This is a genomic window from Oceanisphaera submarina (assembly GCF_046521305.1).
Classification (GTDB): Bacteria; Pseudomonadota; Gammaproteobacteria; order Enterobacterales; family Aeromonadaceae; genus Oceanimonas; species Oceanimonas submarina.
The window spans coordinates 1-56,716 of the sequence record NZ_JBKGFN010000005.1; the positions used below are offsets into that span (position 1 = coordinate 1).

The 56,716-nt window shown below is 56.7% G+C and carries 57 protein-coding genes and 1 riboswitch (1 of these 58 cut by a window edge); of the genes, 23 read left to right on the forward strand and 34 right to left on the reverse strand.

All coding sequences use genetic code 11. The features are described from left to right. The first annotated feature begins 326 nt into the window (after positions 1-326). Positions 327-797 (forward strand): RNA recognition motif domain-containing protein, encoded by a 471-nt coding sequence (locus ACLEIV_RS06505; RefSeq protein ID WP_410456031.1) that lies wholly within the window; start codon positions 327-329, stop codon positions 795-797. A gap of 25 nt (positions 798-822) precedes the next feature. Here ACLEIV_RS06505 and murI read toward each other — a convergent pair whose 3' ends face one another. Further along, positions 823-1,641, reverse strand: coding sequence for a glutamate racemase (gene murI, locus ACLEIV_RS06510; protein ID WP_410455839.1), 819 nt, complete (start codon positions 1,639-1,641; stop codon positions 823-825). A 280-nt stretch (positions 1,642-1,921) separates the two neighbouring features. After that, positions 1,922-3,727 (reverse strand): TonB-dependent receptor domain-containing protein, encoded by a 1,806-nt coding sequence (locus ACLEIV_RS06515; RefSeq protein WP_410455840.1) that lies wholly within the window; start codon positions 3,725-3,727, stop codon positions 1,922-1,924. Between the two features lie 37 nt (positions 3,728-3,764). After that, positions 3,765-3,962: riboswitch (cobalamin riboswitch) on the reverse strand. 179 nt (positions 3,963-4,141) lie between these two features. On the opposite strand from ACLEIV_RS06515, the gene ACLEIV_RS06520 reads away from it, so the two are divergent. Next, positions 4,142-5,479 carry a sulfite oxidase gene (locus tag ACLEIV_RS06520; RefSeq protein WP_410455841.1) on the forward strand — a complete coding sequence of 446 codons (1,338 nt, stop codon included), beginning with the start codon at positions 4,142-4,144 and terminating at the stop codon, positions 5,477-5,479. Between the two features lie 9 nt (positions 5,480-5,488). Then, positions 5,489-5,857, forward strand: a complete 369-nt coding sequence (locus tag ACLEIV_RS06525; RefSeq protein WP_410455842.1) for a hypothetical protein — start codon at positions 5,489-5,491, stop codon at positions 5,855-5,857. On the opposite strand, the gene ACLEIV_RS06530 is transcribed toward ACLEIV_RS06525, so the two are convergent. Next, on the reverse strand, positions 5,851-6,378 hold the full coding sequence (locus tag ACLEIV_RS06530) for an ATP--cob(I)alamin adenosyltransferase (protein WP_410455843.1): 528 nt from the start codon (positions 6,376-6,378) through the stop codon (positions 5,851-5,853). The two genes, ACLEIV_RS06525 and ACLEIV_RS06530, sit on opposite strands and share 7 nt — an antisense overlap. Positions 6,379-6,519: 141 nt before the next feature. Between ACLEIV_RS06530 and trmA the strand changes: the two genes are divergently transcribed. Continuing rightward, on the forward strand, positions 6,520-7,617 hold the full coding sequence (gene trmA, locus ACLEIV_RS06535) for a tRNA (uridine(54)-C5)-methyltransferase TrmA (protein ID WP_410455844.1): 1,098 nt from the start codon (positions 6,520-6,522) through the stop codon (positions 7,615-7,617). Positions 7,618-8,095: 478 nt separating this feature from the next. Here the strand turns inward: trmA and ACLEIV_RS06540 are convergent, their stop codons facing one another. The 3 genes from ACLEIV_RS06540 to rpmE form a co-directional block, all read right to left on the reverse strand. Continuing rightward, positions 8,096-9,340 carry a malic enzyme-like NAD(P)-binding protein gene (locus ACLEIV_RS06540; RefSeq protein WP_410455845.1) on the reverse strand — a complete coding sequence of 415 codons (1,245 nt, stop codon included), beginning with the start codon at positions 9,338-9,340 and terminating at the stop codon, positions 8,096-8,098. A gap of 325 nt (positions 9,341-9,665) precedes the next feature. After that, positions 9,666-9,821 carry a hypothetical protein gene (locus ACLEIV_RS06545; RefSeq protein WP_410455846.1) on the reverse strand — a complete coding sequence of 52 codons (156 nt, stop codon included), beginning with the start codon at positions 9,819-9,821 and terminating at the stop codon, positions 9,666-9,668. Between the two features lie 376 nt (positions 9,822-10,197). Then, positions 10,198-10,413 (reverse strand): 50S ribosomal protein L31, encoded by a 216-nt coding sequence (gene rpmE / locus ACLEIV_RS06550; RefSeq protein WP_410455847.1) that lies wholly within the window; start codon positions 10,411-10,413, stop codon positions 10,198-10,200. A gap of 142 nt (positions 10,414-10,555) precedes the next feature. Here rpmE and priA point away from each other — a divergent pair, with 142 nt between their 5' ends. After that, positions 10,556-12,754 (forward strand): primosomal protein N', encoded by a 2,199-nt coding sequence (priA, locus tag ACLEIV_RS06555; RefSeq protein ID WP_410455848.1) that lies wholly within the window; start codon positions 10,556-10,558, stop codon positions 12,752-12,754. Between the two features lie 268 nt (positions 12,755-13,022). Here priA and ACLEIV_RS06560 read toward each other — a convergent pair whose 3' ends face one another. Beyond that, entirely contained in the window at positions 13,023-13,613 is a 591-nt protein-coding gene (locus ACLEIV_RS06560; RefSeq protein ID WP_410455849.1) for an LON peptidase substrate-binding domain-containing protein, read from the reverse strand. A 167-nt stretch (positions 13,614-13,780) separates the two neighbouring features. On the opposite strand from ACLEIV_RS06560, the gene argS reads away from it, so the two are divergent. From argS to rraA, 5 genes are all read left to right on the forward strand, one after another. Then, a complete protein-coding gene (argS, locus tag ACLEIV_RS06565; protein ID WP_410455850.1) occupies positions 13,781-15,535 on the forward strand; it encodes an arginine--tRNA ligase in 1,755 nt (584 codons plus the stop codon). Between the two features lie 3 nt (positions 15,536-15,538). Next, entirely contained in the window at positions 15,539-16,123 is a 585-nt protein-coding gene (locus ACLEIV_RS06570; RefSeq protein ID WP_410455851.1) for an SPOR domain-containing protein, read from the forward strand. A gap of 81 nt (positions 16,124-16,204) precedes the next feature. Then, entirely contained in the window at positions 16,205-16,735 is a 531-nt protein-coding gene (hslV, locus tag ACLEIV_RS06575; protein ID WP_410455852.1) for an ATP-dependent protease subunit HslV, read from the forward strand. Between the two features lie 49 nt (positions 16,736-16,784). Continuing rightward, complete coding sequence (hslU, locus tag ACLEIV_RS06580) at positions 16,785-18,113, forward strand: HslU--HslV peptidase ATPase subunit (protein ID WP_410455853.1); 1,329 nt, start codon at positions 16,785-16,787, stop codon at positions 18,111-18,113. 98 nt (positions 18,114-18,211) lie between these two features. Next, on the forward strand, positions 18,212-18,697 hold the full coding sequence (rraA, locus tag ACLEIV_RS06585; RefSeq protein WP_410455854.1) for a ribonuclease E activity regulator RraA: 486 nt from the start codon (positions 18,212-18,214) through the stop codon (positions 18,695-18,697). 118 nt (positions 18,698-18,815) lie between these two features. Here rraA and ACLEIV_RS06590 read toward each other — a convergent pair whose 3' ends face one another. From ACLEIV_RS06590 to ACLEIV_RS06635, 10 genes are all read right to left on the reverse strand, one after another. Then, positions 18,816-19,025, reverse strand: a complete 210-nt coding sequence (locus ACLEIV_RS06590) for a cell division protein ZapB (RefSeq protein WP_104486955.1) — start codon at positions 19,023-19,025, stop codon at positions 18,816-18,818. Between the two features lie 142 nt (positions 19,026-19,167). Beyond that, entirely contained in the window at positions 19,168-19,950 is a 783-nt protein-coding gene (cysE, locus tag ACLEIV_RS06595; protein WP_410455855.1) for a serine O-acetyltransferase, read from the reverse strand. A gap of 3 nt (positions 19,951-19,953) precedes the next feature. After that, entirely contained in the window at positions 19,954-20,889 is a 936-nt protein-coding gene (gene fieF / locus ACLEIV_RS06600) for a cation efflux pump FieF (RefSeq protein WP_410455856.1), read from the reverse strand. Positions 20,890-20,968: 79 nt separating this feature from the next. After that, entirely contained in the window at positions 20,969-21,433 is a 465-nt protein-coding gene (locus ACLEIV_RS06605; RefSeq protein ID WP_410455857.1) for a tRNA (cytidine(34)-2'-O)-methyltransferase, read from the reverse strand. Then, positions 21,426-22,799: an MATE family efflux transporter DinF gene (dinF, locus tag ACLEIV_RS06610; RefSeq protein WP_410455858.1), complete on the reverse strand. Its 1,374-nt coding sequence runs from the start codon at positions 22,797-22,799 to the stop codon at positions 21,426-21,428. The genes ACLEIV_RS06605 and dinF overlap by 8 nt, the downstream gene beginning before the upstream one ends. A gap of 402 nt (positions 22,800-23,201) precedes the next feature. Next, a complete protein-coding gene (locus ACLEIV_RS06615; protein WP_410455859.1) occupies positions 23,202-23,849 on the reverse strand; it encodes an SCO family protein in 648 nt (215 codons plus the stop codon). Then, positions 23,842-24,738 (reverse strand): heme o synthase, encoded by an 897-nt coding sequence (gene cyoE, locus ACLEIV_RS06620; RefSeq protein ID WP_410455860.1) that lies wholly within the window; start codon positions 24,736-24,738, stop codon positions 23,842-23,844. Before cyoE ends, ACLEIV_RS06615 begins: the two co-directional genes overlap by 8 nt. 24 nt (positions 24,739-24,762) lie before the next feature. After that, a complete protein-coding gene (locus tag ACLEIV_RS06625; RefSeq protein ID WP_410455861.1) occupies positions 24,763-25,770 on the reverse strand; it encodes a COX15/CtaA family protein in 1,008 nt (335 codons plus the stop codon). Positions 25,771-25,779: 9 nt separating this feature from the next. Further along, positions 25,780-26,229, reverse strand: a complete 450-nt coding sequence (locus ACLEIV_RS06630; RefSeq protein ID WP_410455862.1) for a hypothetical protein — start codon at positions 26,227-26,229, stop codon at positions 25,780-25,782. Then, entirely contained in the window at positions 26,219-26,899 is a 681-nt protein-coding gene (locus ACLEIV_RS06635) for an SURF1 family protein (protein WP_410455863.1), read from the reverse strand. The genes ACLEIV_RS06630 and ACLEIV_RS06635 overlap by 11 nt, the downstream gene beginning before the upstream one ends. Before the next feature lie 23 nt (positions 26,900-26,922). On the opposite strand from ACLEIV_RS06635, the gene ACLEIV_RS06640 reads away from it, so the two are divergent. After that, positions 26,923-27,129 carry a DUF2909 family protein gene (locus tag ACLEIV_RS06640; RefSeq protein WP_410455864.1) on the forward strand — a complete coding sequence of 69 codons (207 nt, stop codon included), beginning with the start codon at positions 26,923-26,925 and terminating at the stop codon, positions 27,127-27,129. Between the two features lie 16 nt (positions 27,130-27,145). Here the strand turns inward: ACLEIV_RS06640 and ACLEIV_RS06645 are convergent, their stop codons facing one another. The 5 genes from ACLEIV_RS06645 to lexA form a co-directional block, all read right to left on the reverse strand. Beyond that, positions 27,146-28,015: a cytochrome c oxidase subunit 3 gene (locus ACLEIV_RS06645; RefSeq protein WP_410455865.1), complete on the reverse strand. Its 870-nt coding sequence runs from the start codon at positions 28,013-28,015 to the stop codon at positions 27,146-27,148. A 16-nt stretch (positions 28,016-28,031) separates the two neighbouring features. Then, positions 28,032-28,562 carry a cytochrome c oxidase assembly protein gene (locus ACLEIV_RS06650; RefSeq protein ID WP_410455866.1) on the reverse strand — a complete coding sequence of 177 codons (531 nt, stop codon included), beginning with the start codon at positions 28,560-28,562 and terminating at the stop codon, positions 28,032-28,034. Next, complete coding sequence (gene ctaD, locus ACLEIV_RS06655; RefSeq protein WP_410455867.1) at positions 28,549-30,168, reverse strand: cytochrome c oxidase subunit I; 1,620 nt, start codon at positions 30,166-30,168, stop codon at positions 28,549-28,551. Before ctaD ends, ACLEIV_RS06650 begins: the two co-directional genes overlap by 14 nt. Before the next feature lie 9 nt (positions 30,169-30,177). Next, entirely contained in the window at positions 30,178-31,299 is a 1,122-nt protein-coding gene (coxB, locus tag ACLEIV_RS06660) for a cytochrome c oxidase subunit II (protein ID WP_410455868.1), read from the reverse strand. Positions 31,300-31,951: 652 nt separating this feature from the next. Continuing rightward, a complete protein-coding gene (gene lexA, locus ACLEIV_RS06665; RefSeq protein WP_410455869.1) occupies positions 31,952-32,563 on the reverse strand; it encodes a transcriptional repressor LexA in 612 nt (203 codons plus the stop codon). A gap of 148 nt (positions 32,564-32,711) precedes the next feature. Here lexA and plsB point away from each other — a divergent pair, with 148 nt between their 5' ends. After that, entirely contained in the window at positions 32,712-35,072 is a 2,361-nt protein-coding gene (gene plsB / locus ACLEIV_RS06670; protein WP_410455870.1) for a glycerol-3-phosphate 1-O-acyltransferase PlsB, read from the forward strand. A 36-nt stretch (positions 35,073-35,108) separates the two neighbouring features. On the opposite strand, the gene ubiA is transcribed toward plsB, so the two are convergent. Then, on the reverse strand, positions 35,109-35,975 hold the full coding sequence (gene ubiA / locus ACLEIV_RS06675; protein WP_410455871.1) for a 4-hydroxybenzoate octaprenyltransferase: 867 nt from the start codon (positions 35,973-35,975) through the stop codon (positions 35,109-35,111). A gap of 8 nt (positions 35,976-35,983) precedes the next feature. Next, positions 35,984-36,541, reverse strand: a complete 558-nt coding sequence (locus ACLEIV_RS06680; protein WP_410455872.1) for a chorismate--pyruvate lyase family protein — start codon at positions 36,539-36,541, stop codon at positions 35,984-35,986. 126 nt (positions 36,542-36,667) lie between these two features. Between ACLEIV_RS06680 and ACLEIV_RS06685 the strand changes: the two genes are divergently transcribed. Next, on the forward strand, positions 36,668-37,060 hold the full coding sequence (locus tag ACLEIV_RS06685) for a flagellar basal body-associated FliL family protein (protein WP_410455873.1): 393 nt from the start codon (positions 36,668-36,670) through the stop codon (positions 37,058-37,060). A gap of 7 nt (positions 37,061-37,067) precedes the next feature. Here the strand turns inward: ACLEIV_RS06685 and glpG are convergent, their stop codons facing one another. The 10 genes from glpG to ACLEIV_RS06735 form a co-directional block, all read right to left on the reverse strand. Then, a complete protein-coding gene (gene glpG, locus ACLEIV_RS06690) occupies positions 37,068-37,901 on the reverse strand; it encodes a rhomboid family intramembrane serine protease GlpG (RefSeq protein WP_410455874.1) in 834 nt (277 codons plus the stop codon). Then, positions 37,901-38,218: a thiosulfate sulfurtransferase GlpE gene (glpE, locus tag ACLEIV_RS06695; protein ID WP_410455875.1), complete on the reverse strand. Its 318-nt coding sequence runs from the start codon at positions 38,216-38,218 to the stop codon at positions 37,901-37,903. The genes glpG and glpE overlap by 1 nt, the downstream gene beginning before the upstream one ends. 67 nt (positions 38,219-38,285) lie before the next feature. Then, positions 38,286-38,990, reverse strand: a complete 705-nt coding sequence (locus ACLEIV_RS06700; RefSeq protein WP_410455876.1) for an ABC transporter ATP-binding protein — start codon at positions 38,988-38,990, stop codon at positions 38,286-38,288. 2 nt (positions 38,991-38,992) lie between these two features. Then, on the reverse strand, positions 38,993-39,757 hold the full coding sequence (gene livG, locus ACLEIV_RS06705; protein WP_410455877.1) for a high-affinity branched-chain amino acid ABC transporter ATP-binding protein LivG: 765 nt from the start codon (positions 39,755-39,757) through the stop codon (positions 38,993-38,995). Further along, positions 39,754-40,995, reverse strand: a complete 1,242-nt coding sequence (locus ACLEIV_RS06710; protein WP_410455878.1) for a high-affinity branched-chain amino acid ABC transporter permease LivM — start codon at positions 40,993-40,995, stop codon at positions 39,754-39,756. Before ACLEIV_RS06710 ends, livG begins: the two co-directional genes overlap by 4 nt. Further along, entirely contained in the window at positions 40,992-41,915 is a 924-nt protein-coding gene (gene livH / locus ACLEIV_RS06715; RefSeq protein ID WP_410455879.1) for a high-affinity branched-chain amino acid ABC transporter permease LivH, read from the reverse strand. The genes ACLEIV_RS06710 and livH overlap by 4 nt, the downstream gene beginning before the upstream one ends. Before the next feature lie 162 nt (positions 41,916-42,077). Next, positions 42,078-43,193 (reverse strand): branched-chain amino acid ABC transporter substrate-binding protein, encoded by a 1,116-nt coding sequence (locus tag ACLEIV_RS06720; protein WP_410455880.1) that lies wholly within the window; start codon positions 43,191-43,193, stop codon positions 42,078-42,080. 503 nt (positions 43,194-43,696) lie between these two features. Beyond that, positions 43,697-44,722, reverse strand: coding sequence for an L-threonine 3-dehydrogenase (gene tdh, locus ACLEIV_RS06725; protein ID WP_410455881.1), 1,026 nt, complete (start codon positions 44,720-44,722; stop codon positions 43,697-43,699). A 13-nt stretch (positions 44,723-44,735) separates the two neighbouring features. Next, positions 44,736-45,926: a glycine C-acetyltransferase gene (locus ACLEIV_RS06730; RefSeq protein WP_410455882.1), complete on the reverse strand. Its 1,191-nt coding sequence runs from the start codon at positions 45,924-45,926 to the stop codon at positions 44,736-44,738. A 95-nt stretch (positions 45,927-46,021) separates the two neighbouring features. Then, positions 46,022-46,684: a TetR/AcrR family transcriptional regulator gene (locus ACLEIV_RS06735; RefSeq protein ID WP_410455883.1), complete on the reverse strand. Its 663-nt coding sequence runs from the start codon at positions 46,682-46,684 to the stop codon at positions 46,022-46,024. A gap of 143 nt (positions 46,685-46,827) precedes the next feature. On the opposite strand from ACLEIV_RS06735, the gene rfaD reads away from it, so the two are divergent. The 10 genes from rfaD to waaA form a co-directional block, all read left to right on the forward strand. Beyond that, positions 46,828-47,781 carry an ADP-glyceromanno-heptose 6-epimerase gene (gene rfaD / locus ACLEIV_RS06740; RefSeq protein WP_410455884.1) on the forward strand — a complete coding sequence of 318 codons (954 nt, stop codon included), beginning with the start codon at positions 46,828-46,830 and terminating at the stop codon, positions 47,779-47,781. 25 nt (positions 47,782-47,806) lie between these two features. Next, positions 47,807-49,573 (forward strand): bifunctional glycosyltransferase family 4 protein/polysaccharide deacetylase, encoded by a 1,767-nt coding sequence (locus ACLEIV_RS06745; RefSeq protein ID WP_410455885.1) that lies wholly within the window; start codon positions 47,807-47,809, stop codon positions 49,571-49,573. Positions 49,574-49,601: 28 nt separating this feature from the next. Next, the gene (locus tag ACLEIV_RS06750; RefSeq protein WP_410455886.1) at positions 49,602-50,213 is read left to right on the forward strand and encodes an acyltransferase; all 612 of its coding nucleotides are present in this window, start codon (positions 49,602-49,604) and stop codon (positions 50,211-50,213) included. A gap of 89 nt (positions 50,214-50,302) precedes the next feature. Beyond that, positions 50,303-51,097, forward strand: a complete 795-nt coding sequence (locus tag ACLEIV_RS06755) for a glycosyltransferase family 32 protein (RefSeq protein ID WP_410455887.1) — start codon at positions 50,303-50,305, stop codon at positions 51,095-51,097. Positions 51,098-51,131: 34 nt separating this feature from the next. Continuing rightward, positions 51,132-51,512: an HAD-IIIC family phosphatase gene (locus ACLEIV_RS06760; RefSeq protein WP_410455888.1), complete on the forward strand. Its 381-nt coding sequence runs from the start codon at positions 51,132-51,134 to the stop codon at positions 51,510-51,512. Continuing rightward, positions 51,503-53,092, forward strand: coding sequence for a hypothetical protein (locus tag ACLEIV_RS06765; RefSeq protein ID WP_410455889.1), 1,590 nt, complete (start codon positions 51,503-51,505; stop codon positions 53,090-53,092). The genes ACLEIV_RS06760 and ACLEIV_RS06765 overlap by 10 nt, the downstream gene beginning before the upstream one ends. Beyond that, entirely contained in the window at positions 53,089-53,829 is a 741-nt protein-coding gene (locus tag ACLEIV_RS06770) for a glycosyltransferase family 2 protein (RefSeq protein WP_410455890.1), read from the forward strand. Before ACLEIV_RS06765 ends, ACLEIV_RS06770 begins: the two co-directional genes overlap by 4 nt. A gap of 1 nt (position 53,830) precedes the next feature. After that, positions 53,831-54,751: a WavE lipopolysaccharide synthesis family protein gene (locus ACLEIV_RS06775; protein ID WP_410455891.1), complete on the forward strand. Its 921-nt coding sequence runs from the start codon at positions 53,831-53,833 to the stop codon at positions 54,749-54,751. An 82-nt stretch (positions 54,752-54,833) separates the two neighbouring features. Then, on the forward strand, positions 54,834-55,889 hold the full coding sequence (waaF, locus tag ACLEIV_RS06780; RefSeq protein ID WP_410455892.1) for a lipopolysaccharide heptosyltransferase II: 1,056 nt from the start codon (positions 54,834-54,836) through the stop codon (positions 55,887-55,889). Positions 55,890-55,893: 4 nt separating this feature from the next. After that, positions 55,894-56,716, forward strand: partial view of a lipid IV(A) 3-deoxy-D-manno-octulosonic acid transferase gene (gene waaA, locus ACLEIV_RS06785; RefSeq protein WP_410455893.1) — the 5' portion only. 443 nt of this gene lie beyond the right edge of the window; only the first 823 of its 1,266 coding nucleotides appear in the window; it begins with the start codon at positions 55,894-55,896; its stop codon lies beyond the right edge, outside the window.

The following is a 56,716-nucleotide window of genomic DNA, read 5'->3' on the forward strand; positions in this document are numbered from 1 at the left end:
TGGATGCGCATTATAGGGAGCGGCCGATTTTGCGCAAGGGCTTTTTTGATAAAAATAGGCCCTTGGCGATCAATTGCTTATACTCCAAGCAAAAGCACAACTTAACCACAGAGTTACCCACATGTGACGCAAGGCCACGCATTAAGCCGATGTAATTTTGACCACCTTTGATGATTTGATTATTCCAGATCACATTTATGGTGCTTACCGATGTCAGCCATTACTCCATAGCTCAATTGAGGCTATGCTGTTATCGATGGTATGAGCTCCATTATTTCAATGCAGACATACCTTACACATTCATCCACTTTGAGATTGGACTGCCGATGAAGTTATCCCAGTACCCTGTTTATATTCAGTCTGCCCTGTTTGCTCTTGTTCTGGCCCTGGTCGGTTATGTAGTTATCGGCTGGGCTGCGCCTTCACTGTCCCCTGCTGTCCTCTTTGCACTTGGCTTGTTCTTGGGAGGCCTGCTGGTCCCCCTGTTTACCCGTACTCCGGTGCCGGCTGCTATTCCAACTACAACTCTGTATGTAGGTAATCTGCCCTATAGGGCCAATGAAGCTTCGGTAAGGGCACTGTTCGAAGACTTTGGTCAGGTGTTATCGGTCAGGTTGATGAAAGACAAACATACCGGCAAACGCCGTGGCTTCGGTTTTGTGGAGATGCCGAGCGATGCAGCACAGTCGGCCCAACAGGCATTGAACGATTCGGAGTTTCAGCAGCGAACACTGAAGGTCAGAGAAGCCAATGAACGTAAAGATGAAGAAGAAGGCAATGATCAGGGCCAGCTCTGATTTCGTCAATTAAGGTGTCGGTCACCTAAGGTGTAAAACACCCGAGTGCACCAAACCCTTCTCTACCAAAAGTCCCGGCCTGTAACCGGGCTTTTTTTGTCAGTTGAGTGCAAAACAGCTGGCCAGCTCCGATATTAGTCTGGTGCGCACTCTGCGATAGCGTCGAGTGCAACAGTAGGCTGGCGACCCGTCGGGCAATAGCTTCACCCGAGTCGATGAGCTTGGCTTGAGGCAGACAGAAACTCAGTTCGTCGGACAACAGAGGGAAATGGGTGCAGCCCAGTACTATGGTGTCCGGCCCTTGCTTACCTCGCCAGGGCGCCAATATCTGGGCCAGTCGATGTATGTCGACCGGCCGATCCGAGAGTTTGTCTTCCGCCATTTTTACCAACTCGGTGGTACCCAGCAAAGACACCTGCAGATCGGCGGCAAAGCTCTGAATCAGCTTGGCGGTATAATGGCGAGACACTGTGCCCGGCGTGGCCAGCAGACCTATATGGCCCGGCTCGCCGGATTGATGAAACAGACGGCTGTATTCGGCGGCCGGTTTGATGGCCGGCACCACTCCCACCACAGGTATGGACAACCGTTCACGCAGTGCGGGTAGTACATGGGTGCTGGCGGTGTTGCAGGCGATAATGGCAATATCGACGGAGTGCCGTACCACGAAGGCCTCGAACAGCTCGACGACCCGCTGAACGAGACGCGTCTCGTCCAGCTCGCCATAGGGGAAGCAGGCGTTATCGAACAGGTACAGGTATTGGTGACCCGGCAGGGTCTTGCTGACCTCTCTATAGACGGAGAGGCCGCCCATGCCGGAGTCGAAGATAAGAATATTTGCCACTGTCTGCCCTTTCTATGCCAGGCCTGCCCTTAAGGTGCAAAGCCTGTCTTCGCTATGCAAGAGCGCCATGATAGCGCCAAAAGCGGCCATGAAAAAGCCGGCGCAGTGGCCGGCTTACATCAGTCAGGTGTCTGTACGGGATGATGAAAGGGCCGGCTCCGCCGACTCGCAACGAGTACACCCATGTATGCTCAACCGCGCCATCCCTGGCGCAGATGGTCGGCGGAGCTAATCCCTTTCACCACCTGCAGACATTTGTGCTGCTAGTATCAAACCACTATCAGAAACGGTAGTCGGCACCGACATAGAACTCCATATCGGGCGCATCGTAGGTATCAACGACCTGATAATCCTTGTCGAACAGGTTGTTGATCTTGCCGTTCAGGGTCAGATTGGGCGTCAAAGGGTAACGGGCGCCGATGTTCCAGATGGTGTAGGAAGGCATTACAACGTCACTATAGGCACTATCATTGCGCTCACCCACATACAAGATCTGAGCAAACAGATCGACGCCTGCTATATCGATGTCACCAGTCCAGCTGGCCTTGCGTCTGGCACGACGAGCCAATTGCCGCCCTTCATTGTTCCCATCCTCTGCATCGGTGTAATCGTAACTAAGAGTATGATTCACAGGGCCGGTTGCGGCTTTTACCACCACTTCTACCCCTTTGATCAAGGCATCGGTGTTTTTCGTTGAGTTAATGTTACCGCCTTGATAGATGATCAGGTTATCGATCTCGTTACGATAAAAGTTTACTTGCCAATCCAGCAGACTGTAATTACCAGTCAGTCCCAACTCCCAGTTTTCAGATTCTTCGGGATTCAGCTCAAGGTTACCGCCAAAGCCATACAAATTACTAAAGGTCGGGGCTTTAAAGGCAGTTCCATAGCTAACTGTTGCTTTATGCTGCCCCGGTAATTCAACCCCAATGGCGCTCTGCCAGGTATCATGGGTGCCAAACTGTTCGTTATCATCCACACGACCAGTCAGCTCGAAGGTAAGCGCTGACCAAGTATGATACAAAGAAGCAAAGACTCCGCTATTATCACGATTTGGTGCAGTAGCGCTGGTAGACTTGGACAATAAGCGATCCTGTTGCCAATCCATACCTGCCAGAGCATAGCCTTGCTCGGAGTACTGGTACTGAATCAGCCCATCAATCCGTGTTGTCGCGGTATTAGTAATATCCGCCGTATGGCGACCGTTTTGCTTGTTCCAGTCTTTTGCCTCGTACTCACCATAACTGGCATTCAATTGACCATTAAACAGTCCATCCTGATAACGAATACCGGTATCAATCTGATAGGCTGTAGTCTGATTTGAATCAGAGCCAGGGCTTCCCCATACCGGTTCGTAGAAATCATACTCGAGATTATTCTCCCAACCATTAAAGTTGGCATCCCAGATCCAGGACTGATCCAACTGATGCTCGATGCCCAGAGTCAGGTTTTTGCTGTCAAAACCATCTCTGTCAGACTGGCTATTGCCGGGAATAACATCATACCCGCGGGTTTCCCGGTAGCCGGTGGCCAGCTGTAGGCGAGTGGCGTCAGTCACCCACTGGTTGATCGACACATCAGCGGCATAGTAGTCGTTACTGCCGGTGGTCACGCCAATTTGAGTGCTGTTGACCTGAGAAGTGGTGATAATATTGACCACGCCGCCGATGGCACGAGAGCCGTAGATGGCGGCACGAGGGCCGCGAATATATTCGATGCGCTCGACGTTACTGACCGGTAACTGGCTGAAATCGACATTGCTGGATACCATCTGCGCCATGGGGCGACCGTTCAGTAATACCAGCACATGATCGGAATTGGTGCCGCGCACAAACAGACTGGAGCCTTGGCCGACGCCACCATACTGACTACCGAATTGCATACCGGGCAGGGCTTCCAGCAGATCCACCAGCGAACGGGGCTGGCGGCGTTCAATCTCGGCCTTGGTGATCACTTCCACCGGCGCCAGGGCGCTGGTGAGCGGCTGCTCAACCCGGTTGTAGATGGTGATATTGGTGGAGTCTGATGAATTCTGGGCATAGGCGGCCCATGGCAGCAAAGCAGCTACCAACAACTTTTTGGACATGTTTTTCCCTAGTACGCGTAGTGACTGCCAGCAGGCCCTTCCTGTTGGCTCTTTGGCAGGTATTCGGGCTTGGAGGCTCGGGCCTTGGCCCACCTAGACGACGGCTTCCCACCCTGTATCAGGCAGTGCCCGGGTTATCCCTGTCGTGTCGTTCCTCTTTACCGCTGCGCGCCAGCTCCGGATTTACACCGGATTCCCGTTTATGCCTGTCGGCACCAAAGCGGGGGCATTATAGGGAATGGAGACCTGACTGTATATGCAGACACGGTGGCCAAATACGCAAATTCGTCATAAAAATTAATATGATGAGGATCTCAACTAAACAATATTTACATACCGGAAACATCTGGTCATTTGCTAATCTGCATTAACCTAGGATCAGGCTCGGCGCCGCAGGCGCACAAGGAGAGAAAAATGGCAAACGACCCAAACAACAACAAAAAGTCCAGTCGGGGCTTGCACGAACTGTACGCAGAAGATCCTGTCAAAGCCGATGAACTGGTGTGGAACCGGGAAACCGACGCCGACAGCCGCCGGGGCTTTCTCAAGCGTGGTGGCCTGCTGGCCATGGCCACGGCCATCGGTGCCAGCATTCCCTTCGCCAACAATATGCCGGCCGGGCTGATCCCCGCCGCCTTTGCCCAGTCCGACGAGCCCTTTACCCTTCCGGGTAAGGAAGGCCTGACCATTCTCAACGACAGGCCAATCAACGCCGAAACCCCGCCTCACCTGCTGGATGACGAAATCACCCCGGCCAAACACATGTTTGTGCGCAACAACGGTCTGCTGCCCGATATCAAGTCGCTGGACCCTGCCGGCTGGACGCTGGAAATTGCCGGCGAGTCCTGCGAAAACCCCACCACCTTTACCCTGGCCGAGCTGAAATCCCGATTCAAGCACCACAGTTATCAGCTGACGGTGGAATGTGGCGGCAACGGCCGCAGCGAGTATACACCTGCCGCCAGCGGCAACCAGTGGACTACAGGCGCCGTGGGTAGCCCCACATTTACCGGGGTAAGACTGAGGGATGTGCTGGAGGCCTGCGGCATCAAGAAGGACGCGGTTTACATCGGTTATTACGGCGGTGACCTGCACCCCAGCGGCGACCCGAGCAAGGAGTCCATCTCGCGTGGCGTGCCCATGTCCAAGGCACTGGAAGACCAGACCCTGATCGCCTGGGCCATGAACGACGAAGATATTCCGGTGCTAAACGGTCACCCTCTTCGTCTGGTGTGCGGCGGCTGGCCGGCCTCCACCTCGGGCAAGTGGCTGAAAAAAATCGTTGTTCGCAACAAGGTTCATGACGGCAACAAGATGGCGGCCCCCTCTTACAGCGTACCCAAATATCCGGTAGCGCCCGGCACCCAGGTGCCGAATGAAGATATGGAAATCATCGAATCCATGCCGGTGAAATCGCTGATCACCTTCCCCAAAACCGGTATCAGCCACAAGCTGGGAGAGCCGTTGCTGGTACGCGGTCACGCCTGGGCCGGCGATTTGGAGGTGACCGAGCTGCATGTTTCCATCGACTTCGGCATCACCTGGCAAAAAGCCGAACTGCGCGCGCCGGCCAACCGCCTGGCCTGGCAGCACTGGAACAGCGAACTGAGCTTTCCGGAAAAAGGCTATTACGAAGTCTGGGCCAAGGCCGTGGACAGCGAAGGCAAGGCTCAACCAATGGTGGTGCCGGGCTGGAACCCCAAGGGCTATCTGAACAACGCCTGCCACCGTATCGCGGTACAAATTGTCTAGGAGGACGTGATGGCACATCCTGTTGCCCTGAGTTTGCTACTGCTGGGCCTGTCGTCCACACCGGCGCTGGCCGCCGAGCTGGATCCGCAAACCGGCTTTATTATCGCCCCCGGCTGGGAAACGGTGCGCAACAACTGCACCGCCTGTCACTCCGCCAAACTGGTCACCCAGAACAGCGGCAGCCGCGAGCACTGGCTGTCGCTGATCCGCTGGATGCAGGACAAACAGGGGTTGTGGCCCTTCGATGCCAACACCGAAGAAACCATACTGACTTATCTGAGCAGCGCCTATGGTCCCAAGGACGACGCCCGTCGTCCACCGTTACGGGCCGAGCAGCTGCCGGAGAACCCCTATCGCCAACCGGCCAAGACTCAGTAATTAATGCTGATATAGGGCACCTCTTCGGTGCCCAGCCGATCCTTGATAGCCACGGTCAGTACGAAGAAGAAGTTGGCCAGCACATTGGCAAAGCGGGGCAGGAGTTCATCGAACTTCCTGCCCTCTTCTTCCAGCCGTACCAGCATGCGCACTATCTTCTTGCCGGTGCAGCGGCACAGATGAAGTTGCGGCACCGGGGCCGGCCCCCTGGGCAGCACAAAGCCGGTCACCCTCCCCTCCGACGCCTGCTGATAATAAGTGTATCTCTGCTTCAGCCAGTCGATATCCTGCTCGAAAATACCGTTCTTGCCCCGAACCGAACCATTGAGGTTGTAGATCAGTGGTTGTAGCCGCTCCAGATCGGCCCGGATGTCGTCGAATCCCTCACCAAGTTGTGACAACACCACGCCGATATGACAGCACAGCTCGTCGGTGAGGATTTCATAATCGCAGGTCAGCCTGGTCTCGAAGATAAAGGGATAACACCACTCCCGCAAATCCTCCGGTTTTTTACGCCGCATCGCTATTTCCTTTTCTTTCAGTCCGTCAGCAAAGATGCAGTCTGGCAAAAGCCAGTTGCGACCACCAGCCCCTCGTCCGATAACTGGACAAATTCACCGCAGCCCGTAGAATTTGCGCTTCGTTTTACAGAGAGGCAACTCATGAGCACAGTGGTCACCCCGCAAACCTACCAGGCACAGTTGGATGAAAAAGCCGACCGGCTTCGGGAAACTTTCGCGCCCTTTACCCCGCCGGCGCTGGACGTGTTTGCCTCCGAGCCCGAACATTACCGGATGCGCGCCGAATTTCGGGTCTGGCATCAAGATGAAGACCTCTACTACATCATGTTTGATCAGGCTACTCGGGAGAAATACCGGGTCGACCAGTTTCCTGCTGCATCCCGCCTGATCAACCAGGCGATGCCGCTGCTGCTGGACGCGCTCAAACCGGATCCGGTACTGCGCCGCAAGCTGTTTCAGGTCGACTTTCTGTCGTCGTTAAGCGGCGAGCTGGTAATCAGCCTGCTCTATCACCGCCAGCTGGACGATGCCTGGCACGTCGCCGTGCAGAATGTACGGGCACGACTGCAACAACAGGGCATTGCCGCCAGCATCATAGGCCGGGCCAAGAAACAAAAATGGGTGGTGGGCCAGGACTATGTGGTGGAGCGGCTGCAGGTACAGGGTAAAGAGCTTGTCTATCAACAGGTGGAAAACAGCTTCACCCAGCCCAACGGCCGCATGAACGAACAGATGCTGAGCTGGGCGTTGGATGCCACCAGAGGTGCCAGCGGCGATCTGCTGGAGCTGTATTGCGGCAACGGCAACTTTTCGCTGGCGCTGGCCGCCAATTTTCGCCGGGTGCTGGCTACCGAAATCGCCAGCTCTTCGGTCAAGTCGGCCCAGTACAACATTGCCGCCAACGGCATCGATAACGTGACCATACTGCGGATGTCGGCGGAAGAGTTTACCCTAGCCATGCGCGGCGTGCGCGAATTCCGCCGCCTGCAGGGCATAGATCTGGCCAGCTACGAGTGCAACACCATACTGGTGGATCCGCCCCGGGCCGGTCTGGACGAGGAAACCGTCAAGCTGGTGCAGGAGTACGACAATATCATCTATATTTCCTGCAACCCGGACACCCTGCGCCAGAACCTGGCAACCCTGTCACAGACCCACGGCATCAGCCGCTTCGCCCTGTTCGATCAGTTCCCCTATACCCATCACATGGAAGCCGGGGTGTATCTGACCCGACGGTGAGGGGTGAGGGGTGAGGGGTGAGGGGTGAGGGGTGAGGGGTGAGGGGTGAGGGGTGAGGGGTGAGGAGAATAATACCCATTACATTAAGAATCTGATCATATTTAGGATCCCGGCTCCAGAGGCAACATAGCCACCTCCCTCGACACGCCATAAACCCATCCCTGGGGGCTCGGAAATGCCATCGCTGGCATTTCACGGTCGTGGGAGGCCATCTCTGTTGCCTCTTGCTGAATACCGAGTTGCCCGCAGACTGTACCAGCAAGAAACTTAGATGCATCAGGGGGGACAAAGGGATCTGTTCCAGCGACCAGCACATGGATGTGTTTGAAGCGGGTCGGTGGAGCGGGCCATTTGTTCGCCCCTTGCAGATCAACCAAATAGAGCAGTTATTTAATCTGTCTAGTATTACAGCTGCCCGAAGGGCTTGTACGATCAAAAAGGGGAGCCGAAGCTCCCCTTTTTCATGTCATGCGTGAAATTAATCCAGCATGTAGTTTTCCGGCAGTTCGATACCGGCTACGCCGGACTCCACCGCAGCCACGGCCACGGCACGAGCTACGCGAGGCAGCAGGCGCGGATCCATCGGCTTGGGGATCACGTAGTCCTTGCCGAACTCCAGTGATTCCACACCGGCGGCAACCAGCACTTCCTGCGGTACCGGCTCTTTGGCCAGACCACGGATGGCGTCGACGGCGGCCACTTTCATCTCGTCGTTGATGCTGGACGCACGAACATCCAGGGCACCACGGAAGATGAAGGGGAAGCACAGCACGTTGTTCACCTGGTTAGGGTAGTCGGAACGACCGGTACCCATAATCAGATCCTGGCGTACGGAATGAGCCAGCTCGGGCTTGATTTCCGGATCCGGGTTGGAGCAGGCGAAGATAACCGGCTTGTCAGCCATCAGTGCAACGGCTTCGGCTGGCAATACGTCTGGTCCGGACACACCCACAAATACGTCGGCGCCAGTGATAACGTCTTCCAGGGTGCGCTTGTCGGTGTTATTGGCAAACAGCGTCTTGTACTCGTTCAGATCATCACGACGAGTATGGATCACACCGTTACGATCCAGCATGTAGATGTTTTCTCGCTGAGCACCACACTTGATCAGCAGTTCCATACAGGCCACCGCGGCGGCACCGGCACCCATGCACACAATTTGAGCATGGGTAATATCTTTGCCCTGAACTTCCAGCGAGTTGATAAGGCCTGCGGCGGTCACAATAGCGGTACCGTGCTGGTCATCGTGGAAGACAGGAACATTACAGCGCTCGATCAGAGCCTTTTCGATTTCAAAGCACTCGGGCGCCTTGATATCTTCCAGATTGATGCCGCCGAAGGTATCAGCAATGGCCGCGACAACCTGAATAAATTCTTCGGTAGTACGGTGCTTTACTTCAATATCAACCGAGTCGATGTTGGCGAAACGCTTGAACAGTAAGGCTTTACCTTCCATTACCGGCTTGGAAGCCAGCGGACCCAGGTTACCCAGACCCAGAATGGCGGTACCGTTGGTGATAACGGCAACCAGGTTGCCCTTACCGGTATATTTGTAGGCATTGTTTGGATCGGCGGCGATTTCGCGCACCGGCTCGGCCACACCCGGGCTGTAGGCTAAGGCGAGATCCTTGGCGGTTTCAGCCGGCTTACTGATTTCAACGGAGATCTTACCCGGCTTAGGTAAGGCATGATAATCGAGCGCTTTTTGACGGAAGTCGGTCATTCTACGAGTACCCTGATGCGATTGTTGACATTTATACGAATTAAGTGTGAACAAGTTTACCACAATATTTATACAATGTGGTAGTAGTCAACTTATTCAACCTTGCCTAGCAAAAACTCATTGCTCTGATTAGTAAAGCTGCCGGGGATGATTTATCCACAATATGTTTCGACCACTGCGGCTGGCACGAACCCGGCCACGAATAAACAGCCGATCTCCCCGCTGAAGCCTCTTCAGGCTGCGACGAGCCGGAGGAAAAATTGGCCAGCGGCGCCTGCCATACTCCGAGGCGCCGTTGACGAGCCCTCTGTTCGGCCGCCAGCCATCATCGCCAGTAATTATCATTGGGCGGGGTAAGCAACAGAGGTCCCAGCCCCTGCTCGAACATCCGGATGACCAGCAAATGGCCGTCAGTCGTGAGTGGATGCACCAGCCAGAGTCCATAATCATCACGCCTTTCAATATCAAAAACCAGTTTCAATCGACTCCTGAGCGGGATTTTATTCAGCAGCCATCGCCGGGTCGCTGCGGCACCGGATTCCGCCGGTAATTAACTGTGTTTATTGAACTCTGGAGTACCGATGCCAATAAAGCGGATTGCTCTGCAGTTTTTGAAAATTACAGTGCTACCATCTGCAATATTCCAAACCTTTGCTGTTTCGTCTGTCGATGGTTTAGGGCGCTCTGCCGCCACCATCAGCGGTCACAATTCCATGTTCAACAGCCATTGCCATCGCTGCATGTTCACTATCCTGACGTAAAAACTGCCATAGCCATGGGGAAAAATCGGCGTCATGCACAAGTTGCGGGCAATAAAAAAGGCGCCCTGAGGCGCCTGTTCTTGCGATGAATATCGCTTATTTGCTGCTGGACAGCGCGCCGAAGCGCTTGTTGAAACGGTCAACGCGGCCGCCGCTATCAACCATTTTCTGCTTACCAGTGTAGAAAGGGTGGCAAGCTGAGCAAACGTCCAGGTTCAGGCTTTTACCCATGGTAGAGCCGACTGTGATCTCGTTACCACAAGAACATTTGGCAGTAATTTCGTTGTATTGTGGGTGAATACCGTTTTTCATGGGGACAACCTCTGAATTTGTAGGCCGTGTCGCTATCTGATCCAATGCCAGACACCACACGAGTAATTCACATTTTGTGAAGGGTGCGAATAATATAGGATCGTTTTTTTACAGGCAAGGGCAAACGGAGGATAAAACACCAATGTCGATACCAGCAACGCAGGGTTTGCTGCGGGTTGCGCTGCCCGCTCCACTGCGGCGAGAATTCGATTATCTCTGCCCCCAGCCCCTGCCCGCTCCCGGCTGCCGGGTATCGGTGCCCTTCGGGAACAGAACCATGACGGCGCTGGTACTGTCGCATCCCGCCGATTCCGACTTCGATGTTACCAAGCTCAAGTCGATCGGTGCCATATTGGATCCGGAGCCGATTCTGGCCGAAGCCGAACTCAGGCTGCTGGCCTGGGCCACGCAATATTACCTGCACGCCCCCGGCGAGGTGTATTTTCAGGCATTGCCCACCCTGTTACGCAAGGGCGAAGCCGCCGCCTACCGCAGCACCGCCTACTGGCATCTGCTCGACGCCGAAGCCTCCGTCTCCGCCCAGGCCATCAAGCAACAGCAGGCGTTGACCTTGTTACGCCAGGGACCCTTGACCGCCGGTGAGCTGGAGATCAGAGGCATCAGCGGCGCCATCCTGCAGGCGCTGGCCAAAAAGCAGCTGATTGAAAAAAGAGAACGACTGCCGGAGCCCGCTGACTGGTACACCGCAGCCACCGAGGTGACCGCTGATGACAAGCCCCGCCTGACCACAGAGCAGGCGCTGGCGGTCAGCCTGATCCAGAGTGCCCAGGGCTTCAGCCCCTTTCTGCTGGAGGGCATCACCGGCTCCGGCAAGACCGAAGTTTATCTGCAGATCATGGAGCCGGTGCTGCGGGCGGGTAAACAGGTGCTGGTGCTGGTGCCGGAAATCGGCCTGACGCCCCAGACCATATCGCGCTTTCAGCAGCGTTTTAAGGTACCGATCAGCACCTTGCATTCGGGCATGAACGAACGGGAGCGGCTGGATGCCTGGCTGTCATGCCGGGACGGTAGCACCGCCATCGTCATCGGCACCCGCTCCGCCCTGCTCACGCCCTTCGCCCGGCTGGGGATGGTGATCATCGATGAAGAGCACGATACCTCGTTCAAGCAACAGGACGGCTTTCGTTACCACGCCCGGGATCTGGCGTTACTACGTGCCCGTCAACTCGACATTCCCATCGTACTGGGCTCAGCCACTCCCAGCTTCGAAAGCCTGCACAATGCGGCCGGAGGAAAATATCAGTTGCTGACCCTGAGCCAGCGACCCGGCACCGCCACCGTGGCCGAGCATCTGCTGCTGGACAGCAAGCATGTACAGATGCACGCAGGACTCTCGCCCCAGCTGCTCCAGTTGCTCGAACAGGAGCTGTCGAAGGGGAATCAGGTGATGCTGTTCCTGAACCGCCGCGGCTATGCTCCGGCGCTCCTGTGTCACGACTGCGGCTGGCTGGCCGATTGCGAGCGCTGTGACGCTCATTATACCTGGCACCGGCACTCCTCCCGTCTGCATTGCCATCATTGCGATCATCAGCGACCACTGCCGCCGGTATGCCCCGGCTGTGGCAGCCAGCAGCTGGTGGGCACCGGCCTGGGCACCGAACAGGTCGAACAGGCCCTGAGCGGACTCTTTCCCCAATACGGTATTATTCGCATCGATCGAGATAACACCCGGCGCAAGGGCAGCTTTCAGCAACATCTGGATGGCATTCGCAACGGCAAGTATCAGATTCTGATCGGCACCCAGATGCTGGCCAAGGGCCATCATTTTCCCGATGTCACCCTGGTGGCGATGCTGGATGCGGACGGCGCCCTCTTCGCCAGCGATTTCCGGGCCACGGAGCGCTTTGCCCAGCTTTATATACAGGTAGCGGGGCGGGCCGGACGAGCCAGCAAGCCGGGCCGGGTGGTGCTGCAGACCCACCAGCCGGAACACGCCCTGCTGCAGGATCTGGCCAACCAGGGGTATCACCATTTTGCCCACAGTGCCCTGCAGGAACGACAGGCCGCCGCCCTGCCCCCGTTCAGCTTCCAGGCGCTGTTTCGGGCTCAGGCCGCCCGGGCCGATCAGGTACAGACATTCTTGCAGCAACTGGTGCAGCAATTGCTGCCCGGACTGCCATCCTCGGTGCTCTGTCTGGGGCCACTCAGTGCCCAGATGGAACGCAAGGCCGGTCAGTACCGCTACCAGCTGTTGCTGCAGGCCGGCAACAGACGCGAGCTGGCGGCGGCCTGTCGCCTGGCACTGGCGATAATCGACACCCAGGCCTCCGCCCGCAAGGTACGCTGGTCACTGGATATCGATCCGGTGGAACTCTGGTAGCCTTAGGGTCTGTTGACCTTTCGAGATGATTTTTGCAGCAGTTTGTGGGGTCTTGATACAAGGCAGAGCTTATGCCGTGTAGTCACTCTACATAAATAAGCGATAACGCAGTAGCCAGACCCCACAAACGCTGCCCTGCGGGTTCGGCCAAACGCGTTTTTCTCTTTGTTGAGAGGGCTGTGTTTAGAATGACTAGGCTACATCCCTCTCACCGCGATAAAAACGCGTTTAACTCGAACAAAATTTCACCGCGAAAGGTCAACAGACCCTAGTGCTGCTGGTCCGGCTGCGACGGCGAGGTCAGCATCGACATCAGGAAACCGAGGGCGCGATGACAGCTGTCTGCCCCCATCAGCTTCAGGGCCTGCCGACTTTTCAGCGGCAGCACTTCCAGCCAGCGCTGGGTTACCCAGGCCGCGTCTCGCCATTGGGGTGCGGGATACAGGCTGGCCAGCTCCGGATATTCGGCAAAGACTTCCTGCAATTTATCGGATAGCACCCGCTCGGTCGGCGACAGGGTACAGGACTGCCAGTTGTCGAGCAGCTCCACCTCGGTCCGCAGCAGGCCATCCGCCTCCCGTTCCAGCTGGAGGATGCGAAAACGGTCCTCGGCTTCCACCGTGATCCCCAGCAGGCCGCCTTCCAGGGTATAGAAGTCGATGATGTTCACCCGGGTACCCAGCGTGAAGAGATCGCTGTGGCTGGCTTCGTCCAGTTCGTCCAGCATACCGATACCAAAGCCGGTTCCGCCGCGGCTCGCCTCGCTCACCATTCTGATATAGCGTTGCTCGAAGATACGCAGCGGAACCTTGCCGCCGGGCATAAGATGAAGGGTCAGGGGTAACAGCGCCAGTTTCATGGCCGGGCTCCTTTCTTCAAGAAGTAGCCATAAAGACCCTTTTTTACCCTATCCACTTTCAATCGGTGCCCCAGCCTTGCCTTGACGGTAGTTTTCTGCACTCGTTATGAGTAGAATTTCTTCCCCCGGGTTATCTCCAACCTTGTCTTAAATTTGGTGAACTGATAATGAAAGAACATATTCAAGCGCTGCTTGAGCAGACGGTCTCTATCCTGAAACAGCAAGGCAAGCTGCCTGCCGAACTGGCGCCCCGCATCCAGGTAGACCGAACCAAAGACAAGGCCCACGGAGATCTGGCCACCAACCTGGCCTTGCTGCTGGCCAAACCCGCCGGACAAAACCCCCGCGCCCTGGCCCAGTTGCTGGTCGATAACCTGCCCGCTTCCGAGCTGGTGGCCAAAACCGAGCTGGCCGGACCCGGCTTTATCAACTTCTTTCTCGACAGCGACTGGCTGGCCGGCCAGATAGACGCCATGGTCGCCGACGAGCGTGCCAATGTGCCGGTAGCCGAGCAGCCCCAGACAGTGGTGGTGGACTATTCCGCACCCAACGTGGCCAAGGAAATGCACGTAGGTCACCTGCGCTCTACCATCATCGGTGATGCCGTGGTGCGCACCCTGGAGTTTCTCGGCCACAAGGTAATCCGGGCCAACCACATCGGCGACTGGGGCACCCAGTTCGGCATGCTGATCGCCCACCTGGAGCAACTGGAGAAAGAAAATCCGGACGTGCTTTCTTCCGGCCTGTCGGATCTGGAGCAGTTCTATCGCGAGTCCAAACAGCACTACGACGCGGATCCGGACTTTGCCGAGCGTGCCCGGGGTTACGTGGTGAAGTTGCAGGGCGGCGACGCCTATTGTCTGGCCATGTGGCAGAAGCTGGTCGATATTACCCTGCAGCATAACCAGCAGGTTTATGACCGGCTCAACGTTTCCCTGACCCCGGCCAACGTCATGGGCGAGAGCATGTACAACTCCATGCTGGCCACCATAGTCGCCGATCTGCAGCAGAAAGGGCTGGCGGTGGAAGACGAAGGCGCCATAGTGGTCTACCTGGACGAGTACAAGAACAAGGACGGTGACCCCATGGGGGTGATCATCCGCAAAAAGGACGGCGGTTACCTCTATACCACCACCGATATCGCCTGTGCCAAATATCGTTACGAGCAGTTGGGCGCCGATCGGGTACTGTACTTCATCGACTCTCGCCAGCATCAGCATCTGATGCAGGCCTGGAGCATAGTACGCAAGGCCGGGTATATTCCCGAGTCGGTCAGCCTGGAGCATCACGCCTTCGGCATGATGCTGGGTAAGGACGGCCGCCCGTTCAAGACCCGCTCCGGTGGCACCATCAAGCTGGTGGACTTGCTCGAAGAGGCGGAAGAACGCGCCGCCGCCCTGCTGGCGAAGAAAGACACCGGCCTCAGCGAAGAAGAAAAGCGTCAGGTAGTCAGCCGGGTCGCCATGGGGGCGGTGAAATACGCAGATCTGTCCAAGAGCCGCACCACCGATTACATCTTCGACTGGGACAACATGCTGTCGTTCGAGGGTAATACGGCGCCTTACCTGCAGTATGCCTATACCCGGGTGCAGTCCATTTTCCGCAAGGCCGGCGTCACCGCCGAGTCCCTGCAAGGCCAGATCAGCATCCAGGCCCCCGCCGAAGAAGCCCTGGCCCAAAAACTGGTGCAGTTCAACGACACAGTAAAATCGGTGGCCGACAAGGGGCTGCCGCACCTGCTGTGTCTGTATCTGTACGAGCTGTCCGGCGCCTTCATGAGCTTCTATGAGGCCTGTCCCATCAACAAGGATGGCGTCAGCGCCGAAGAGCGGGCCAGCCGTCTGCGGTTGTGTGCGGCCACCGCCAAGGTACTGGAACAGGGCCTGTCGCTGCTCGGCATCGACACCATGGAGCGCATGTAAACCATGGCCAGGGATTACGTCCGGCGCAGCAAGCCAAAAAGCACAAGCAAAGGCAAGAGCAGCAGCCGCCCCGCCCGGGGCGGCAGTCGCGGCCGCGCACCACAGCGACGAGTTCCCTGGCTGGCCATCATACTGGTGCTGATGCTGGCAAGTGCCCTCGGCTACCTGCTGTCCATCATCAAGGGCGCCGCCGACCACCGCCGACCGGAGCCGCCTCCGGCCGTCACCCACACCCAGGCCCCCACACCGGTCAATCCCATCGATCAGAAGCCGGTGGAAAAGTGGCGCTATATCGAGCAACTGGAAAACAAGGAAGTGGTCGTTAATGTGCCCGAGGCCGAAAAATCGACCCAGCCTTACCTGATGCAATGCGGATCCTTTCGCACCGCCGCCCAGGCCGAGCAGCTCAAGGCCCGCATCGCCTTTCAGGGGCTGGAAGCCCAGGTTCGTCGCAGCACCGGCAGCAACGGTGTCTGGTATCGGGTTATTTTGGGTCCCTACGACAGCAAGCGGCTGGCCGAGACCCACAAGCACAAGCTGCTGCGGGCCAACGTCAACCATTGTGCAATCTGGTTCTGGGAGGGTTGATCTCTTCCCCTGCCGTCCCCATTTCTGTGTTCATGACATTTCTGCCAGCCAGGCTGGCTACACAGTCAAGTGAGGTTCACAGTGACAACGATCGTTTCAGTTCGCCGTAACGGCAAAGTGGTTATCGGCGGCGATGGCCAGGTTTCCCTGGGCAACACCGTCATGAAAGGCAATGCCCGCAAGGTACACCGCCTGTTTAATGGCAAGGTACTGGCCGGTTTTGCCGGTGGCACCGCCGACGCCTTTACCCTGCTGGAACGGTTTGAAGCCAAGCTGCAGGCGCACCAGGGCAACCTGGAACGCGCCGCCGTGGCGCTGGCCAAAGACTGGCGGACCGACCGCAGCCTGCGTCGGCTAGAGGCCCTGCTGGCGGTGGCTGACGACAAGAACTCCTTCATCATTACCGGTAACGGCGACGTGGTACAGCCCGAGCAGGATCTGATCGCCATCGGCTCGGGCGGCGCCTTTGCCCAGTCCGCCGCCCGAGCCCTGCTGGAAAACACCGAACTGGAAGCGGCCGATATCGTCAAGAAAGCGCTGGCCATTGCCGGTGACATCTGCGTCTTTACCAATGGTAACCAGACCATCGAAGAGCTGGATTACAGCCACTGAATTTGCTTTCGGGCAGGTGGCGAGCCTGTCCGCACCACAGGATTTGATTATGTCTGACATGACCCCAAGAGAAATCGTCCACGAACTGGACCGCCATATCGTCGGCCAGTCTGCCGCCAAACGCGCCGTGGCCATCGCCCTGCGCAACCGCTGGCGCCGGATGCAGCTGACCCCCGAGCTGCGCCAGGAAGTCACGCCCAAGAATATTCTGATGATAGGCCCGACCGGGGTCGGCAAGACCGAAATCGCCCGCCGGCTGGCCAAGCTGGCCAACGCCCCCTTCATCAAGGTAGAAGCGACCAAGTTCACCGAAGTCGGCTACGTCGGCAAGGAAGTGGACACCATCATCCGCGATCTGACCGATATCGCCATGAAGATGACCCGCGAACAGCAGATGGACAAATTCCGTCACCGCGCCGAAGAAGCGGCAGAAGAGCGGGTATTGGACGCCCTGTTGCCCAACCCGCGCAACACCTGGGGTGAAGAAGAGAAGGCCAACAACAGCAACAGCCGGCAGATTTTCCGCAAGAAGCTGCGCGAAGGCCAGCTCGACGACAAGGAAATCGAAATCAATGTCTCTGCCCCGCAGATGGGCGTAGAGATCATGGCGCCACCTGGCATGGAAGAGATGACCAACCAGCTGCAGGGCATGTTCCAGAACCTGTCCGGCAACACCAGCAAGCAGCGCAAGATGAAAATCAAGGACGCCATCAAGCTGCTGGTCGAGGAAGAGGCCGCCAAGCTGCTGAACCCGGAAGAGCTGAAGGAACAGGCCATTCACGCGGTGGAAAACCAGGGCATCGTCTTCATCGACGAGTTCGATAAAATCTGCAAGCGCGGTGAAAGCTCGGGCCCCGACGTGTCCCGTGAAGGGGTACAGCGGGATCTGCTGCCGCTGATCGAAGGCAGTACCGTCAACACCAAGCACGGCATGGTACGCACCGACCATATGCTGTTCATCGCCTCCGGTGCCTTTCAGGTGGCCCGGCCCTCGGATCTGATCCCCGAACTGCAGGGGCGCCTGCCGATCCGGGTCGAGCTGGACTCGCTGAATACCGATGACTTCGAACGCATCCTCACCGAGCCCAATGCCTCGCTTACCGAGCAGTACAAGGCGTTGCTGGCCACAGAAAACGTGACCGTCGACTTCACCAAGGCCGGCATCCGCCGTCTGGCCGAAGCCGCCTGGCGCGTGAACGAGACCACCGAAAATATCGGTGCTCGCCGGCTGCATACGATAATGGAGCGACTGCTCGATGAGCTGTCCTTCGAGGCGTCCGACAAGTCCGGTGACTCCATTCTGGTGGACGAAGACTATGTGGATCGTTACCTCAAGAACCTGGTCGAAGACGAAGATCTGAGCCGCTATATCCTCTAACCCGCCATGCTAACGGGAGCGGTCACACAATTGTGATTGAAAACCGCTCCCGCCCCTTTATACTTGATGTCACCTTGTTTCCAGATGTGGCTGATTCCATGGAATACAATACTTCAGAACTGTGCGATACCTATATTGACATGGTGGACGTGGTCGAACCCATGTTCTCCAGCTTTGGCGGCCGTAACTCCTTCGGCGGCACCATTTCCACCATCAAGTGTTTCGAGTCCAACGGCCTCATCATGGCGGCAGTAAAAGAAAACGGCGTGGGTCGGGTGTTACTGATCGACGGCGGCGGCTCACTGCGCCGGGCACTGCTCGATGCCGACATCGCCGAAACCGCGGCGGAAAACGGCTGGGAAGGCATCGTCTGCTATGGTTCCATACGTGAAGTAGATGCACTTGAAGATCTGGATATCGGCATTCAGGCACTGGCCTCCATTCCGGTCGGCGCCGATGACAGCGAGGTTGGCGATCAGGAAATTCCGGTCAATTTCGGTGGTGTAACCTTCTTGCCGGCGGACCATCTTTACGCTGATACCACGGGTATTATTCTCTCCCCCGAGCCACTGGATATCGAATAGAAGACAGCTGCAAACTTCAAGACACAAAGAGGCCGGCCCCCTGGGGCCGGCCTCTTTATCGTTATCAGCCCTCGATGGCGGCCGATACAGATAACGCCGGCACTGCCGGCGTTAGGGTTCAGGCGCTTTCTTCTACCTGATCGATTTTACCCAGCAACACCCGCAGGCGCTCTTGCCAGGTATCATGCTGCTGCTTCAGCTGCTGGTTTTCTTCGCCCAGCTGACCATTTTGCTCTTTCAGTTCATCGACTTCCATTTGCAGCAGGGAAATGGTGTCCACTGCCGCCTGGATTTTGGATTCCAGTTTTTCCAATACATCAAAAGACATGCACTCACCCCTAAATGACGGTTATCCGGCCCGCAGGCCCCTCAGCGCTCGAGGATACCGCGGCCACTCCAAGACGACAAGCGGCCCCCGCTATCTCGGCACCCTTTACGGTTAATTTATGTTGGTTGCGTCAACAAAAGTCTCAGATATTCTGACTCATATCCAGTGACGGCTTGTCGGAGCCGGGGCGACCGACCACTCGGGCCGGCACCCCTGCTACCGTGGTGTGCGGTGGCACCGGCTCCAGCACCACACTGCCGGCGCCAATCTTGGCACCTTTTCCCACTTCGATATTGCCCAGGATCTTGGCGCCGGCACCGATCATGACGCCTTCCCGGATCTTGGGGTGGCGATCGCCACCTGCCTTGCCGGTACCACCCAGGGTCACGCTTTGCAGTATGGAAACATCGTCTTCAATCACCGCGGTTTCGCCCACCACTATGCCGGTAGCATGATCGAACATGATGCCCTTGCCGATACACGCCGCCGGATGCACATCCACCCCGAATACCACCGATATCTGGTTCTGCAGGTAGGTAGCCAGCGAGCGACGGCCATGGCGCCACAGCCAGTTGGAGATGCGGTAGCCCTGCAAGGCATGAAAGCCCTTCAGATAAAGCAGCGGGGTGGAAAACAGCTCCACCGCCGGATCCCGTTCCTGTACCGCACAGATGTCCATGGCGACCATATCCAGCAGTGCCGGCTCTTCGTCCAGCGCCACCTCTATCACTTCCCGCAGGCTGATCGCAGGCATCACCGAGCTTTCCAGCTTGTTGGCCAGAATAAAGCTCAGGGCACATTTCAGGGTGTCGTGATTCAGGATGGTCGAATAATAAAAACTGCCGAGCATCGGCTCTTCTGCAATCATCCGCTGGGCTTCTTCGCGGATGCGCAACCAGGTGCTGGATTGAATGCCGTCTTCCATGGGTTAAACCTTGTCTTCTATGAATTTATGTTCACTCATATCCTGAGAATGGGCTTCTCGGGGCAGGACCGAAATGGGGTCCATATGAATAATAACGTCGGTATCGGGAAACAGCTCATGCAGTTCCCGCTCTGCCTGATCGGCAATTCGGTGGGCGCGCACCAGAGGCAACTTGTCGTCCAGCTCCAGATGCAGCTGGATAAAGCGAGTCTGGCCCGACTGACGGGTACGCAGCTCATGCAACCCGTAGACACCCTCTACCGCCAGACACGTCTCAATAATGCGCTTTTGCTCCGCTTCCGGCAACCGCCGGTCGAGCAGCATCTGCACCGCGTCATAACCGATTTTCAGCGCGCCCTTGAGAATATAGGCCCCGATCAGCAGCGCAAATACCGCATCGGCCCAGTGCCAGCCAAACCAGGCCAGTGCTATGGCCACCAGCACACCGACATTGAGCAGAATATCCGAGCGATAATGCAGCTGATCGGCGCGAATCGCCACCGAACCGGTCCGTTTGATCACATATCCCTGAAACATCACCAGACCGACGGTCAAGACCAGCGAAAACAGCATGACCCAGATCCCCAGCACCGCATGGGTCACCTCCTGAGCGTTAAACAGGCGGGAGATACCCGTGATAATCAGAAAAATGGCCGAGCCACTGATGAAGGCGGACTGGGCCAGTCCGGCCAGGGATTCCGCCTTGCCATGACCGAAACGATGTTCCGGGTCCGGCGGCACCAGCGCATAGCGAATCGCCATCAGGTTGATAAGCGAAGCACTGATATCGAGCAAGGAGTCGGTCAACGAGGCCAGCATGCTGGCCGAACCGGTATAAAACCAGGCCAGCAACTTGGCCAGTATCATCAGCCCGGCCACCGCAGTCGCAGCCACCGCCGCCGTGGTGACCAGTCGAGAATAGGAAGTGGGTTCTTTCATGGGTCAGCCGCCAAACAAAGTTTATTGCAGTATACCCTCGTCCTGCCACCGAGGTGAGACCGCGGGCATGTCGTCAGGGCTATTTCGCTCCGGCAAAGTCGTGTTGACGCCAGGCCTCGTAGCTGATGATGGCCACCGCATTGGACAAGTTAAGGCTGCGGCTGTCCGGCTGCATCGGAATGCGAATTCGCTGCTCCGGCGCCACCGACGCCAGTACCTCGTCCGGCAGGCCCCGGGTTTCGGGTCCGAACAGCAAGACATCGCCGGACTGATAGAGCGGCTCATGATGGGGTCGGCTGCCCTTGGTGGTACAGGCAAACAGTCTCCGCCCGACCATCGCCTGCAGAAACGCCGGATAGTCCTTATGCACGCTGATACGGCCAAAGTCCGCATAATCCAGCCCGGCCCGGCGCAGTTTTTTTTCTTCTAAATCGAAACCGAGCGGCTCGATCAGGTGCAGGTGACAGCCGTTGTTGCGCGCCAACCGCATTATGTTGCCGGTGTTGGGTGCTATCTCCGGCTCGTAAAGCGCAATATCAAACATCGTTGGTTTCTCTCATCACGTCGTCATGATCCATAAAGCCCTGCCGACGCTCCAGCCGCCACCAGGCCCAACCCAGAGTCAGCCCCCGGGCCAGCATAAAACACAGCATGGCCAGCCAGAGTCCATGATTCCCGAGCCCCTGCGCCAGCCACCACACCGGGAAAAACACGCCGGCGGTGGACAGCAGCATCATGTCACGCATCTCGCCCCCCCGGGTGGTACCGATAAAGATACCATCGAGAATAAAACACCAACAAGCCGCCAGCGGCATCAGCACCAGCCAGGGCAGGTACAGGCTTGCCTGGTCTCGTACACCAGGAATACCGGTAATCAATCCAATCAGCGGTTCGCCCGCCAGGACAAAGAGCAGGGTGAACAACAGGGCCACCACGCCGCCCCAGAACAGATTCAGGGCACAAGCCAGACGAAAGCCCGTTCTGTTGCGCTCTCCCGTCGCCTTGCCCACCATGGCCTCGACCGCATAGGCGAAGCCGTCCAGCCCGAAGGAGATGAACATCAGAAAATTCATCAGCACCGCATTGGCAGCCAGCACCTCATCACCCAGGCGTGCCCCCTGAAAGGTCATGAAGGCGAAGCACAGCTGCAGGCACAGTGCGCGAATGAAAATATCCCGGTTCAGCCCCAGCAGCCGCTTGAAGGCGGCCAGGTGCAGGATTCGTTGCCAGAAGCCCGCCGCCGGCATCAGGCCCCGCGCCTGCAGAGTACGCCATACCAGCCAGGCACCCAGCACCATGGCCAGATAATCCGCCAGCACCGAGGCCGCCGCCGCCCCCTTGACCTGCCAGCCCAGCCCCAGCACAAACCAGATATCGAGCAGAATATTGGCCCCGTTGCCCAGGATCAACAGCCACATCGGCGCCCGCGCATTCTGATTGCCCAGCAGCCAGCCCAGCAGCACCAGATTGGTCAGTGCCGCCGGCGCGCTCCAGATCCGGATCATCACATAGTCGCGGCCATAGCGCTGCACCTCGTCGCTGCCGCCGACCAGCGAGAACGCCAGATCCATCAGCGGTTGCTGCACCAGCAGTATCATCAGCGCCAGCCCCCAGGCCAGCAGCAGACCGCGCGCCAGCACCTGCAGCAAGCGTTCGCCATCTCCGGCACCCACCGCCTGGGCCGCCAGCCCTGTGGTCGACATGCGCAGGAAACCCAGCAACCAGAAGATCAGGCTGATGATGGTGGCACCCACCGCCACGCCACCCAGGTAATAGGCATGCTCCAGATGACCGATGACGATGGTGTCCACCAGCCCCAGCAAAGGCACGGTAATATTGGAGAGTACCATCGGCAGGGCCAGCGCAAACACCTGACGGTGCCGGGCCCCGTTGAGAAAAGATGACCACATAAACAACTCTTGCTGACTTGGTGAGGAGGAAGTTATACCAATTTGAATAAAGATCTGATCATTTTTAAACCCGAGCTCAGAGGCAACACAGCCGCCTCCCACGACACGCCATAAACTCATCCCTGAGGGCTCAGGAAATGCCGTCCATGGCATTTCACGGTCGTGGCAGTCGATCTCCTGTTGCCTCTCTCGTGCACCGAGTTACCTGTAAACGACGCCAATAGACAGCTCCTTGGCATCAGGGAGGATAAAGGGATCTGCTCCGCCGACCCGCCGCGCCAAGGATGGCGCGGCTGAGCCTACATGGAGGTATTCACGGCATGTCGGCGGAGCGGGCCATTTGTCCGACCTTTGCAGAGCAACCAAATAGATCAACTATTTAATCCCTTTGGTATTATTCGTTTAATCGCCCCAATGGGCCACTATGCCGGAGAAGTTTCTCACCAGTTCGGCGCCATTGACCAGCGGCATCGGATTCTGTTCGTCGAAGCCAGGCCGGAAGGAGGCATGCAGTTGCCCCCTGGGATTCACCAGGGCGATGGAGGCGGAATGGTCGACCAGATAATCGGCCTGGTCCCGTTCGAAGATACCGTAAATCAGCCCCAGCTGCTGCATCGCCGGCGTCAGCCGTTCATGCTCGGCGGTAACCGCCACGAAATCGGGATTGAAATAGGCGGTATAGGCTTTCAGACGCTCGGGGGTATCGCGGGCCGGGTCCGCCGAAACAAACACTACTTGTGCCTTGTCGCTCAGTCGGGTCAGTTCGGGGTAAATCCGTGCCAGATCCGACAAGGTGGTAGGGCAGATATCGGGGCAGTGGGTATAACCGACGAACACCAGGCTCCAGCGCCCGAGCAGATTCTGCTCGGTAAAGGACCGGCCGTCGGCGTCTGTCAGCGTGAAAGGCGTCAGGGTGCGGGGCTCGGGATAGATCACCACCGCCTCGGTCAGATTATTCTTTCTGTCCGCATACCAGGCAGCCCCAGTCAGGATACCGGCAGTGACCAGAAAAATCGCCAGTATCCATATCCATCTGTTCGTATTAGCCATAGTTTATCCAGTGATCCGCCAGTATAAGGACAAAAAGCCACATCAGGTGACTGATTGAAAAACGGAAGCATTGTAGTGCGGTTTGAGGCCCGGGTCTAAACTTCAGCCGCCAGGCCCACTGAATAAAGCGCAGATTCAGCAGGGTGGACCCCGCCAGATACAAGATACCGGACATACCGACTATCCAGGGAAGCAGGCAGACCAGGGTCAGCAGCAGGGTGTAGAGCAGCACACAGGTCTTGCTGAACTCGATGCCATGAGTGACCGGCAGCATGGGTATTTCCGCCTTGGCGTAATCGTCCCGCCGGTGAATGGCCAGTGCCCAGAAATGCGGTGGGGTCCAGGCAAAAATGATCATCACCAGCAGCAGCGCATGGCCATGAAACTCGCCGGTTACCGCCGTCCAGCCCAGCAGCGGCGGCATGGCACCAGCCAAGCCACCAATCACGATATTCTGTGGCGTGGCTCGCTTCAGCCATACCGTATATACCACCGCATAGCCCAGCAGCGAGGCCAGAGTAAGCCAGGCGGTGAGTGCATTGACCCAGAGTAACAGTATGGCGAGGCCCGCCGCCGACAGAACAAAGGCAAAGGCCAGTGCCGGACCGCCCTGTACCCGGCCCTGGGCCACGGGCCTGTGATAGGTGCGGGCCATCTTGATATCGATGCGTCGGTCCAGCACATGGTTGATGGCCGCCGCCCCACCGGCCATCAGACCGATGCCGAGGGTGGCCACCAGCACCCGCCACGGCGTCGGCAGGGTCTCGGTCAAAAACATACCCACCACCGCCGTCAGCAGGATCAGGGCCACTACCCTGGGTTTGGTGAGGGCAAAATAATCCCGCCAGCTTAATGTCCAGCTTCTGGATAACAGCGCGCTTCTAGCCATACAGCCTCCATCGGGTCTATCCCGTCAGTTTTCATTCATTGCGGCGACGAAGCCATGAACAGGCACCGGATTGGCTCTGGCTCGCCAGAGTCGCTCACCGGTTCCCGTTAACACCAACAACAAGATGGCGGCACCGGCGTTGTGGGCCACCGCCACCGCCAGCGGCAGGTGCAGCACCACATTGGCCACCCCCAGCGCCAGCTGCATAATCACTCCCAGTACCAGCCAGGCTCCCCAATAACGCAGCACCGGCTGCTGCCACAGGCGCCAGGCCAGCATCAGCAACACACAAGCGGTGACCATGGCCCAGAGCCGGTGTGCCGCATGAATGGTGACCCTTTCATCCTGGCTCAGTACCCCGTACTGGTAGTTTTCTGCCGGCACCCCGTGGGGATGAAAGGCGCTCCACTGCCACTGGCTCGGCCAGTCGCCCTGACACACAGGCAACTCGAGGCAGGCCATGGCCGCGTAGTTGGCCGCCGTCCAGCCACCCAAGGCAATCTGCAGCAGCAAGGCCCCCAGCGCCAGCAGAAACCAGCCACCCAGGCTCCGTCCACGACAGGTCTCCCGGGGTGGGCGGGTTTTACAGAGCAGAAGAAACAGCAACGCCAGTATGGTGAAGCCCCCCAACAGATGCCCCATGACCACGAAAGGCAACAGGTTGAGGGTCACCGTCAGCATGCCGAGGGTCGCCTGGCCACACACCAGCACCAGCAGCCCCCAGGTAAAGCCTCGATAGGCTCTTTGAGATGAACGCAGCGACCAGAGCGCCATCAGCAATATGGTGCAACCCAGGGTGCCCGCCGCATAGCGATGCACCATCTCGTTGCGGGCCTTGGCCATTTCCAACGGATTATCGGGAAAACGCAGCGCCGCCGTGGCATGGTCCTGGGCCGAGCCGGGCACATAGTTGAAACCATAACAACCGGGCCAGTCGGGACAGCCCAAGCCTGCATCGGTCAGCCGGGTATAGGCTCCCAGCACCACCACCACCAGGGTCAGCCCAAAGGCAAAGAGGCACAGTAGACGCATGGCTTCCTCCTATCCGGCCCGGGAAAATTTGAGCAGGCGGCGCAAGTCACCGAGTAGCGCCTTGCCGGTCAACCGATCTCCGACCTCATCGCCACTCAGGGGGTAACGCATGATCAACAGGCCCGGCGGGTCGGCAATATAGACAAAGCCCGCCTCCAGCCCGGTACTGGCCGGCAGTCGCAGCACCGACACCCGGTTGCTGTCTCGTCCCAGGGCGAGGTCGATATTGTTCAGCAAGGGCTCGGCCAGCACACAGGACTCGCATTCGGGGGGGACCGGCAAGACCAGCCGCCACTGAGTATCCTCGGTGATCCGCCCCTCCACCCACTCCCCATGCGCCTTGACACCGGGGGTGAACCAGCCCTGTGACAGGGTCAACCAGGCCAGGCCCACCGGCAGCAGAAAGACACCCAGCAAGGCCAGCATCGTTTTATGGGTTTTACGGGTTTTATGCTTCATCTCGCCTCCGATAACACCACGCTGCGGCGACCCAGATTGCCAGCGTCATGGCAAACCACTGCACCGCATAACCGATATGTCGCTCCGGCCCCATTACCACCGGCTGCCAGTCATCTTTTTCAACGCCAAGTTTCAGCACGAAGGGCAGCGCCTGCTGGCCCCATATTTGCTCTATCCGGATTTGTTCCAGGCCGGACACACGGCGCAGCCGGGGCTCGAAAGGCACCTCGCCCAAAGACAAGGGGGGAACATAGAGTCGGATGATATTGCCGGATAACTGCACTGTGCCTTCCGGCGAAGGCACCTGTGGCAGCTTGCGCCGATCCGGGTCGGCCGGCCACCAGCCCGTATCCACCGCCAGCAGACCATATCGGGTTTGCAACGGCCGGATCAGCCGATAACCCACCCGGCCTGACTCTATCTGGTTATCGAGAAAGAGATCGCCACCGGCCAGATAGACACCACTCACCTCCAGACGGTAGCCGAAGGGGGTCTGCATGCTTAGGGCTTCATTCAACGCCAGGCTGATATTGCGACGTTGCTGCCATTCCTGCAGCAACAGCCGTTTCTCGTCGGCCCGTGACAGCTGCCATATCCCCATGGTGATCATCAGCAGAGTCATCACACCGGTCAGTACCAGCAGCCCCCCACTTTTTCCTATACTCAACATCCAGTCTCTCCAGGAAAACGCTCATGCTGCTCAAACTACTGATTGTATTGCTGCTATTCTGTATGATCGGCAACCTGCTACTGGGCCTGAAGGCCATGCTCTCTCAGCGAGATCCTGTGCTGATGAGTCGCTACATAGGCCGCCGTCTGTTATTCGCCGTGATCATAGTGCTGCTGTTGATAGTGGCGCTGGCCGCCGGCCTGCTGGTGCCCAACGCCACCCCCACATAAGCCTCCATTGAATCCTCTATAGGATATAGACAAAGACAAACAGACAGAGCCAGACCACATCGACAAAGTGCCAGTACCAGCTGCTGGCCTGAAAGCCGAAATGCTGAGCCGGGGTAAAGTGCCCCTTGCGCACCCGCAACCACATGATGAACAGCATCAGGGTACCCAGGGTGACGTGGGCACCGTGAAAGCCGGTGAGCAGAAAGAAGGTATTGCCGTAGATACCCGAGTCCAGCCGTAACCCCAGCGCTTCGTAGGCATGCACATATTCCCATACCTGCAGCGTCAGAAAGGTCAGACCCAGCAACACGGTAAGGCCCAGCCATTGCTTGATACGCGACCGGCGCTCCTGCAACAGGGCCAGATGAGCCAGATGTGCGGTCACCGACGAGGTCAGCAGAATAACGGTGTTGATAAGCGGTAAACCAAACCAGCCCATGGCGGTGGTTTCGATGCCACCCGGCGTCTGCAGCAGGGGCCAGCTGGCACTGAAGTCGGGCCACAGCACGGCGTTGGTCATGGCGTTATTGCCGGCTCCGCCCAGCCAGGGCACGGCCAGGATGCGGGCGTAAAACAGGGCGCCGAAGAAAGCGCCGAAGAACATCACCTCGGAGAAGATGAACCAGCTCATACCCTGACGAAAGGATCTGTCCATCTGGTCACTGTAGAGCCCGGCGTGAGACTCGTTAATCACGTTGCCGAACCAGCCGAACAACATCACCGTCATCACCAGGGTGCCGGCGGAAAAGACCAGGGGGCCCGTGATGCCGGCGATGCCCGCGGCCCAGAGACCGGCGCCCGACGCCAGCAGAAACAACCCCAGGGCGCCCACTATCGGCCAGGGACTCTGGGCCGGTACATAATATTGCTGAGTCTTGACCGCCATGTTTGCCTCCTTGAGCTCAGCTGCGCGTGGCAAGCTGCTCGCTGATGTCGTACAGGGTGTAGGACAGGGTGAATACTTCTATGTCCGTCGGCAGTGCCTGATCCACATAGAAGCGCATCGGCATCACCGCCTCGTCCCCTGCCGCTATGGGTTGTTCCTGAAAACAGAAGCATTCTGTCTTGCGCAGGTAGCCTGCCGCCAGCCCCGGTGATACCGAGGGAATGGCCCTCAGCACCCGGGCATCGGCCCCGGGATTGTTGACGGTGAAGTCCACCTGATGCATCTCGCCCGGTCGCACCTGCAAGCGGCGCACCGAGGGAGTGAAGTCTCCCCGCAACCCACTGCTCTGATAGGTGACGAACTCCACCGTGACCAGCCGCTGTTCGTCTACCATCCGGGATTCGGCTACCGCACTGGTGGCGGTTTTTCCGTTCAGCCCCGTGATATCGCAGAAGACGTCATACAGCGGCACCAGTGCAAAGCCGAACCCGAACATGGCCACCGCCAACAGGCCGAGTCGGATCGCTATCCTGTTACCGTGAGCCATTGCCTTCTACCTCCGGAGGCCTGCTGAAGGTGTGGTAGGGCGCCGGCGACGGCACCGTCCATTCCAGCCCGTGCGCTCCTTCCCAAGGACTGGCCGGGGCCTTTTCTCCACCGCGGATACACTTGATCAGCACGACAACGAAGATAAGTTGAGACAGACCGAAGGCAAAGCCGCCGATGCTGACCAGAGCGTTGATGTCGGCAAACTGCAGCGAATAGTCGGGAATACGGCGGGGCATACCGCCCAATCCCAGAAAGTGCATGGGGAAGAACAGCACGTTGACAGAAATCACCGAACACCAGAAGTGCCACTTGGCCAGCCGCTCATTGAACATGTAACCGGTCCACTTGGGCAGCCAGTAGTACACCGCCGCCAGCACCGAGAAGATGGCGCCGGTCACCAGCACATAGTGGAAATGAGCCACCACGAAATAGGTGTCGTGATACTGAAAGTCGGCCGGGGTAATGGCCAGCATCAGGCCGCTGAAACCGCCGATGCTGAACAGCACGATAAAGGCAATGGCGAACAGCATGGGCACTTCGAAGCTGAGCGACCCTCGCCACATGGTAGCCACCCAGTTGAACACCTTGACCCCGGTCGGCACCGAAATCAGCATGGTGCAGTACATGAAGAACAGCTCGGCCGCCACCGGCATGCCCACGGTAAACATGTGATGCGCCCACACCAGAAAGCTCAGGCCTGCAATAGAGGCGGTGGCATACACCATGGAGGCATAACCGAACAAGGGCTTGCGGCTGAAGGTGGGGATGATGGCAGAGATAATGCCGAAACTCGGCAGTATCATGATGTACACCTCGGGATGCCCGAAAAACCAGAAGATATGCTGAAACATCACGGGATCACCGCCACCGGCGGCCTCGAAGAAGCTGGTGCCGAAGTACTTGTCGGTCAGTACCATGGTCACAGCTCCCGCCAGCACCGGCATCACCGCGATCAGCAGAAAGGCGGTGATCAGCCAGGTCCAGCAGAACAGCGGCAGCTTCATCCAGGTCATGCCCGGCGCCCGCAGATTCCAGATGGTAACGATGACGTTGATGGCTCCCATGATGGAGCTGATACCCATGATATGAATGGCGAACACAAACAGGGCGGTACTGTCCGGTGAATAGGTGGTAGACAAGGGCGCATAGAAGGTCCAGCCGAAGTTGGGGCCGCCCCCGGGCATGAACAGCGACGACAGCATCAACACGAAGGCGAAGGGCAGTATCCAGAAGCTCCAGTTGTTCATGCGCGGCAAGGCCATGTCCGGCGCCCCTATCATCATGGGTATCATCCAGTTGGCGAGACCGACAAAGGACGGCATCACGGCGCCGAAGATCATCACCAGACCGTGCATTGTGGTCATCTGGTTGAAAAAGTTCGGTTCCACCAGCTGTAAGCCCGGCTGAAACAGCTCGGCCCGGATCACCATGGCCATGCCGCCACCAATAAAGAACATGGTCAGGCTGAACAGCAGGTACATGGTCCCGATGTCTTTATGGTTGGTGGTAAACAGCCAGCGGCTGAAGCCTTTGGCCGGTCCATGATGCGCCTCTTCGTGGTTCATATGCTCATCGGCGGTGTCTGTTACGTTTAGCTGTGTCATCCCTGCCCCCTATTGTCCCTGCCTGGCCTGATTGATATCGCCGGGCTGCACCAGCTCACCGGTGTTGTTACCCCAGGCATTGCGTTCATAGGTGATCACCGCGGCCAGTTCTTTCAGCGCCAGCTGCTTGTCGAAACTCTGCATGGCGGTGCCGGCCTTGCCGTACAGCACGACATTGATGTGGCCGGCCTTGTCGTTGAGAACAAGCTCGCTGCCCTTGAGTGCCGGAAAGGCGCCGGGTATTCCTTCGCCACTGACCTGGTGACAGGCGGCACAGCTGCGCTGATAAACCTGCTCACCCAACCGCATCAGCTCGTCCATGGTCATTTCCATCGCCACCAGTTCCTGCTCCGCGGCCTTGGCCTCGGCCTGGCTGGCCCGGGCCTGGGCCAGCCAGCCGTCGAACTCCTCGGGAGAACGGGCATCCACCACTATCGGCATGAAACCATGGTCCTTGCCACACAGCTCGGCACACTGGCCTCGATACAGGCCCGGCTCGTTGATGCGGGTCCAGGCCTCGTTGATAAAGCCGGGAATGGCGTCTTTTTTCACCGCGAACGCCGGCACCCACCAGGAGTGGATAACGTCATCGGAAGTGATCAAAAAACGGATTTTGCGGTCGGTAGGCAGCACCAGCGGCTGGTCGACTTCGAGCAGATAGTTCTTCCCCTTGGCCACCCGACCCTCTATTTGCTGGGGCAAGGTGGCCAGCAGGCTGTAGAACTCGACCCCCTCGTCGAAGTAACGATAATGCCACTTCCACTGGGAACCGGTGACCTGCACCGTGATATCGGATTGAGAGGCGTCTTCCATCGCCACCAGGGTGCGGGTAGCAGGAACGGCCATGGCAATCAGAATGACGAAGGGGATCAGGGTCCAGAGGATCTCGACCCTGGTGCTTTCATGAAATTGCGCCGCCCGGGCACCTTTGGATTTTCGATGATGGATAATGGCCCAGAACATGACCCCGAACACCAGCAGACCGATAATGGCGCAGATGATCAGTATCGTCATATGCAGGCCATATACCTTCTGGCTGATATCGGTGACCCCTTCGGTCATATTCAAACGGGCTTGAGCCCGCACCGGCAGGGTTGTCAGCAAGGACAACAGCAGAATAATCGGCTTCACACGCACCCCCAAAAGTTTCTTCCTGTATTTTTGGTGTACTCATATAACGAGTCAGTGCCTGTCGGGCTACCACATCCCTCGGCCCGGCACTCACTAAGTAAAGCACTGATAATGAAAAAGTAAAAAATTGAAGTAAAAAAGGAAGTTATACCAATCCCAGTAATGATCTGGTCATATTGAGGCCCCCAGACCAGAGGCAACACAGCCGCCTCCCTCGACACGCCATAAACCCATCCGTGGGAGCTCGGAAATGCCGTCCCTGGCATTTCACGGTCGTGGGAGCCGTTCTCTGTTGCCTCTTCTGGAACTCCGAGTTGCCTGCAGAGGGCGCGCCGGAACATCAAGGAGGGCAAAGGGATCTGCTCCACCGACCATCACATGACAGGGACGTCATGTGCTGAGCCTCACAAGGAGGTGCTTGAGCGAGTCGGTGGAGCGGGCCCTTTGTCCGGGATTGGCATGACAGTCAAACAGATCGAGTGTTTAATGTTACTGGTATTAGGGCTTAGCGAAGGAATAGGAGTCGCCCGTTAGCGCTGCTTAAGGGCAACTCGATGTTCAAGAAGAGGGAGCATACATTCGAGACGGAAAACCAGAAAGGAAGCGGGGCAGATGAACCACCCCGGAGTGCGCTGTTCAGATCAGAGGAAAATCAGAAGTCGGCGTTGCGGATCACGCCGACGGCGAGGCCTTCGATAATCAGCTCCTGACTGCGCAGATCCACCTCTATCGGAGAAAGCTCCTCATTTTCGGGCAACAGGCTGACCTTGCTGCCCTGGCGCTGAAAACGCTTGACCGTCACTTCATCGTCCAGCCGGGCGACGACCACTTGGCCGTTGCGGACTTCCTGGGTCTTGTGTACCGCCAGCAGATCACCATCCATGATGCCGATGTCTTTCATGCTCATCCCCTTTACCCGCAGCAGAAAATCGGCCGAAGGGTGAAACAGGGACGGATCCAGCTTGTAGTGGCTCTCGATATGCTGCTGGGCCAGTATGGGCTCACCGGCGGCGACCCGCCCGATCAGCGGCAGCCCCAGCGCCTCTTCTTCCTCTTCGGTCAGGCGAATACCACGAGAGGTACCGGGCATCATGGTGATGACGCCTTTCTTGGCCAGTGCCTTGAGATGCTCTTCGGCGGCATTGGCAGATTTAAAACCCAGAGTCCGGGCAATCTCGGCACGGGTCGGCGGCATCCCGGTCTGCTGAATATGCTCTTTGATGATCTCCAGTACCTGAGACTGGCGAGGCGTAAGGGCTTTCATAATGGACCTGTTTTTTTATACAGTTAACTGTCAGTATATCCAGTAAATCCGCCAGAGCAAGTACAAAATCCGGGGCGGCTCGCCTCAAGACATCGGAGGTCCGATCTGATAATCTTTGCGGCCGCATTGATCTTGGAATTCCTGCTTTATGATGTTCGGGTCCCCTTTCGGTCGACGCCTGTTTCGGCCGCTGATCGCCACCCTGGTCAACCACAAGAGTTTGCCTGCCGATCCGGTGGCGGAACTGGCCATCGATCCGGCCAGACCGGTAGTCTATATACTGAAAACCGCCTCGATCTCCGATCTGCTGACCCTGGAGCTCAGCACCGAACGGCTGGGCCTACCCGGCCCCTTCGAACCGCTGCGACTGAACGGCAATGAGCTACCGCGATTTATCTGCCTGGACAAGCCGGACACCCTCGGTGACCGCCCCCGCAGCGTCACTCCTTACCTGGAGGAGTTCAACCAGTTGCTGCTTACCCAGCGGCGGCAACAGACGCCTATTCAACTGGTGCCGGTTACCCTGTTTTGGGGCCGGGCACCGGGCCGGGAAGGAGACACATCCTCCTCGCTCAGCATAGTGCAGAGCCGATCCCCCAATGCCCTGCACAAGGCCTTGATCGTGCTGCTGAAAGGCCGGGAAAACCGGGTTCGTTTCAGCGCCCCCTTGCTGCTGTCACAACTGCTGGAACGCTCCACTGCCGACCCCCGACTGGCTCACAAGCTGGCGCGTATCGCCCGCATCCATTTCAGCCGACAAAGGCTGGCGGCCACGGGCCCCAGGTTGCCCAACCGGGAGCTGCTGTTGAAGCAACTGCTGCAAACGCCGGCATTGCAGCAGGCCATTATCGATCACAGCCACGAGCAGCAGCAAAGCGAAGAGTCATCGCGCCGCAAGGCGCAGGACTACATGAATGAAATCGCCTCCAACTTTTCCTATCCGCTGATCCGCTTCGGCGATCGGCTGCTGGGCTGGCTCTGGCACAAACTGTATCGTGGCCTCTCGGTCACCGGTGCCGAGAGGGTACGACAGCTGGCGCAGGAAGGTCACGAGCTGGTATACCTGCCCTGTCACCGCAGCCATATGGACTATCTGCTGCTGTCCTACGTTATTTATCATCAGGGCATGGTGCCGCCCCATATCGCCGCCGGCATCAACCTGAATTTCTTCCCCGCCGGACCGCTGTTTCGCCGGGGTGGCGCCTTCTTCATTCGTCGTACCTTCAAAGACAACAAGCTGTACGCCACCGTATTCCGGGAATATCTCAAGCTGCTGTTTCGTCGCGGCTATGCGGTGGAGTATTTCGCCGAAGGTGGCCGCTCCCGATCCGGCCGCCTGCTGCCGGCCAAACCCGGCATGCTGTCCATGACACTCGGCGCCGCCATGGAGAACGGCGATCGTCCCATCACCCTGATCCCGGTCTACCTGGGCTATGAGCATGTAGTGGAGGTCAGCACCTACCATAAGGAATTACAGGGCAGCGGCAAGCAGCAGGAAAGTGTCTGGCAGGTACTGGGCATACTGCACAAATTACGCAATTTCGGCCGGGGCTTCGTCAACTTCGGCGAACCCTTGCCGCTGGCCGAGTGGCTAGCCCGACAAGCCACCGGCCATGCCCGCGATCTGGTTTCCCCTCTCGCCCGCGAGGTGATGACCCGAATCAATGCCGCCGCCGCGGTTAACGGCCTGACCCTGAGCGCCACCGCCCTGCTGGCCTCGGATCGGCAGGCGCTCACCCGCCGGCAGCTGCAACGACAGGTACAGCTTTATCTGGACTACCTGCGCAGCTGTCGTTACAGCGATGATGTGGTCATACCGGAGCAAGACGGCGAACAATTACTGGAACAGGCATTGGAGCTCGACAAGTTCAAGCGGGAAAGCAACCGACTGGGCGAGATCATCCACCTCGACCGACGGCAATCGGTACTGCTCAGCTATTATCGCAACAACATCTTGCACCTGTTCGCCCTGCCGGCGCTGCTGTCCACCCTGATAGAACGGCACGAAGGTATGGTCACCACAGAATTACTGCGCCGCTTGCAGCGTTTGTATCCCTTGCTCAGGGCCGAGCTGTTTCTCAACGTCACACCGTCACAGCTGCCGGCGCAGCTGGAGCTTCAACTGAAAACTCTGGAGGGCCTGGGGCTCGTCGAATTTCGCCAGGCGGGCTGGTGGGTCGTCCCCCGGCAGCAAATGCAGTTACTGCTGCTGGCCCGGATTATCCGGCCTTCGCTGCAACGCTATGGGGTGGTGGTGTCATGTCTGGCATCCGATGCTGGTGCGCAGCAGCTGGAGGACGACAGTCGACTGCTGGCCGAACATCTGGCCATGCTGCACGGCATGCAGGCGCCGGAGCTGTTCGACAAGACTCTGTTCAGGATGCTGACCGACGCGCTGGAAGAAGAAGGTTATTTGTGTCAGGGGCTCCCCCGACAGAAAGAGCTGGCACAGTTGCGGGACGTACTCTATCCGCTGCTGCCCAGTGCCGTGCGGCGCGACCTGCGGTGATCGTATTGTGGCGACTTGGCCGTCCCGGCATCAGACTTACAGCAGCGTCAATACCACACCGGCGAACACCAGCATGCCCACATGGTTGTTGTTGAGGAAGGCGCCGAAACAGGCCATACGCTCCCGGTCGCGGATCAGTCGCTGCTGGTATACAAACAGGCCCGCCGCCGCCAGCAGACTCCAGTAGAAGAGCGGCCCAAGGCCGAACGCCTGACCGGCCGCCACCAGCAACGTCAGGGTCAGCAGTTGCAGTAGGCCGACTATCAGCTTGTCGCGGCGACCAAACAGGATGGCGGTCGACTTGACCCCGATGCGCAGATCGTCGTCACGGTCCACCATGGCATACATGGTGTCGTAGGCGATGGTCCAGGTCAGATTGGCGGCGAACAGCAACCAGAGTCCCGGCGGCAGGCTGTCGCTCTGGGCGGCGAAGGCCATGGGAATAGCCCAGGAAAAAGCGATGCCCAGAAACAGCTGCGGCAGGTTGGTATAGCGCTTCATGAAAGGATAAAGCGCCGCCCAGCCCAGACCCGCCACCGCCAACAAAATGGTCAGGGCGTTGGTGGTCAGCACCAGCACGAAGGATATTCCCACCAGCAACGCGAAAAAGCCCAGTGCCTGACGTTCGGTCAGCTCACCGCTCGGCAGCGGTCGGCCCTGGGTACGCTTGACGTGACCGTCGATATGGCGATCCGCATAATCGTTGATCACACAACCGGCCGAACGCATCGAAAAGACTCCGGCCACAAACACCAGCAGCAGCCAGAATGAGGGCCGGCCATCGCCGGCAATCCAGAGCGCCCACAGGGTAGGCCACAGCAGTAACAGGGTGCCGATGGGCTTGTCGAGTCGGGCCAGCGCCATATAGGCGCGCCAGCGTGGTCGGGTTGCAGTCGTCGTCATGGTTCTCTCTATTCTCGGTATGCCTGGGCCGCAGGCAAAAACAATTCGGTGACCAGCACCCCTGCCTGGCCGGTGGCCAGCAGAGAACGGCGGGCCCAGAGCGAAGGTCCATTTGCCAGCTGATCAAGGTGTTGCGTCATCCCCTGCATCCGGGACAACTGCCGCCATTGTGCCTCCGTCAGACAAGCAAACTCGAAGTCGCTGCGCAACAATTGGGGGTCTTCAAACAGCAATTCGCCCAGGGCTCGCTGGCCCAGCCCACCCAGGGCCGGAATCGCATGCAGGCTCGAGGGAGAATACAGGGAACTGGCATAGACCCGGGGCTGTTCGTCGCAAAGCAGCAAGACCTCGCGGCAAAAGGCACGGTCGGCGCCAATCCATGCGGCCTGGGTCGGGGTAAGGGTTATTTCGGCTGTGGTGCTCTGTAACTGAACCCGGAACTGCCGGCAATGACGGCGCAGCCGTTCGGTCAGAGAGCCGGTATCCTGTAGCCAGTTGCACAGCGGCATCCGGGACCGCGGTAATTCCGGCCCCCAGTGCCAGTCATGATCGGCGGTGTTAGTCACTGGCACTTCCTGAAATGGCAAAACACATACTTGAATCGCTGCTTTATCCTGAAAAATACATATTCGCTTGACCGGCCACCGCTTTGTTTAAACAATGCTCTTATTATTCAGACAGAAAGGCTTACGATGTTCCGCTTGATCGCTCTTTGTATCCTGTTGACCGCCGGCCAGCTTCGGGCTCAGGAGACGGCTCCCGAGGGGCCCTTATACTACACCATGACGCCGGACATTATTACCAACTACCAGAATTCGGGGCAGACCCTGGGTTATATCCGGGTATCCGTCGATATCATGCTGGAAAGTGCCGATCAGATGCCGCTGGTGGAGCAGCATATGCCGCTGCTACGCGATGCCATCAATGACCTATTGGCAGAACAGAATCAGCAGGAAATCCGCTCGCTGCAGGTACGCAACGAACTGACCGACGAAGGACAGCGGCGGCTCAACGATTTACTGTTGAAGGAAACCGGCGAGACGCCTGTCCATCGCCTGCTGTTTACCAAGTTCCTGTATCAGTAAACGGATGTCAGGACGCCCGACGCCCACGATCGAACCAGGCCTGTAACAGGCCGATAAGCCCACCGCCCAGATGCGCCAGGTTGGCCACCGGCCCCAGCACGCCAGCAAAGCCCAACACCAGCCAGACTACCATGAACACCGCCATGCCGTCCGGCAAGCCTATGCCCCGGGCCGGATTGAGCCGGCCGGACAACCAGACGTAGGACAGCAGGGCATACACCACCCCGGACAGGCCACCGAAACGGGGGCCGCTGGCCCAGAACTGCATCAGATTGGGTAGCACCGCCGCCACCAGCAGCAACAGCAACAGCTTGCCGTGCCCCAGCCGCCGCTCCACCATGCCGCCCAGATACCACCACCAGAACAGGTTGAACACCAGGTGCATCAGGGAGAAATGCAGCAGCGCCGGGGTGAAGGCACGCCAGAACTCCGCGCCCAGCAGTGACTCCCAGCTGGGAGGAAACGCCAGTAACCCGAACATCGGCAAACCCAGCCAGCTCAGGCCATAAATGGCCAGGCAGGCGAGCAGTACCAGCATGTTGACCGGTCCGGTCCGGTGCAACAGATCCCGGGCCAGCCCGGGCCGGCCCGAATCTGTGCTGAAATGCACATGGGTGTCGCCCTGGCGCCAGGCCGCATCCTGATAGCGGGGGTGCAACGGCTCGGCAATGAAGCGTTTCACTTCCTGCTGGGCCTGCTGAAAGCGGGACTCGTTCACCAGCCAGATGCTGACATTGTTGTCATCATCCAGGGTCAGCTCGCACTTGAGGCCCATATCGGCCAGGTAATCCACGAACGACTGAGCCCGGCGCGGATCATCCAGCACCAGCAGCAACTTCATCAGGCCGTGACCACCGCCTGGGTGCGGCGCCAGGCTTCAAAGCCGCCATCCAGGCTATAGACTTCCTCGAAGCCCTGATTGATCAGGTACTGGGCCGCACCCTGACTGCTGACGCCGTGGTAGCACATCACCACAACCGGAGTCTCGTAGTCGACTTCGTTGGTAAAGGACACCAGGGTATCGTTGGTCAGGTGAAAGGCGCCTGCGGCATGGGCCTGGGCGAAAGACTGGGGATCGCGAATATCAACCAGTCGGGCATGGCCTTCGGCCAGCAGGGTATCGGCCTCGGCCACCGAAATATGGGCAAACTGCTCCATGAGTTACTCCTAGCGTGAATTTAGGGCAGTTTACCCAATCTCGGCGGCCTTGGCATCAAGGCTGATCCTAGCCGCCGAGATAGGCCTGCCTGACCTGTTCGTTGACCAGCAGGGCGGCACCGGTATCGGCCAGCACCACGCGGCCGTTTTCCAGCACATAGCCCCGGTCCGCCAGCTTGAGCGCCTGGTTGGCGTTCTGCTCCACCAGAAAGACCGTCATGCCCTTCTCGTCCCGCAGCCGGGCTATGGTCTCGAAAATCCGGGCGATGATGATGGGCGCCAGCCCGAGCGAGGGTTCGTCCAGCAACAACAACCGCGGCTTGCTCATCAGCGCCCGGCCGATGGCCAGCATCTGCTGCTCGCCGCCGGACATGGTGCCGGCCCGCTGATTCATGCGCTCCTTGAGCCGGGGGAACATCTGGTATACCTCCGCCAGCAGCGCCGCGTGCTCGCGCCTGTCGACGAAGAAGGCGCCCATGTGCAGGTTTTCTTCCACCGTCAGCCGGGCAAAGATGCGCCTCCCCTCGGGTACGATGGCGATGTCCTGGCGCATGATGGCGGCGGTATCCAGACCGCCCAGATCCTGCCCTTCGAACAGCACCCGCCCCCGAGTGGGCCTGGGCTCGCCGCAGATGGTCATCATCAGGGTGGTCTTGCCGGCACCGTTGGCCCCGATCAGGGTGACGATTTCACCCTGTTTTATTTCGACGGTCACATCTTCCAGCGCCTGTATCTTGCCATAGCCGGCACAGACATTATCGACATGCAGCATGCTCAGGTCTCTCCCAGGTAGGCTTTGATCACATCGGGGTTGTTGCGCACCTGCTCCGGGGTGCCTTCGGCCAGCGGCCGTCCCTGATTGACCACATAGATATAGTCGGAGATGCCCATCACCAGCTTCATGTCGTGCTCAATCAGCAGGATGCTGACCCCTTCGTTATCACGCAAATCACAAATCAATCGATCCAGCTCGCGGGTCTCGTTCGGGTTGAGACCCGCCGCCGGCTCGTCCAGCATCAGCAGTTGCGGTCGCGCCGCCATGCAACGGGCAATTTCCAGCCGCCGCTGCTGGCCATAGGCCAGGTTGTCGGCGGTGCGGTTGGCAAACTCGGTCAGATTCACCTTTTCCAGCCAGTAATGAGCCCGCGCCAACCCGTCCCGTTCGGAGCGGCGAAAGGCCGGAGTCTTCAACAGGCCGGACAAAAAACCGGTATTCAGATGAAAGTGCTGGGCCACCAGCAGGTTTTCCAGCACCGTCATTTCCTTGAACAGCCGCACGTGCTGAAAGGTACGCACCATGCCACGTCTTGCAATTTTATGGCCCGGCAGCCCTTGTATGGCCCGGCCCTTGAAATTGACGGTGCCGCCGCTTGGCCGATAGAAACCGGACAGGCAGTTGAATACCGTGGTTTTTCCGGCACCGTTGGGACCGATCACCGAGACGATTTGCCGCTCATCCATACTGAGTGCAACCTTGTCGACGGCGACCAGGCCACCGAAGCGCATGGTCAGATCGGATACGTTTAACAGGGCCGTCATGATTTCAGCTCCATCTGGGGTCTGTGCATCGGCAGCAGCCCCTGAGGCCGCCAGATCATCATCAATACCATCAGCAGGCCGAACAGCAGCATGCGGTACTCGTTAAACTCCCGGGTCAGCTCCGGCAATATGGTCATGACGATGGCCGCCAGCACCACGCCAATCTGCGAGCCCATGCCGCCCAGCACCACTATGGCCAGGATGATGGCCGACTCGATAAACACGAATGACTCGGGGCTGATGAACCCCTGACGGGCGGCGAAGAAGCTGCCCGCAAAGCCGGCGAAGGCGGCCCCTATGGTAAAGGCGCTGAGCTTGATAAGCGTCGGGTTGAGACCCAGCGAGCGACAGGCGATTTCATCCTCGCGCAACGCCTCCCAGGCCCGGCCCAGCGGCATGCGCAGCAGACGGTTGATGATGAAGATGGTGAATATCACCAGCAAGAGCGCCAGCAGGTAGAGAAAAATGACCTTGTGGCCCGAGTTGTAGGCAATATCGAAAAATTGATGAAAGGTATTCTCGCCCCGCCGCTCGAACTCCAGCCCGAACAGGGTGGGTTTGGGAATGCCGGCGATGCCGTTGGGGCCACCGGTGAGCTCGGTCATGTTGTTGAGCAGAATACGGATGATCTCGCCGAAACCCAGGGTCACGATGGCCAGATAGTCACCGCGCAGCCGCAGCACCGGAAAGCCGAGCAGGAAACCGAACAACGCCGCCATGCCGCCGGAGATCAGCAGACAGGTCCAGAAGTCGAATCCCAGATAGGCATTGAGCAGGGCATAGCTGTAGGCACCCACCGCATAAAAAGCGACGTAACCCAGATCCAGCAGCCCGGCCAGGCCCACCACCACGTTCAGCCCCAGCCCCAGCATCACGTAAATCAGGGTCAGGGTGGCCAGATCCACGGCGCCACGGGAACCCATGAAGGGCCAGATCAGCAGGCCGGCCAGCACCAGCACGGTGACGATGCGATACAGCCAGGGCCGCTCTTCCGGCGCCGGCAGGACGAAACCGCTTTTGCGATCCGACAGATATTGAAAGGGCTTGCGCAGCTGGTGCTGAAACAACTGGGCGGCAAACACCAGGCCCGTGCCCAGCGCCAGCCACTCCCAGGCCTCGCCCATACGGTTGGAAACGATCAATCGGGTGCTGGCGGTTTCGAGCCGAAAACCGAGCAGCCAGCCGGCCAGCAGCAGAAACAGGGCCGCGGCAATCAGTGCAGGTTTTAACTTGCTCATACCTTCTCTACCTCCGGTTTACCCAGAATGCCGGTCGGCATGAACAGCAGCACCGCGATCAGCAGCCCGAAGGACACCACATCCTTGTATTCGGTGCTGAAGTAGGCACCGGTCATGGCTTCGGTCACCCCCAGCAAGAGACCGCCGATCACGGCCCCGGGAATGCTGCCGATACCACCCAGTACCGCGGCGGTAAAGGCCTTGAGCCCGGCCATGAAGCCGATATAGGGGTTGATGACCCCGTAATAGGAGCCAAGCAAGACGCCGGCCACCGCCGCCAGGGCCGCGCCGATAACGAAAGTCAGGGCGATCACCGTGTTGCTGTTGATGCCGAGTAGGTTGGCCATTTTCAAATCTTCGGCACAGGCCCGGCAGGCCCGTCCCATGCGGGAGCGGGAGATAAACAGCGACAGCAGTGTCATGGCCACGAAGGTCACGATGAAGATGATCAACTGCATGTAAGACAATGAAGCCTGAAAGCCGCCGTCACCGAAGCTCCAGCCGCCGGGGATCAGGCTGGGCATGGCAATATCACGCGAGCCCTGGGACAGGCGCATCATGTTCTGTAGAAAAATCGACATGCCGATGGCGGAGATCAGCGCGATCAGCCGTTTGCTGCCGCGCAGCGGCCGGTAGGCGACCCGTTCGATGGAGTAGCCGTAAACGCTGGTCAGGGTGATGCTCACCAGAAAGGCGGCGGTCAGCAGCAGCCAGGTGCTGTCGATGCCAATCATCATCAGACCTGTCATCACCATGAAGGCGGCATAGGCGCCGATCATGTACACCTCGCCGTGGGCGAAGTTGATCATGCCGATGATGCCGTAAACCATGGTGTAGCCGATGGCGATCAGCGCATAGGTACTGCCGATGGTCAGGCCATTGAGCAGCTGCTGGATAAAATAAAGAGTGGGCTCAGACATACAACCTTTCCTTGTCGTAGCACTGTGGATCCCTGAACAACGGCTGTTGATACCGACACTCGGTGCTGATATCGAATCATCCGAAACTGTCGTTCATGGTGATATCAAAACGGGGCCGTAAGGCCCCGGGTTACGGCTGGCGGAGTCTGTCCCGCTCGCGCGTTACATCTGAGAAGAAGAGCCGTCCTTGTGCCATTCGAACACGCCGAACTCGAAGCCCAGCAAATCGCCTTTTTCATCCCAGCTCAGCGGACCCATGACGGTGTCCACCGGCTCGGCGCGCAGGGCCTTCGCCACCGCTTCCGGATCGGTACCGGCGCGCTTGATACCCTCGGCAATGGCTTCCACCGCCGCATAGGTGGTCCAGACGAAGGGACCGGACGGATCTTCGCCTTTGGCCTGAATGGCCTGCACCACGGGGGCGTTGGCCGGATCCAGATCGTATTTCTTGGGCAGGGTCACCAGCAGGCCTTCCGAGGCGTCACCGGCGATGGAGGTAATGTCCTTGTGGCCCACGCCCTCGGGGCCCATGAAGCGAGCCTTGAAGCCTTTTTCGGCCGATTGGCGCAAGATCAGCCCCAGCTCCGGGTGATAACCGCCGTAGTAGACGAAGTCGACCTTGTCGCGCTGCAGCTTGGCAATCAGCGTCGAGAAGTCCTTGTCGCCAGAAGTCACCCCTTCATAGGCCACCACCTCGACCCCGGCGTCTTTCAGTGCATCACGCACGCTGGACGCCAGGCCTTCACCGTATTGTTTCTTGTCGTGGATCACCGCGATGCGCTCGGGCTTGATCTGCTCGAGAATGTAACGGGCAGCGGTGGGGCCCTGATCGCTGTCGAGACCTATGGTACGCATCACGAATTCCAGATCCCGTTCGGTAATAACCGGGTTGGTGGACGCCGGGGTAATCATCAGAATGCCTTCGTCGTCATACACATCCGAGGCCGGCAGCGTGCTGTCGGAGCACAGGTGGCCCACCACAAACTGTATGCCATCGTTGACCACCCGGTTAGCCACCGCCACCGCCTGCTTGGGATCGCAGGCGTCGTCATATTCCACTGCTTCCAGGGTGTAGTCACCCAGGGTGCCGGATTTGTTGAGCATTTCGACCGCCATGCGGCCACCGGTAAACTGCATGTCACCATATTGGGCCACGGCCCCGGTCACCGGGCCGGCAATGGCCACCTTGACGGTTTCCGCCGAGGCAGCAAACGCAGCTCCATAACCCAGGGCCGCCGAGACGGCCGCCACCACCGCTTTCTTGTTCCATGTGATCATCAAGATTTCCTCTGTCCGTTGAGTTCTTGCGCCGAAAATACTACGGCCTGCTCTTTTTCTAACCCGAGTGTGCCGGTTTCACAAGCGAAAAAGTGCTTCGCATGGCACCAGTTATAACCTAAATCCGGAGATTGTGAAGCAGGGCGCGGATCGTCTCACATTACGCCCGAGTTAACGGTTGGCTATCAAACCAGCAACGCCAGTGCGTAGAAGAGGACAAAGGGATCTGCTCCACCGACCATCACATGACAGGGATGTCATGTGCTGAGCGCCAGCATGGATGTGCTCGAGCGGGTCGGCGGAGCGGGCCCTTTGTCCGGAGTTGAGATCACAGTCAAAAAGATCGATTTTTTAAGCCGATGTGTGAACGTACAACCAACCCCGGGCAAATTATCGAAGACCAGGGTACAGGCTGGCATGAAGGATTAAGGGGGGGGGAGAATCTCGGGAAAGGAATATCGGGGATGAACGCCTGCATGGCCCCCATCCCCGTAGTGTAATGTTTAGGTCCAGTCGAGGATGACTTTACCGGACTGGCCGGAACGCATGGTGTCGAAGCCCTGCTGGAAATCGTCGACCTTGAAGTGGTGGGTGATGATGGGGCTCAGATCCAGACCCGACTGGATCAGACTGGCCATCTTGTACCAGGTTTCGAACATCTCCCGGCCGTAGATGCCCTTGAGCACCAGGCCCTTGAAAATCACCTTGGTCCAGTCGATGGCCATATCGGACGGAGGAATGCCCAGCATGGCGATTTTGCCGCCGTGGTTCATCTTGTCCAGCATGTCGCCGAACGCCATCGGCACCCCGGACATTTCCAGACCCACGTCGAAGCCTTCGGTCATGCCCAGCTCGGCCATCACGGCATCCAGCTTGTCGGTGGCCACGTTAACCGCCCGGGTCACACCCATCTTGCGTGCCAGCTCCAGCCGGTATTCGTTGACGTCGGTGATCACCACATGACGGGCACCTACATGGCGGGCCACGGCCGCCGCCATGATGCCGATGGGGCCGGCACCGGTGATCAGCACATCTTCACCCACCAGATCGAACGACAGCGCCGTGTGGACCGCATTGCCGAAGGGGTCGAAGATGGATGCCAGATCGTCGGATACCTCGTCGGGCAGCTTGAAGGCGTTGAAGGCCGGGATCACCAGATACTCGGCGAAAGCTCCTGCACGATTAACACCCACACCGACGGTGTTGCGGCACAGGTGGGTGCGTCCGGCCCGGCAGTTGCGGCAGTGGCCACAGGTGATATGACCTTCGCCGGACACCCGGTCGCCCACCGCAAAGCCGCGGACTTCCTGGCCCAGGGCCACCACTTCGCCCACGTATTCGTGACCGACCACCATGGGCACCGGTATGGTGTTCCGGGACCATTCGTCCCAGTTGTAGATATGAATATCGGTGCCGCAGATGGCCGTCTTGCGGATCTTGATCAGCAGATCGTTGTGCCCCAGTTCGGGCTCGGGCACTTGTGTCATCCAGATGCCGGGTTCTGCCTTCAGTTTTGCCAATGCTCTCATGATCATGCTCTCCTTAAACGATACCCAGCTCGCGGCCGACCTCGATAAAGGCGCCGATGGCCTTGTCCAGCTGTTCGCGGCTGTGGGCCGCCGACATCTGGGTACGAATGCGGGCCTGACCCTTGGGCACCACCGGGAAGGAGAAGCCGATAACATAGATGCCCCGCTCCAGCAGCTTGTCGGACATCTGGGCCGCCAGGGCGGCATCACCCAGCATCACCGGAATAATGGCGTGATCCTGCCCCGCCAGGGTAAAGCCGGCGGCACTCATCTGCTCGCGAAAATAGGCGCTGTTTTCCCGCACCTTGTTGCGCAGGCTGTCGCCGTTCTTCAGCATGTCCAGCACCTTGATGGAAGCCGCCACTATGGCCGGCGCCACCGAATTGGAGAACAGGTACGGCCGTGAACGCTGGCGCAACCAGTCGATCACTTCCTTCTTGCCCGAGGTATAACCGCCGGAGGCACCGCCCAGCGCCTTGCCCAGGGTACCGGTGACGATGTCGATCCGGTCCATCACGTCACAGAATTCCGGGGTACCGCGCCCCTGCTCGCCGACGAAACCGACCGCATGGGAGTCGTCCACCATTACCATGGCATTGTATTTGTCCGCCAGATCGCAGATGGCCTTGAGATTGGCGATGACGCCATCCATCGAGAAGACGCCGTCGGTGGCAATCAGCTTGAAGCGGACGCCGTCGGCGTCCGCCTGCTGCAAACGGGCTTCCAGCTCGGCCATGTCGTTATTGGCGTAACGGTAACGTTTGGCCTTGCACAGGCGCACGCCGTCGATGATGGAGGCGTGGTTGAGGGCATCGGAGATGATGGCATCATCCGGCCCCAACAGAGTTTCGAACAGGCCAGCGTTGGCATCGAAGCAGGAGGTATAAAGAATGGTGTCATCCATGCCCAGAAAAGCGGACAGGTCGGCTTCCAGCTGCTTGTGCAGATCCTGGGTACCGCAGATGAAACGCACCGAAGCCATGCCGAAGCCGTGGCTGTCCAGCCCCTGCTTGGCCGCCTCGACCAGCTCGGGATGATTGGCCAGGCCCAGATAGTTGTTGGCGCAGAAGTTGATCACCTCCCGCTGTCCCACCTCGATGGCGGCACTCTGTGCCGAGGTGATCACCCGCTCTTGCTTGTAGAGTCCCTCTGCTTTGGTTTGTGCTAACTGTTCGGATAAATAAGCATAAAATGCCGATGACATAGTGAACTCCCGCTATCAATCTGGCTATCTGGGTTTAATGCAGACCATTTTACTACCTAGACACTCAAGCCTCATAACATATTCCAAACTTTATCCTATTTGTGAAATGGATCACCAGGGACGGAACCCAGAACCTGATAATGCGCCATGAGAGTTGCCAACTCTAGTCCTTTATCCGGATGAAAATAGGGTTTGAGCAACAATAATACCCGGGCTACCCCCTGATACAGCACCGCCTGACTGATATGCGGAGTCAGCGACTGAGCCGACTGGTAGCTGATCCAAAACGACACCAGCATCCGCAGCACCTCGGTCAGAGGCTCGATTTCCTCATCGGGAATGGCCAGCACCTTCTGACTGGTCATCTCGCGCAGCAGGGCCTGCAGGTTCACCGTCAGCTCTTGCTGTACCGCCAGATACTGCAGATGCAATTCTTGATCCCGATGCAGAATATCGTTGAGGTTGGCGTAGAAGAAACGGAACTCCCACATCACATAGAAAATGGCGTCCAGATAGTGAAACCACACCGCCGGGCTAGCGTTGGCCGCCCCGGTAGTCGGCGTGAAACTTTTGCGTAAATGGTCGCTATACTGCAGGAAAATACGGTGAATAATGTCGTTTTTGTTGCGAAAATGATAATAAAGATTACCCGGACTGATCCCCAGGTGCGCGGCGATATGGTTGGTGGTTACATTCGACTCTCCCTGCTCGTTAAACAACAGCAGGGCGGCGGTGACAATACGATCCTTGGTCTTCATCCTGTTAACCAGATGCTCAATATCATCACTGAATAGTAACACAGGCCGACGGGTTAGTTTTCTGCCGCGCAAGCATGGTAAACTTCGACTTTATTTTACTTCGTTCAGCCGGACAGGTTCCGGCCAGCAAGAGGCAAAAAGCGATGATCATTGTGACTGGCGGCGCCGGCTTTATCGGCAGTAATCTGGTAAAAACCCTCAACGACCAGGGGCGCACCGATGTAGTGGTCGTCGACGACCTTACCGATGGTACCAAGTTCGTTAACCTGGTCGATCTGACCATCGCCGATTACCTGGACAAGGACGAGTTTATCCACCGCATCGTCTCCGGCGACGAGTTCGAGGAATGGGGTGGCATCGAAGTCATCTTCCATGAAGGCGCCTGCTCGGCCACCACCGAGTGGGACGGTAAGTTCATGATGGAGAACAACTACGAGTACTCCAAGGATCTGTTGCACTATTGCGTGGAACGGGACATTCCCTTTATCTATGCCTCTTCTGCCGCCACCTATGGCGGACGCAACGACAACTTCATCGAAGAGCCGCAGTACGAGCAGCCGCTCAACGTCTACGGCTACTCCAAGCAGCTGTTCGACCAGTACGTGCGCCGACTGATGCCCGAGATCAACTCCCAGGTGGTGGGGCTCAAGTATTTCAACGTCTACGGCCCGCGCGAGCAGCATAAGGGCGGTATGTCCAGCGTGGCCTTCCACCTCAACACCCAGTTGCACAAGGGCGAAAACCCCAAGCTGTTCGAAGGCTGCGACGGTTTCCCCGACGGCGGTCAGATGCGCGATTTCATCTATATCAGCGATGTCTGCCAGGTGAACCTGTGGTTCTGGCAGAACCCGGAAGTGTCCGGCATCTACAACTGTGGCACCGGTCGGGCCGAACCTTTCCAGAATGTGGCCGAGGCGGTGATCAAGCACCACGGCAAGGGCCAGATAGAATATATCCCCTTCCCCGAACAGCTCAAAGGCCGCTATCAGAGCTTTACCCAGGCGGATCTCACCAAGCTCCGCGCCGCCGGTTACCCCCACGACTTCAAGACCGTGGCCGAAGGCGTGAGCGAATACATGGCGTGGCTGAACAAATAACCGGCGGCCCGAAACGGAAGATTCCATGAATATATTGATGGCGCTGTCCCAGCTGGAAGTAACCGGGGCAGAAGTCTATGCCACTACCCTGGGTGACGAGCTCAGTCGGCGCGGACACTCGGTGTTTTACGTCTCCGATACTCTGACCAAACCGCACCAGGGCGAGTATTTCAAGCTGCGCTTCAACAAGCGCAGCGTACCGCGCCGGTTCTGGCATGTGGGCTACCTGATCTACCTGATCAAGAAACATCGCATCCAGCTGGTACACGCCCACAGCCGAGCCTCCAGCTGGAGCTGTCATGTGGCCTGCAAGCTGACCGGCACTCCCATGATCACCACTGTGCATGGCCGCCAGCCGGTGCATGCCTCACGCAAGAAGTTCCATGCCCTCGGCGACCGGGCTCTGGCGGTGTGCGAAGCGGTACGAGATCAGCTCATCAGCAGCCTGGGGGTAATGCCCCAACTGATTGCCATCGGCCGTAACGGCATCGATACCAGTCAGTATCGACCCGTACCGGCACCGACAAACGACAAGCCGGTGATCAGCATCATAGGTCGGCTCAGCGGCCCCAAGGGCGAGCTGTGCTACCGGCTGTTGGAGCAATGCCTGGATCTGGAAAAATACCGGGTGCAGGTCGCCTCGGGCACACAGATCCCGGAACAGTTCGAGCGTTTCAAGGACAAGGTAAACTTTCTGGGCTATGTGCAGGATGTTCCAGGCCTGATGGCGAACTCGGATCTGGTGCTCGGTGCCGGCAGAGTGGCCATGGAGTCCATCCTGATGGGGCGCCCTGTGTTTGCCGTGGGCGAAGCGCAGGCACCTGGTCTGGTCACTGCCGACAACCTGGATGCGGCCATGGCGAGCAACTTCGGCGATATAGGGCCAAAGGATCTGGATATCGACTTCGCCGCCCTGCCCACCCGGATTGCCGATGCTCTCAATACCGACGACGACACTGCCGGTCTGGCTACGCGGGTAAAGGCGAGCTACGACCTGAAAGCCGTAGCCGACGAGCTGGAGCAACATTATCAGAGCGTTTACGTGCACCGGCTTCGCCGGGAAGTGCCCATCATCATGTATCACCGCTTCATCAGGAGTGACGGCGAAAAAGGCGTACATGGCACCTACATGCACGTCAATATGCTGGAAAAGCACTTCAAACTGCTCAAGCGACTGGGCTTTGAAACCCTCACCTTCGCCGATCTGGCCGAACAGGGTATGGCCAGCCGCCTCGCGCCGGGCAAGAAGTACATCATCATCACCGTCGACGATGGCTATAGAGACAACTATGAACTACTGTTTCCTCTGCTGAAAAAGTACGGCTTCAAGGCGGTAATCTACATGGTCACCGGTGAGCAGTTCAACCGCTGGGATGTGGAAAACCCGGACCATCCGGAAAAGCGGGTAGAGCTGATGAGCCCTGACCAGATCAGGGAAATGGCCGATTCCGGCCTGGTGGAGTTTGGTGGTCACACCCTGACCCACCCCCACCTGAACACCCTGGATAAAGACAGCCAGCGCCACGAAATTGCCGAGAACAAGGCACAACTGGAACAATTGCTGGGTCAGAAGCTGGTCTCGTTCTCCTACCCCTTCGGCAGCCATAATCAGGACAGCAAGACGTTAGCTCAACAGCTGGACTATCCCTTCGCGGTAGCCACCGACAGCGGCCCCCTGGCCATGCACGAAGATCCCTACCAGATCCGCCGCATCGCCATCTTCCCCCGCACCGACGTATTCGGCCTGTGGCGCAAGATCCGGGGGAATTATGTGTTCAGGAAAAATAAATAGCCTCTAGCCGAGTCACTGGGATATTTTCATGCTTAGCACGCTGATATTAAGACTACTGAATATCATAAAGAAAAAAGGCGGCAATATCTCTGCAAGCCCCGACTCTTATCTGATATGGAACAAGATAAAATTATCCGGCAGGGGAAACCAGCTTATTGTTCTTGGCAATGGTAAGTTCCGACGCTGCGTTATCAGTATCAGGGGAGAAAACAACACCATAGAAATTGAAGACGGTGCCAATATCAGCTTCAGTACCTTAGAGATAGTGGGTAACAACTGTCTCATTCAAATAGGAAAAAAAACCGATATAGGTGGCGCCTACCTTTCCGCCAAGGGCGAGGGTACCCGACTCACCATAGGTGAGCACTGCATGTTTTCTCGTAACATCAATGTCATGACCTATGATGGCCACCCCATTTACGATGTCGACACCAGAGAAATATTGAATCATCCTCGGGATATCCACATCGGAAATAATGTATGGGTCGCTGCCAACGCCTCAATACTCAAGGGAGTCACCGTCAGCGATGGCAGTATTATCGCTTTTGGTGCTGTCGTCACCAAAAATGTCGAAGAAAAAACCATTGTTGCAGGCACTCCGGCGAGAGTAATAAAAAGCAATATTAGCTGGGAGCATTAACGATGATGAATGTCCTGATAGACATTAATATACTATTACCTATATCTCATCCTTGATGAGTGGCATATTGCTTAACCACAGGATTTATCATGAAAAAACTTCCAATTCTTGTTGCCAACCGCTCTATTCGATTAGTGGGTAACATTTTCAAGTTGATTGCTTATCCCTTCCATTTTTTATTACCAAATTTACGTTTCACGATTCCTGAATACTCTTCGGCAAAATTAAAACTCTCCAATCGCAGTGTGATTCCACGTACTATCTGGCAAACAAATTTCACCAACAAGTGTACCTTGCCGGTGTACATGAACTACCTTTTTAATCGCTTAATGTCTCTAAACTGTGACTACCGCTATGTCAGCACCGAAGCTCGTGGTGAATATCTACAAAAAAACGCACAGAAAGAAGTCTATGCTGCCTATATGAGACTCACTAATGGTGCGGCGCAAGCAGACCTATGGCGTTTAGTCGTATTAAACCTTGAAGGTGGTGTTTATATGGATATAGATGCCACCTTGGTCTGGCCTTTGGACAAACTGATAGGTGAAGAAAATAAAGCCATCTATATCAAAATAGATAATAACACTCGACTTACCAACTATTTCATTGCCTCTGCACCGAATAATCAGGATCTCCAGAAAGCAATTGAAAATGTACTATATAACATTGAACATTATGATCCGTCCATGGGAGTCTACCATTCAACCGGACCGAGTGTGTTAGACACACTACTGACAGATAGGAACGACATCCATACGGAAGATCGTAAATATGTTTGTATCCAGGGCAGCTTTACCAATGAGCACTTCCAGTACCTGGATCGCCCACGTTCAAAATGGACTCACATTAATCCAGCAGACCTGGTTAAAAACAAGGAAGAATAATCGGGACGTCGCACTTAAATTATAGGCATTGATAATGAAAAAACTAATTGTTGATTTAGATGGAACTCTCACCCAAGCCAACACTTCGGATTATAAAAATGTGCGGCCGAGAGAGGATGTTATCGAACAACTTCGCCGATATAAAGCGCAAGGGTTTGAAATTGTTATCGCCACAGCACGCAATATGCGAACTTATGAGGGTAATGTAGGTAAAATAAACATTCATACCCTACCCATCATAACAGAATGGTTAGAAAAACATTCGGTTCCCTATGATGAAATTTTAGTGGGAAAACCATGGTGTGGACACGAAGGTTTTTATGTCGATGATCGTTCGGTTCGTCCATCCGAATTTTCTGCAATGACATTAGAAGAGATTCATCAACTATTTGAGAAAGAAAAAATATGTTTCTGATCATGTCAGGTGCCTATGTTGGCCAGGAGTTAGAATCTGAATTTGGTCTCATTCCACCCAGTTTCTTACCCTTGGGAAATAGGCGTTTATTCCAGCATCAAGTAGCTCTGGCTTCAAAGGAACATCAGGTTTACCTCTCTATCCCAGAGTCATTTGAGATATCTTCTATTGACCTCGTCTGGTTAGAAGAAAATAACGTCGACGTTATTATGACACCAGATGGTTTAAGCCTGGGTGCGTCTTTAGTCGCGGCAGTTAATATCAGTGGTTATCCACACGACAAACCATTGCATGTACTCTATGGTGATACTTTATTCCAAAAACTGCCGTTCGGCGATGATATAGTCAGTGTTTCTCAAGCAAAAGACTGCTACAACTGGGCCGTACTAACCGACGACTGCGGTGAATGGTTGAAAGATCATCAAATGCAGAGTACCAGAGAAACCTCGAGAATTATCGATGGCTACTTTAAATTCAGCCAGCCCAAAATCATCCTGAAATGTATAACTCAAAGCGAGTGGAACTTCATTCGCGGTTTGAACCGCTACCATCAGGCTGTTGGATTAACACCAGTGCATTCTTCAGGTTGGCTTGACTTTGGACACGTTAATACCTACTACCGCTCTAAAGCCGAATTTACTACACAACGTGCCTTTAACGAACTAACGATCACACCACACTGGATAGAGAAATCCAGCTCACATAGTCATAAAATAACAGCTGAGGCAAATTGGTTTTCAAACCTTCCCTATCCCTTACGTGGCTATATTCCGCAGTTCCTTGGCTATGAGTCTGCAAGTGACGGTAAAGTTTCTTATCGCCTTGAATATTTGCATCATACGGCTCTCAACGAATTATTTGTCTTTGCCAGACTACCGAGTCCGAGCTGGCGTCCTATTTTAAAAAGCTGCATCGACTTTCTAACAGCATGTCGTGATTTTCCAGCCCCAGAAGGTGTCGTTCATAACACGCTGGACGAGTTGTTTAGAATAAAAACACTACAACGACTTAATGACTACTGCCAACATACCGGCATAGAGTTGTCGAGTCGTTGGTCCTTCAATGGTGCTTCACCCGTTTCGTTACAAACCTTGCTACAAGACAGTAATGATCATTTACCACCTGAAAGTTCGTATGCATCGGTGTTACATGGTGATTTCTGTTTTAGTAATATCCTGTACGATTTTCGGGCAGGAAAAATCAAAACCATCGACCCTCGCGGAATGACTTCTGACAAAACAAAAACTCTGTATGGTGATACCCAGTATGATATCGCCAAGCTTAGTCACTCTGTATTGGGACTGTATGACTGGATCATGGCTGGATATTACCAGGTAGATATCCATGAAGAAAAAATATTTTTATCCATTGCAGAACCTGTTTCTCATAAAGATCTTCAGCAAGAATTTATAGAATTGATTGAGCACCACTTTGACCTGAGTGCCAGCCACCTCTATGCGATGCAAATTCAACTGTTTTTGTCGATGCTGCCTCTGCATGCAGATGACCCCAAGCGTCAAAAAGCCCTGTTTGCAAATGCCTTCAGACTTCACCAGATTCTTACGAGACTTAAGCAATGATAGTTATCCCAATGGCAGGAATGAGCTCGCGCTTCTTCAAAGCTGGTTATATAAAACCCAAGTATATGCTTGAAGCCCACGGAAAAACGCTATTCGATCACTCGGTAAGTAGCTTCAGTGCCTACTTTGACAGTTCGCCATTCCTATTTATTGTGCGAGATGTTTTTGATACTGCTATATTTGTCAAACAGTCAGCACAAGAACTGGGTATAAAAGAGTTTCATATTGTTATACTGGATAAGGAAACACGAGGCCAGGCAGAAACTGTTGCTTTAGGACTGGCAAAATTGTCTGAACAAGGTGTTGACTATCAAGGAAAAATAACTGTTTTTAACATTGATACTTTCAGACCAGGTTTTATTTTTCCACACGTGGCAGATTTGGGGCATGGATACTTGGAAGTTTTCAAAGGTAACGGTGACAATTGGTCGTTTGCCAAGCCTAAAGGACCAGATAGTACTGAAGTAGTTAAAACGGCAGAAAAAAAACCCATCTCTGATTTGTGTAGTACGGGTCTGTATCACTTTACCAAAAAATCATACTATCTGGATGCGTATCAACACTACTTATCAAAGCCCAAGACAGAGTGGGAAAAAGGAGAGCTTTACATTGCCCCTCTGTACAACTATCTCATTGAAAAGGGATTAACTATTCACTACCATCTAATTGACCGCGACGAGGTTGTCTTTTGTGGTGTTCCTAGTGAGTATACCGATTTTTTAAAGCGTTGCGACTAATATGAAAATATCCAGCAAAGATATCTCTTTTGTTCTCCAGGGGCCGATTTCGGCAAGCAAGGGCCGCGATCATCAAGCAGGGGTTACAGAAAAAAACATCTCTTCAATCAGACAATTATTTCCAGATTCACCGATTATTCTATCAACTTGGAAAGGACAAGATACCGACAACCTGGATGTCGACAAAGTTTTATTACTTGATGACCCTGGCCAAAACAGTATCTTCAATAATGGCAAAGAGCAAAAGCTGAATAATAACAGGCAAATTCATAGCACCCATAATGGTTTGCTGGCGGTAGAAACAAAATATTCCGCAAAAGTTAGAACTGACAATATAATTAACGGTCGTGGTTTTGTTGAATTATTTGAACAGTTTGCGACTATACCAAGAGATTCGGATTTTGTCTATTTAGGTAATCGGGTCGTTACAAGCAGTACTTTCTTTATATCTTCGCATATTGGACAACCGGTTCACTTCCACAAGAGTGACTTGTTTGACTTTGGCGAAACACAGGATTTACTGAAAATATGGCACAATTCATTTATTCCAGCGCTTAATTTCAGAAAACAAAAAGGCTATAAGTCTCGTTACCCTGCGACGGAGCAATTCCTGTGTTTGCACTGGGTTTCAAAACTCATGGGTAAAAACTTACATATTAATACCAAGGCTGGTGATGATGCAGGTCTAGGCTCTACGTTCTGGAAAAAATTTATTGCCAGCAACCTTATTATATGTGAACCAGAAAAAATGGGACTTGATATCACCGAGCGCTTCTATAGCCGAGGCAATCTTGCCTTGGAATACGACCTGGAAGATTGGAAGTACTTTGCTGGACTGGCAAAAAAACCAATGGACAAGAAACGGATAAAAAGAGCATTCAAAATAACTGAAGGACGATTACTAAGAAGTTTTCTTCGCTAATGACACACGTATCCCCATCGAATACGGTGCAAACTACGGTTTATGATACTATATGGACACTAATACAGATAGATAAGTGATTATGAAACTATTAGTCATAGGCCCCTCCTGGGTCGGGGACATGGTAATGTCCCAGAGCCTGTATATGACCTTGAAGCAGCAGCATCCCGATGCCGAGCTGCATGTGATGGCACCGGCCTGGTGCTGTGCTCTGCTGGAGCGAATGCCCGAAGTGGACAAGGCCTTAGTCATGCCGCTGGGGCATGGTGATTTCAAGCTGGCCGCACGCTTCCGTCTCGGCCGGCAACTGGCGGCCGAAAACTATCACTGGGCCATAGTACAGCCCAACTCGATGAAGTCGGCCTTGATCCCGCTCTTCGCCGGTATCAAGAGACGCACCGGTTGGAAAGGCGAGTCCCGCTACGGTCTGCTGAACGATCTTCGCAGTAACAAGAACAACTTCCCGCTGATGGTCGAACGTTATGTCGCGCTTGCCTACCCCAGGGCGGACATGCAGAACAACCACCGCATTCCTGCCCTGCCCTGGCCGGCGCTGCAAGTGGATACCGCAAACCAGAAAAACGCCCTGAGCGAGCTGAGCATCAATACGGAAAGCCCCATCGTCAGCCTGTGCCCGGGGGCGGAGTTCGGCCCTTCCAAGCGCTGGCCGGAGCAGCACTATGCCGAAGTAGCCAAAGACCAGATTGAACAGGGCAAGCAGGTATGGATTTTCGGCTCGGCCAAGGATATTCCGGTCGCCGAAACCATAAAGCATCATTTACCACATAATCTGCAGGAAAAGTGCCATATTCTGGCGGGAAAAACCTCGCTGCATCAGGCCATCGATCTGATGGCATTGAGCTCGGTGGTGATTTCCAACGATTCCGGCCTGATGCATATCGCCGCCGCCCTGCAACGACCCCTGGTCGGCATCTACGGCTCGACCTCGCCCAAATACACGCCGCCACTGGCAGAAAAAGTCGCCATAGTGCATACCGATATCGAATGCCGGCCCTGCTTCAAACGGGAATGTCCGCTCGGTCACCTTAAGTGCCTGAAAGAGCTACCCGCCAAGCAAGTACTTACCGCCATTCAGCAGCTGACGGGCCCGGCTCATGTCAGCTTCAGCCACCGGTAACCTCATGATATATCGGTTTATCTACAACCTGCTCATCCACCTACTCAGTCCCCTGCTGCTGGGACTTTTGTACTGGCCCAAGCAAGGCAAGCCGGGCTTTGGCGTCCGCTGGTCCGAGCATCTGGGACTGGTTACGGCCCCCAAAAGGGCTAACCCGGTCTGGCTGCATGCGGTCAGCGTCGGAGAAATGGTCGCTGCTACCCCGCTTATCAAGGCCATCAAGACGGAGCACCCGGAACTGCCCATTCTGGTCACCACCACCACCCGCACCGGCGCCGATCAGGCAGCAAAGCTGGGCGAGCTGATCGAGCATCGCTATGCCCCGCTGGACTTCCCCTGGGCGGTGACGCTGTTTTTGCGACGGATTAAGCCCCGGGCACTGCTGCTCATGGAAACCGAGCTCTGGCCCAACTGGCTGGCCGCCTGCGGACGAAAACAGCTACCGGTAATGGTACTCAACGCCCGCTTGTCGGCCCGTTCTGCCGAGAAATACCGACGCTTTCACGGCATATTCCGGCTGTTATCGAAACATATCAGCCACATAGCCTGTCAGCATCAGGATGATGCCGAGCGCTTCGCCACACTCGGGCTCTGCCGTGACACACTGAGTGTGACCGGCTCCATCAAGTTCGATATCGACTATGACGACGAAATTCGCCGACAAGGACAGGCGCTGCGCGAGCAACTGGGAGCGCAACGTCCGGTATGGATTGCCGCCTCCACTCACGAAGGCGAAGACGAGCAACTACTGGATGCACACAAGGCACTACTGCAAAGCCGGCCCAATGCCTTGCTCATTCTGGTGCCCCGTCACCCTCAGCGCTTCG

Coding starts and splice junctions, on each gene's coding strand:
- rraA (WP_410455854.1), top strand. CDS start 18,212: ATGGAATACAATACTTCAGAACTGTGCGATACCTATATTGACATGGTG.
- plsB (WP_410455870.1), top strand. CDS start 32,712: ATGATGTTCGGGTCCCCTTTCGGTCGACGCCTGTTTCGGCCGCTGATC.
- ACLEIV_RS06515 (WP_410455840.1), bottom strand. CDS start 3,727: ATGTCCAAAAAGTTGTTGGTAGCTGCTTTGCTGCCATGGGCCGCCTAT.
- dinF (WP_410455858.1), bottom strand. CDS start 22,799: ATGTGGTCATCTTTTCTCAACGGGGCCCGGCACCGTCAGGTGTTTGCG.
- ACLEIV_RS06760 (WP_410455888.1), top strand. CDS start 51,132: ATGAAAAAACTAATTGTTGATTTAGATGGAACTCTCACCCAAGCCAAC.
- fieF (WP_410455856.1), bottom strand. CDS start 20,889: ATGAAAGAACCCACTTCCTATTCTCGACTGGTCACCACGGCGGCGGTG.
- ACLEIV_RS06525 (WP_410455842.1), top strand. CDS start 5,489: ATGGCACATCCTGTTGCCCTGAGTTTGCTACTGCTGGGCCTGTCGTCC.
- ACLEIV_RS06625 (WP_410455861.1), bottom strand. CDS start 25,770: ATGCGTCTACTGTGCCTCTTTGCCTTTGGGCTGACCCTGGTGGTGGTG.
- cysE (WP_410455855.1), bottom strand. CDS start 19,950: ATGGAAGACGGCATTCAATCCAGCACCTGGTTGCGCATCCGCGAAGAA.
- ACLEIV_RS06735 (WP_410455883.1), bottom strand. CDS start 46,684: ATGAAGACCAAGGATCGTATTGTCACCGCCGCCCTGCTGTTGTTTAAC.
- ACLEIV_RS06530 (WP_410455843.1), bottom strand. CDS start 6,378: ATGCGGCGTAAAAAACCGGAGGATTTGCGGGAGTGGTGTTATCCCTTT.
- waaF (WP_410455892.1), top strand. CDS start 54,834: ATGAAACTATTAGTCATAGGCCCCTCCTGGGTCGGGGACATGGTAATG.
- glpE (WP_410455875.1), bottom strand. CDS start 38,218: ATGGAGCAGTTTGCCCATATTTCGGTGGCCGAGGCCGATACCCTGCTG.
- ACLEIV_RS06710 (WP_410455878.1), bottom strand. CDS start 40,995: ATGAGCAAGTTAAAACCTGCACTGATTGCCGCGGCCCTGTTTCTGCTG.
- ACLEIV_RS06590 (WP_104486955.1), bottom strand. CDS start 19,025: ATGTCTTTTGATGTATTGGAAAAACTGGAATCCAAAATCCAGGCGGCA.
- ubiA (WP_410455871.1), bottom strand. CDS start 35,975: ATGACGACGACTGCAACCCGACCACGCTGGCGCGCCTATATGGCGCTG.
- rfaD (WP_410455884.1), top strand. CDS start 46,828: ATGATCATTGTGACTGGCGGCGCCGGCTTTATCGGCAGTAATCTGGTA.
- ACLEIV_RS06615 (WP_410455859.1), bottom strand. CDS start 23,849: ATGGCTAATACGAACAGATGGATATGGATACTGGCGATTTTTCTGGTC.
- ACLEIV_RS06775 (WP_410455891.1), top strand. CDS start 53,831: ATGAAAATATCCAGCAAAGATATCTCTTTTGTTCTCCAGGGGCCGATT.
- ctaD (WP_410455867.1), bottom strand. CDS start 30,168: ATGACACAGCTAAACGTAACAGACACCGCCGATGAGCATATGAACCAC.
- ACLEIV_RS06650 (WP_410455866.1), bottom strand. CDS start 28,562: ATGGCTCACGGTAACAGGATAGCGATCCGACTCGGCCTGTTGGCGGTG.
- rpmE (WP_410455847.1), bottom strand. CDS start 10,413: ATGAAAAACGGTATTCACCCACAATACAACGAAATTACTGCCAAATGT.
- ACLEIV_RS06605 (WP_410455857.1), bottom strand. CDS start 21,433: ATGTTTGATATTGCGCTTTACGAGCCGGAGATAGCACCCAACACCGGC.
- ACLEIV_RS06700 (WP_410455876.1), bottom strand. CDS start 38,990: ATGCTGCATGTCGATAATGTCTGTGCCGGCTATGGCAAGATACAGGCG.
- ACLEIV_RS06720 (WP_410455880.1), bottom strand. CDS start 43,193: ATGATCACATGGAACAAGAAAGCGGTGGTGGCGGCCGTCTCGGCGGCC.
- ACLEIV_RS06640 (WP_410455864.1), top strand. CDS start 26,923: ATGCTGCTCAAACTACTGATTGTATTGCTGCTATTCTGTATGATCGGC.
- livH (WP_410455879.1), bottom strand. CDS start 41,915: ATGTCTGAGCCCACTCTTTATTTTATCCAGCAGCTGCTCAATGGCCTG.
- ACLEIV_RS06630 (WP_410455862.1), bottom strand. CDS start 26,229: ATGAAGCATAAAACCCGTAAAACCCATAAAACGATGCTGGCCTTGCTG.
- glpG (WP_410455874.1), bottom strand. CDS start 37,901: ATGAAGTTGCTGCTGGTGCTGGATGATCCGCGCCGGGCTCAGTCGTTC.
- ACLEIV_RS06635 (WP_410455863.1), bottom strand. CDS start 26,899: ATGTTGAGTATAGGAAAAAGTGGGGGGCTGCTGGTACTGACCGGTGTG.
- hslU (WP_410455853.1), top strand. CDS start 16,785: ATGTCTGACATGACCCCAAGAGAAATCGTCCACGAACTGGACCGCCAT.
- ACLEIV_RS06685 (WP_410455873.1), top strand. CDS start 36,668: ATGTTCCGCTTGATCGCTCTTTGTATCCTGTTGACCGCCGGCCAGCTT.
- priA (WP_410455848.1), top strand. CDS start 10,556: ATGTCGATACCAGCAACGCAGGGTTTGCTGCGGGTTGCGCTGCCCGCT.
- trmA (WP_410455844.1), top strand. CDS start 6,520: ATGAGCACAGTGGTCACCCCGCAAACCTACCAGGCACAGTTGGATGAA.
- argS (WP_410455850.1), top strand. CDS start 13,781: ATGAAAGAACATATTCAAGCGCTGCTTGAGCAGACGGTCTCTATCCTG.
- lexA (WP_410455869.1), bottom strand. CDS start 32,563: ATGAAAGCCCTTACGCCTCGCCAGTCTCAGGTACTGGAGATCATCAAA.
- ACLEIV_RS06750 (WP_410455886.1), top strand. CDS start 49,602: ATGCTTAGCACGCTGATATTAAGACTACTGAATATCATAAAGAAAAAA.
- ACLEIV_RS06730 (WP_410455882.1), bottom strand. CDS start 45,926: ATGTCATCGGCATTTTATGCTTATTTATCCGAACAGTTAGCACAAACC.
- livG (WP_410455877.1), bottom strand. CDS start 39,757: ATGACGGCCCTGTTAAACGTATCCGATCTGACCATGCGCTTCGGTGGC.
- ACLEIV_RS06745 (WP_410455885.1), top strand. CDS start 47,807: ATGAATATATTGATGGCGCTGTCCCAGCTGGAAGTAACCGGGGCAGAA.
- ACLEIV_RS06505 (WP_410456031.1), top strand. CDS start 327: ATGAAGTTATCCCAGTACCCTGTTTATATTCAGTCTGCCCTGTTTGCT.
- ACLEIV_RS06755 (WP_410455887.1), top strand. CDS start 50,303: ATGAAAAAACTTCCAATTCTTGTTGCCAACCGCTCTATTCGATTAGTG.
- tdh (WP_410455881.1), bottom strand. CDS start 44,722: ATGAGAGCATTGGCAAAACTGAAGGCAGAACCCGGCATCTGGATGACA.
- ACLEIV_RS06570 (WP_410455851.1), top strand. CDS start 15,539: ATGGCCAGGGATTACGTCCGGCGCAGCAAGCCAAAAAGCACAAGCAAA.
- ACLEIV_RS06540 (WP_410455845.1), bottom strand. CDS start 9,340: ATGACCGACTTCCGTCAAAAAGCGCTCGATTATCATGCCTTACCTAAG.
- ACLEIV_RS06645 (WP_410455865.1), bottom strand. CDS start 28,015: ATGGCGGTCAAGACTCAGCAATATTATGTACCGGCCCAGAGTCCCTGG.
- ACLEIV_RS06770 (WP_410455890.1), top strand. CDS start 53,089: ATGATAGTTATCCCAATGGCAGGAATGAGCTCGCGCTTCTTCAAAGCT.
- ACLEIV_RS06765 (WP_410455889.1), top strand. CDS start 51,503: ATGTTTCTGATCATGTCAGGTGCCTATGTTGGCCAGGAGTTAGAATCT.
- cyoE (WP_410455860.1), bottom strand. CDS start 24,738: ATGGCTAGAAGCGCGCTGTTATCCAGAAGCTGGACATTAAGCTGGCGG.
- ACLEIV_RS06520 (WP_410455841.1), top strand. CDS start 4,142: ATGGCAAACGACCCAAACAACAACAAAAAGTCCAGTCGGGGCTTGCAC.
- ACLEIV_RS06560 (WP_410455849.1), bottom strand. CDS start 13,613: ATGAAACTGGCGCTGTTACCCCTGACCCTTCATCTTATGCCCGGCGGC.